This window comes from Nitrososphaerales archaeon (genome assembly GCA_032906765.1).
GTDB lineage: Archaea > Thermoproteota > Nitrososphaeria > Nitrososphaerales > Gagatemarchaeaceae > DASPPF01.
The window spans coordinates 170,632-227,492 of sequence record JAJTZB010000002.1 but is presented as its reverse complement, the minus strand read 5'-3'; the positions used below and the strand labels follow the sequence as shown (position 1 = coordinate 227,492).

The window sequence follows — 56,861 nt, the reverse complement described above, 5'->3', positions numbered from 1 at the left end:
AGCTATCTTCTTCTTCGTCAGGAATTTCTGGTTGAATCTGAATCTTCGTTTGACCGCTATTCCACTCCCCCATCAACCGACGTTGAGCAGCATCCTAATCCCCTTCATCCACCGAGGACTTTCCAGAACCCGCGCGCGGGTTCTGTTCGGTTCACGGTTGGTTCGTCTTCCTGTTCGAACCCGTTTGGCGACCCGCATTCTGAATCACCGTTAGCCATTTGTTTTCCCCCTCTATGCGAATCCCTGCCTTCTCGGCAGGAGTTGCCCCATGAAGGCTCTCATGCGGTCGGAAGTAATTGTGGTATAGCTGGACTCCCTTGAGAATCGGGGTGTCCACCCGCTTTAGCCCCCTCATCACCTTCTCTCTGTCCCGAATCTCCCCATTCATCCTCTCCATCTTGTTGTTGTGCGTCGTGCCGTCAAGTCTGATGTCCCTGACGTGCTGGGTCTTGGGGTTGGTGTTAGTCCAGAACTCCTTGATGATGGGCTGAATGAAATGGTTTCCCCCGTCGGTTATCATCGTGAGTGGCCTCTTCCCTGCCACCCTCTTCGCTTCCGCAAATAGCGGCCTTACGTCAGCCGTGAACTTCCCGTCTGCCACCTGTTGAGAAATCCAGAAGCGTGTCTGGTCGTCCATCAAGGCGAAGACGAACTTGACGTTGCCCTTGAACTTCACGAACACCTCGTCTGCCCTCCAAGTGTTCGAGACTTGCGGGGTAATCTTGTCGAGATACTTGTCCATCAGGGCGACGTATTTCCTAATCCATTCGTAGATGGTTGAATGAGCCACTCGCACTCCGAGCAACAGCAACGCCTTCTGCGTGTTCCGTAGAGACTCCCCAGAGAAGAAGAGTTGCATTGCCGTCGTTATTGCCTTCGGGTCGTGCTTCATCCCTTCGAAGCCTACGTTGATTGTGAAGAATCTCCCACATCCTCGGCACTTGAACTTCTGGATGTCTCCCGCCTTGTTGTGCCTGATGCCCCACTTCATCAAGTCCTCAGAGCCGCATACGACGCAATCCTGAGCCTGAATCGGCATAACCCTTGTCTCTGCCTCTACCTTCTGCCTCAGAATCCATGAAATCTCAACAGCCCAAACATGCTTGCACTTCTCCCCTCGGTAGGTCGAATCGGGGCACGAGCAGGCCCACCCCGTCTCCGTTTGCTCGACTTGGTATTCCTTATCCATCCTCTGCGAGTGGACTCTGTAAGAATGGTCGTCCACCCTCTGAACCCACCCGAACTCGCGGGCGATTGCCTCACCCTTCGCTTCGCGGGCGTTGAAGGCGGGTTGCATGAACCTGTGGCTCATTCAGTCGGCCTCCATCTCGCGCCTCGCCTCGGCGTAAGCCTCGTGTTCGGCGTATTCGTCGGCGTCCATTTCGTAGCGGAGTTGTTCTGATTGCATGCCGTATGTATGGCAGTATGGCCTATATATCACTTGCCGTCTTGCCGTCTCACGGTCATTCTGTCGGTAGGGCAAGCCTTATTAACAAAAGGTTTCGCTACCGTATGCGTGGACAAGAAAGACATGGATGAAATCGTGAAGACCACGTTCAGGCTTCCCAAGTCCAAGCTGAAAGAGGTGAAGCAGTTCGGACTCGATAACGAGAAGTCCGACACAGAGATATTCCTTGAGGCCATCAACGAATACTTAGAGAAGCACGAGAGGAAGAAATGACCCCTGAAGAAGAAGCCCAGGTCGAAGCAGAGATAGCACAGGCCAAAAAGGAGACTGAAGGCGTCATAGGGAAAATCCAATCCGATATCAAATGGATGAACGAAGAGCAAGAGAAATGGTCAGGACAGGCGGAAAAGGCTAGGAAAAAGAGGAAGCACGACAACCTGTTGCTATACACTCTGTTCGCGATGCACTTTAGCTCAAACATCTTCTTGAGTGAAACCAACATCAACTTCCTTCGAGAAGTCAATAGACTTGCAATAGAATCCGTAAGAAACAGCATCAGCCTCTCGAAAGTCATAGAGAGGATTCCAGACATGGAGAAGAAGAAGGAAGAGCTAGACCAGATAATCCAAACCGAGGTGCAGAGCTTGAAGGCGATAGCAAAGAAGCTTCAGGATGCGCAAGCCGCTAGGAAGGAAGGGCAACCTTCCCAGCCACCACTTGGAGGCCCTTACGCTTGAACGACTATTTCTTGAAACTTCAAGCCATCAGTGAACTCAAGGAAATAGCGAAGATGGCAGAGGCTAACCGAGAAGCGGCAGAAATCCTCCTTTCAACTTTGGGGTGGCTCAATAGATACTGTGATGAGAACCACATAAAAGCTCCAGACGAGGATTTGGTCATCGACCAGATGGACAAGCTCCAAGCTCTCCTATCACCAAACGACGCCGAACAGAGAAAACGACCAAACGACAAGCGAACAGAACCCGCGCGCGTCACACTTTTATACTGGAAGCGCTCACGCCGTCTCGGAAACTATGGCGCCAGCGCCTTCGATGCTAATGATAGAGGATGCGCTGCAATTCGTCGGCGCCTTCGTTTCGCTATCGATAGCTTACGTCTCGTACCGTGGGGTGAAGCAGACGGACAGCCCCTCTCTGCTCAGGCTTGCAACAGCGTTCGCCCTACTCGGCTTTGGTTTCGTGATCGAGGCTTTCGTGGGTGCGGCTGTGTTCCTGCCCTGGCTGTCCGCGCTTACGGCGACCGTGGTCGTCGCAGGCTTGCTCCTTGAGACGACCGGGTACTTCTTCCTGGCGTTCTCTCACGCCGTGGACGTCATGCTGGCAAAGAGGCTGGGGCTTGCGCTGATGGTATTCCCAGTGATAACTATCTCCGGAACCCAGCTCGGCTACATTCTGGGCATCCTCTCCTTCTACTTCGTGCTCTACGGGATGGTCGAGACGCTCTACGCCTACGCTCGCACCAGGAAGCCGGACACTCTCCTGATAGCGACCGGCTTGGCTCTCCTAGGGGTGGGAACGTTCGTCCAGTGGTTATCGCTGCTATACTTCCAAGTTGACGTTCTTTCACTAATCCAGATTATAACGAGAGAGGTGGGACTTCTCATATTGTTCGTGCCCGTGCTGAAGTTCGCATTCGGAGGAGTGAAGCTCGATGGCCCAGTATAGAACCCAGGTCAGGATAATCGCTGACGTTCTCAGCACCGCCAGAGACATGAATACGGAGGGGACCGGGGTGGGCATAACGATGCTCCTGAGGAGGGGCAACATGTCGTACACCAGGATGAGCAAGCTCCTCTCTGAGCTCGTGGGCTCGGGCCTCCTGCTGGAGCTGAACAGCGAGAAGATATCGAAGTACAAGATCTCGGACAAAGGGCTGCAATACCTGGCTGCCTACGGGAACTTCGAGGACTTCGCCCAATCTTTCGGTCTCAGACTGTAGAGGGCGGCCATAATGACTGTAGCAACCAAGGACCCACTCAGAGCCCTTAAGCTGGCAACGATCCTCAACATCATCCTGCTGGCCGTCCAGGCTTGGACGGGCGACGTCGTGAGCCTGTTCGGAGCCTTCCCGAGCGGCGCGGTGAACGGCATCGGCGGGTTCTTCCAGTCCCTGCAGGCTTCAGGTCCCGGCCCACTCGCCACGTTCCACGGGGTCGAGGGTCTAATCGTCATCATTCTCTCGGTCGCCATAGCTGCGCTCTCCTTCAGGTCCAAGGCGAGGAGCGTCCGCATCGTCTCCCTCCTCGGCCTCTTCTTCGTGCTCGCTGCTGCCCTCGGCGGGTTCGAGTTCGTCTTCTCCAGCTTCCTGAACAACGGGAACTCGGCTCAGATGGGTGGCGCCTTCCTCGGCGCCTACGCCATGTACTTCCTCGTCCTCTACTATTCGAAGTAGCGAAGCGCTCACTTTCGCGCGCCTCCCCCCTCGAACACTTTCACTGCGCCGTTTCCTGTTAAATGCCAGACGCCAGTTTCAGCCTCCGGTCTGAATGGCCGGGCTCCATTATCTGCACGAACTGGACGGAGGCGGCAGGGAGAGGTTCGTCTATCTCTGCTCGAGCTGCAGCTGCGTCCTGCGCGTCAGGCAGGAGCTCAGGCCTGTGGCCGAACTCGTCGACTCCCTGGAGGGGCGGTGCCCGAGCTGCGGAGGGAGGCTGGAGGGGGCGACAGAGTGCAGGCTTGCAGCCATACCCGAGGATTGGTCTTCGATAGATTTCTCTGTCCCCAGGCAGGCAGCGAAGAAGCAGGCCTACTTCCAACAGGCCTCCTCCTTCGCGCACTTCTCCCTCGGCTTCGCGCCTCTGGACAGGCTCCTGAGGCCGCTGGCGACGAACAGGCTCGTCACCCTGGTCGGGAGCGAGTCGTCGGCGGTGGCGGAACTGGCCGCTTTCAGGGCCCAGCTGCCTCTCGATATGGGAGGCCTCGACTCGACTGTGCTCTTCATCGACGGCGGGAACAACTCCGACCCGTACCTCTTCGCCTCGTTCGCTAGGCAGCGCGGCGTCAACCCGAACGACGCCCTCAGGAGGGTCACGGGCTGCAGGGTCTTCACCATGTACCAGCTCGCGGACCTCGTCTCGAAATACCTCGCGCCTGCTGTCGAGGATTACGCTGCGCAGCTCGTGGTCATATCAGACTTGCTCGGCACTTTCAACGAGCCGGAGCTGGATGAGAGGGAGGCGAGGAGGCTCCTGAGCGGCGTCGAGCGTGGGATTGAGCAGGCGAAAAGGAAGGCGCTGGTCATCGCAACCCTCGCCTCGCCGAACAAGTACGACGAACAGGTGGCACAGTGGGCTGACACCTTGGTCAGCCTCTCATCTGACGGGGACAGGGTCCGTGCCCAACTCCTGAAGCATACGTCCAAGGGGTGCTCCGCTTCGAGCTTCACAATCGCCGACCTCCTGAGGCGGAACAGACACGACGACGCCAGGGGAGCTGAGGTGGACGAAGGGTTGACGGAACCCCTTAAGTAAGGATCCCACTTAGAGAACCTTGACGAACCATGACTGACTCTGAGACACTTGAGAACCTCTTGAAGAAGGCCATGGAGAGGCCTGGGGTAGCAGTGGTCATGAAGCTGCAGGAACAATACGAGCCGGTCCTCGCCAGGACGCGAATGAACAATAGGTCAGTGGCCACGACCAGCGTAAGTAACTCCACCTCCTGAAGGATCAGAAATCATGCCCACTTGGGGCGAAGAGCTCAAGGAACTTGCTCAGCTCCAGAAGGAGGGTCATCCTTCTCCCTTCGACTACCTGAGAAGGAAGCACCTTACTACCCTCAGTTCGTACACTAAGAGGAACATAGTATCGTATTCTTCGAGGTGGACAATCCCAACTCCCGGGATATCTCCAGAGTTGACCTCAATGACAGAAGAAGACATCTACGGCTTCATGGAGGTCTTCCATGGTCTCTCCCCGGGTCCACTTGACCTACTGCTGCATATGCCTGGTGGTTCGACAGAAGCGGTGGAAGGACTGGTAGCGTATGTTCGTTCGAAGTTCAAAGATGTGAGAGTAATCATCCCCCATGCGGCCATGTCAGCCGCAACGATGCTCGCCTGCTCTGCCAACAAGATAGTCATGGCAAGACACTCATTCATCGGACCTATCGACCCTCAACTCATCGCGATGACTCCCTTGGGTCCCCAGGCGATACCGGTGCAAGCCATCATCGACCAGTTCGAACTCGCAAAGAGTGACTGCAAGAATCCGGAACTCTTGGGAGCGTGGGCGCCTATCTTGCCACAATACGGTCCCGCTCTCGTTGTGCAGTCAAGGGACGCCTTGGCCCTTTCTGTTGAGCTAGTATCGACTTGGCTCCAAAAGTACATGTTTCGCGCTCTGCCGGATGCAAAAACCAAGGCGGAAACAGTTGCAACCAAGCTGGCGGACCATCGGCTTTTCAAGACTCATGCCCGGCACATCGACCGCGAACAGGCACGTTCTATCGGCCTCGTTATTGACGGCCTGGAGGAGGACCAAATGCTTCAGGATTTGGTTCTCTCGACTTTCCATGCCACGACTTTGACATTCCAGTTCACTCCCACTGCAAAGATAATCGAGAATCAGCTAGGCAACGCATACGTGAGACAATTCATGGTTGCGCCTCCGATTCAACCACAGGGAGAGGGTCAGAAGACATCCCAGCAACCATCCGTTCCCAGCGGCTGAGCCTCTGGAGGCCGCGTTACGGCCGACTTGGCAGAACCACTTCTACTCTCCATCTTGACACTTCCGCTTATCTCCCTCCTCACGAATAGTTTCATCGCACCGTCTGACGTTAAATGCGAGCGAGGAGTTTGAGGAGTCATGGGCAGGACAGTGCCGTCCTTCAGGATAGCCGAGGCCCAGGAAGTCGGCGAGTGGAGGGCTTTCAGGAAGGCGCTCCCGAGGAGGGAGAGACCTGTCTTCGACGAGATGCTGAGCACCGCACGGCTGTACACGTCGGCGTCATCAGCTGCGGTCCGTACCTCGCGGTTCGAGGGCATGGCGATGGCCATCGTCTTCCACCACTACAGGCTTCTGGCACACATGGCTGGAGTGATTGCAGAAATCAGGCGAAGGGAGGGTCGCGAATGACGCTCTCGGATTCCGAGGTCGTGGAGGAGATTGAGAGCTGGAGGCGCTTCGCCGACTCGCTCAGAGCAGACGACAGGGAGCTCTTCAAGGAGATGATGAGGCTCTGCTACGAATACATCCCTGCAATGCAGGCGAGGGCCTCCCCAGCCCCGAGCGAGCCTCTCTTCATGAGCCTCCTGCTGACGCAGCACAAGACGATCAAGTGGTTGACGCGCGAAGTCGAGAAGCTGAGGGCTGAGAAGGATGAAGGGCTGGGTACTTGACCTCTATCCGGGCCGGCCTGGGGAGATGGTCGTCTGGCTCAAGGACGAGAAGGGCGAGGCGGTCAGGCTTGTTGACCACTGGTCACCCTCCATCTACATAGCCGCAGACGACAGGGCAGACCTCGGCGTCCCGCTCAAGGTGGTCGGCCAAGAGCTGGCGTGGGTGCGGGTGGTCCGAAGGTACGAGAGAATCACCGATCAGGAGACGACCGAGGTCGTGGAGGTAGGGGTGAAGGACGCGAGGAGGGTCCAGCAGCTCGCCGGACGGATAGAAAGGCTGGGTCCATTCGGTACCTACAGGCTCTACAACGCTGACGTCCCGCCCAACCAGAGCTACCTCTACGAGAAGGACCTCTTTCCGCTGGCCTACTGCGAAGTGGAGCCTGGGCCCGACGGGCTCGACTGGAGGCTCGACGACGACGTGATGTCCTACGACTACCGGCTACCGTCCCTTCGGATTCTGGGCCTGGACGTCGTGGTTGACAGGCAGGGGAAGATGCCGAAGAGTACTGACAGAATCAAGGAGGCGAGGCTGAAGGGTGAGGAGGGCGAGCTCACTATAGACTCCGGGTCGGAGGCCGACAAGATACTCGAGCTTGTAAGGGCTGTGAAGAATCTCGACCCCGACTTCATAACCACCAGGGACGGCGACACCTTCCTGTTCCCGTACCTGGTCATGAGGGCCGAGGTCAACGGCGTCTCGGAGCAGCTCAGCCTCGACAGGGACGGAACGATGCTGAGGCTCCCTGCCAAAAAGGGCACCTCCTTCTTCAGCTACGGCAAGATACACTACAAGCCCTCGGCCATCAAGCTCCAGGGCAGGGTCCACATCGACACCTCGAGCTCCTTCTCCTACTCGGAGGCAGGCTTCCACGGCCTCTTCGAGCTGAGCAGGATCTGCAGGATGCCGCTCCAGACTGCCGGGAGGGCGAGCATAGGCAAGGCCCTCTCCAGCATCCAGTTCTACCAGGCCTTCAAGAGGGGTATTCTCATACCGTGGAAGCCGACCCTGGCGGAGCGCTTCAAGGACAGAGGCGAGCTACTGGTGGCCGACAGGGGCGGCTTCATCTTCGAGCCGAAGATGGGCCTGCACGAGGGCGTTGCCGAATTAGACTTCAATTCGCTCTATCCCAGCATCATGCTCAGGAGGAACATCTCCGCCGAGACGGTCAGGTGCTCCTGCTGCCCGGACTCGGACAACAGGGTCCCAGAGCTCGGTTGGAACGTCTGCAAGAAGAGGATCGGGATTGTCCCCAGGTCAATGGAGATAATCGTGGAGAAGCGGCTGAGGTATAAGGAGCTCAAGAAGAACTCCACGGGCGCGGAGCGGGAAAAGTACGACCAGTGCCTGGCCGCCCTCAAGTGGGTCGGGGTGGCGACATTCGGCTACCTCGGCTTCAATAACGCGAAGTTCGGCCGCATAGACGCTCACATCGCTGTCTGCGCCTGGGACAGGAAGATACTGGTCGACGCAGCGAGGGTGGCAGAGCGCAGGGGTTTCGAAGTCATCCACGGCATAGTGGACTCGCTCTGGCTGAAGAGAGAAGGTGCCGAGGAGGCCGACTACCTTGAACTGAAGGCAGAGATAGAGGCAGAGACAGGCTTCCCGCTATCTTTCGAGGGCATATACAAGTGGATAGCCTTCCTGCCATCCAAGGTTGACGCAGGGCTTCCGGTCCTGAACAGGTACTTCGGCGCCTATCGGGGCGGGGGGCTGAAGGTGAGGGGGATAGAGGCGAGGCGCCACGACACGCCTCTTCTCTTCAAGCGATGCCAGATGGAGATTCTCCGCATCCTGGCGGATGGGGACACAGTCGAGGATGCGAGGAAGAGGCTCCCGCAGTGTGTCTTGGCCTTCGAGAAATATGCCAATGTCATCGAAGAGCGCGGCGCCCCGGCCGAGGAGATGGCATTCGCCATGAACCTCTCGAAGAGACCAGAGGAGTACGTCAACAGGACGCTCCAGTCGTCTGTAGCGAGGCAACTGGCGGAGAAGGGGGTCGACCTTCACGCGGGCGAGGGTGTCAGATACGTGATCAGAGACTACCAGTCAAGCGGCTCGAGGAGGGCGGTCCCGGTCGATTTCGAAGAGGCGATTGAGTACGACACGAAGAGGTACGTCAGACTGCTGGCGGAGGCGTGCGCGTCAGTTCTGAAGGAGTTCGACCAACGGTACGGCGCAACCTTCCTCGTCCGCCAGCACGAGTGCACGTCCACGATAAGCTGAAGCGGTAGGTAGGGCAACGAAACCAGTTTATACATCCTTTCCGAGCCATCGCACGTCAGTAATGATAGGAATGGTTGGAGCGGGCAGGATCGGCACCGCGGTCGCGCTTGAGGTTGCTTCCGCTGGGGTCGACGACATTGCGCTCGTGGACATAATCCCGGGTCTGGCAGAGGGGGAGGCGCTCGACATAAGCCACAGGCTCTCCGACGCGGGTGTTGACGTCAACGTCACAGGTTCGACGGACTACTCCACCTTGAAGGGAGCAGAGGTCGTGGTGATATCGGCCGGTCTCGCCAGAAAGCCCGGCATGACGAGGATGGACCTCCTCTCGAAGAACTCGGGCATTATCGGGTCCGTTGCGAAGGACGTGGCCAAGAACGTGCCGGACTCAATCATCGTGATGGTCACGAACCCGATGGACGTGATGACCTTCATCGCGCTGAAAACCTCCGGCTTCCCGAAGAAGAGGGTGGTCGGCATGGGAGGTATCCTCGACAACTCCAGGTTCAAGTACGTCCTGGCGAAGAAGCTCGGCGTTTCTCGGGCGTCGATTACATCGTTAGTCATGGGTGAACACGGCGAGAACATGATCCCGGTAGCGAGCCACACGTACATCGGCGGCGTCCCGCTCACGACGCTCCTCTCCGACGAGGAGGTCCTACAGACGATAGAGGACACGAGGAAGGTGGCTGCCGAGGTCATCTCTAAGAAGGGAGCGACCGTCATCGCTCCCGGCAGGTGCGTCGCCAGGATGGTGGAGGCCATCGTCCTCGACAAGAAGGAGGTGCTTGCAGCTTCGACGTATCTCGAAGGCGAGTACGGGTTGAGCGGCCTCTGCATCGGAGTCCCGATCAAGCTGGGGAAGGGCGGCGTGGAGAAGATTTACGAGCTGAAGCTCTCCGACCGGGAGAGAGATTGGTTCAACAAGGGAGCAGACACGCTCCGTGAAGCGATAGCGAGCATCCCGCAGGCCTAGGCTGCTGGCTCCTGCTGAGCCAAGCCGCGCCAATCACAACGCTAAAGAACCATCAGAGTCGGCCGACGTTTCAGATGCTCATCATCGCCCTCTTGAAGGGCGTGCCCGCACGCACTACTCAGGTGGTCCAGGTGGGAGGCGTCTTGAACAGGGAGGCGATGGACATAGTCCTCAACCCCCACGACTCGAAGTCGATAGAGGCGGCAGACTTTGTGAAGCGGAGGGTGGGCGGAAAGATCGTCGCGCTGAGCATGGGCCCAGACATGAAGCTCATCCCCATAATGAAGCCACTTTTCGACGCGGAGGTCTACGGCGTGGACGAGGAGTGCGTTCTCAGCGACAGGAAGATGGCCGGCTCCGACACACTCGCGACGGCATACGCCGTTGTGCTGGGAATCAGGAAGGTCCTCGAGAGGCACACCAAGCCGATCGACCAGCTGGTCGAGGCAATCAGGAAGTACGGCTACTCGGACGCAGTACGGGCGAAGGCGGCAGAACTCTACAACTCCGACCTCCTTCCCAACCGAATCTACTCTCAGCTCCCATCTGTGCGGGACAGCATCGTCCAGACTTTCCTTGAAGGGAAGCTGACTGCCGAGCAGGCCGTCGCCATGCTCGAGAAGGAGAAGGAGGCACTTTCAAGGTTCATCATCGTGTCTGGGATAAAGACGACAGACGGGGAGACTGGCAGCGTCGGTCCTCAGGTCTCGGAGGGTGTCTCGGAGCTTCTGGGAAAGGTCGTCCCCCACGCGACCTACGTCGAAGACTTCGACGTCGACCCTGACACGCTGCTAGTCGAGTCGGAGCGCAAGATTGGTTCGCTTTCGCAGAGGTTGGAGATGGAACTCCCCGCCCTCCTGACCATCTCGACGGAGTACAGGCCAAGGGGACCGACGGCTTCAGACCAGACGAGAGTGCGCTACAACAACTACCGTGGGAAAGTTCTCCAGGCAATCAAGTGGACAGCGGACGACCTGGGTGCGGACCCCCAGAGGCTAGGCCTCGCAGGGTCTCCAACGATTGTCGGACCAGGGATAGAGATTGGCAAGCCGCCCGTGCAGAAGTTGGTCGGGAGGAGCAATGTCTTCGTCGGCCATTCAGACGAGGTCGAATTCGAAGGGAAGAAGTTTGGACCGTTCGACAGGGGAGACCTCGCGGACGGCCTCCCTATCGGCCTGCTGCAGCAGCTTACGGCAAGGGGTCTGACGGGCTCCTTCACCTACGAGATGATGAGGGAGGACCTCTTCAAATGAGCGATGGACCGACGGACGTCTGGGTATACCTGCAGCACGACGCTCACGGCCTGACGAGGGAATCGCTCGAGCTGATAGCGGCCGGGAGGAAGGTCGCTGACACACTCAAGCAGGACGTCGTAGGCGTAATCATAGGGCATAGGGTCAGGGGGATGGCGGAGCAGGCGATCCAGTACGGCGCAGACGAGGTCCTCTACGTCGACTCGCCCGAGTTCGAGACGTACTTCAACTTGCGCTACATCGACGCCGTCCACTCGATGATCGTCGCCAAGAATCCGTACATATTCCTCTTCGTTGCCAACGAGCTGGGCAAGGACATAGCGGCCAGGATAGCCTACCGCGTCAGGACTGGCCTGGCCACGGACAACGTCCAGCTCGAGATAGAGGACTACTTCAACCCGCAGCTCAAGGAGAACTTCAAGAACCTGCTGATCCAGATTCGCCCCGACTTCGGTACCAGGCTCGCGCGCATCTACACTCCCAAGACGAGGCCGCAGATGGCGACAGTCAGGCCGGGAAACTTCATTCCTCTTGAACCAGACCCGAAGCGGAAAGGCCGTTTGGAGGAGTTCAACGCGGAGCTCAAGGAGTATCCCGCCAAAGTCAAGGAGGTGGTGGAGCTCCCGAAGCCGCCCGTCGACTTGGCAGGGTCGGACGTCGTGATCTGTCTCGGGCTCGGGGTCCTCAATGACAAGTCGGGGAAGGCAAGGAACCCGAAGGACGCCTACAATCTGGCCGTGGAGCTCAAGAGCGTCTTCGAGAACAAGTACGCCATGAAGGCCGAGATCGGCGCCACAAGGTCTTTGATCTATGCCGAGGTGAAAGAGCTTCAAGGCCTCCTTGACAGATACCACCAGATAGGCCAGACAGGAGCCACCGTCAGCCCCAAGCTCTACTTCGCCTTCGGCGTCAGCGGTGCCCTTCAGCACAGGGTTGGCATGTCAAGGTCGAGGAAGATAGTCGCCATCAACACTGACCCGAACGCGCCTATCCTTCAGATGGCCCACTACCCGATTGTCGGCGACCTATACGAGGAACTGCCGAAACTGATTCACCTTCTGGGAGGAGATAGAGCTGCGGTCTGAGTTCGACGCCATAGTCGTCGGTGCGGGGCCGGCCGGCTCGGCCGCTGCTCTGGCACTCGCACGGAAGGGGATGAACGTTCTCACCCTGGACAAGGGCAAGATACCGGGCGAGAGGAACATGACTGGCGGGGTCCTCTACGGCGACTTCGACGGGAGCCACGGGATGGTCAACCTTCTTCCTAATTACGAGACCGCAGCGCCGCTGCAGAGGAAGATTCTCTCCCACGAAGTTGTCCTCCTGTCCGACCCGGACTACTCGAGTGGGAGTGCTCGCTACTCCAAGCTGACCAAGGGCTCCCTGGCCGCGAAGCTGGGTTTCTTCTATATGGACTTCGATACGGGCCACGACCACTCGGTACTCCGGAGGTCTTTCGATCGATGGTTCGCTGAGACCGCTGTCGAGGCGGGCGCTATGCTCTCGACGGAGACGACCGCTGAGGAGCTCCTGATTGAAGAGAACAGGGTGGTGGGGGTCAGGACTACAAAGGAGGAGCTGAGGGCGAACGTCGTCATCGACGCGTCTGGCGTCGCGTCCAGCCTTGTCGAGCAGGCTGGTCTGCGGAGCAATCTGGTGCCAAGACAGCTGTATCACGGGATCAAGAGGGTTTACAAACTGGACGAGGGGACCATCGAGAAGAGGTTCAAGGTGAGGAGCGGCGAGGGCCGGGCCATCTTCTTCCTCGGCAACTTCATGCACGACATCGGGGGAGGCGCGTTCATCTACACAAACAGGGACACGCTATCGGTCGGGTTGGTAGTCTCGATGGACTCGCTCATCAGGGCGACCACGGAGCACTTTGACAAGGTCGGCAAGCTGGTCGACGTGCAAGACGAGTTCGAGAGGCACCCCATGGTCGCGGAGCTCCTCGACGGCGCTGAGGCGCTAGAATACTCGGCCCACAACATCCCCAAGGGCTTCAAGTGCATCCTGAAGCGGCCGTACTCGGACGGTTTCATGGTCGCCGGCGACGCGCTCGGCGCCTTCGTCAAGATTGGTCCGATGATAGACGGCATGAGGAGGGCCGTGGCTTCGGGCATGATGGCGGCCGAGGCCTACCTTGCCGCTGCGCCGTCTGATTCGTTCAGGGCAAGGAACCTCTCAAGGTACAGGGACCTGCTAACTCCCGTTTACGAGGACGTAAACAGGTCGGGGCGCGACAGCTTCATCTCAGAGAGTTCACTCGTGTATCACACCCTGCCCCGGGTCGTCTTCGGGACCAGACTGCTCACGAAGACACACAAGTTCAGCGCGGCGTCTTCTGGGCCTATCGTCAAGGACGCGATGCAGAGGGTCCAGGAGGGCACGAGCCTTCTGACGTACGACGAGGATGAATCGTACTCCCACATCATCGTCGATACTGTCCTCGCATCGAAGTCCATCACCAAGCCGTGGGTCCCGACCTGCCCAGTCAACTGCTACACGCTGGTCACGGCCAAGGGGGTGTTCGCCTCCTACAAGGACCTCTACGAGCACAACCTGACCCAGCTTCGGGAGAAAGGAGGTGACGAAGATTCGCTCAGAACGAAGGCGTTCCGTCTGACCCAGCAGGACGTTTCCGAAGGCCAGCTCAAGTTCGACCACGTCGCCTGCGTAGGTTGCGGTACTTGCGGCGCCATCGGCCCGAGGGAGATGGTCCTCTTCAGGCACGAGAAGGACGGGTATGGCGTGCGGTACAAGTACGGCTGAGCGCTTCGCCATCCAGTAGTCTGGAGGGTATTCTGCGCTTGCCAGAACTACGTTCACCCCCTGCTCCTGGACGCAAAGCCATGACGGACTCGGAGCGCGGGGTCCAGCCTCAAGGAGAGCCCTTCTCGGATTCGGGTCTGCAAGCTTAAATTGAGAACGGAAAGGGCGAGTGAGTCACCGATGTCCTATCCCTACCTCGAGAGGCTGGAGAGAACAATCAAGCAGCACGAGGGGTGGAGGCTCGGCGAGTGCCTCAACCTCATCCCATCCGAGAACCGCAGCAGTCCCCTTTCTCGGCACATGTTCACCACCGACCTTGGGAACAGGTACACCGCTCCTGACAGGTTCTACAGGGGTACGAGGTACCTAGACGAGCTCGTTTCTCTCTCTGAGGAGATCGCACGGAAGACCTTCAACGCCAGGTACGCAGACGTGAGGCCCCTCTCTGGCCACACAGCGGACATGGCCGTCATCCTTTCACTGACCCAGCCGGGGGACAAGATCCTCTCAGTCTCACCCGAAAACGGCGGCTATCCGGGGATTTCTCACCTCGGCTTCGGCAAGATAATGGGCCTGGAGAACCTCTACTTCCCGTTCAACGACGCAACTGTGAACATTGCCACGAGGGAGGCAAGGGCGCTCATCAAGGAGGCGAAGCCCAGAATCGTCTTCTTCGGCGCCAGTTTCATGCCGTTCCCGCACCCGACCAAGGAGCTTTCAACAGCGAGCGGCGGTTCCACATACGTCTACGACGGTTCCCACGTGCTTGGGTTGATAGCCGGCGGCGAGTTCCAGGATCCTCTCAGGGAGGGATGTTCGCTACTGATCGGTTCCACGCACAAGAGCCTTCCCGGCCCACAGGGTGGGATCATGGTCTCGAACAACGAGGAGGTATTCTCCAAGGTGTCCGGCAAGATCTTCCCTGGAATTGTTGACAACATCCACCTCAACAGGGTGGCGGCGCTCGCGGTCACTCTGCTCGAGATGATGCAGTTCGGCAAGGCCTACGCGCAGGCCGTCGTGAAGAACTCGCAGGTCCTCGCAAAGGGCCTGGACCAGAGGGGCATCAAGGTCAGGGGCGCAGTCGCCGGTTTCTCAAAGTCGCACCAGGTCTTGCTCGACTACGACATGAAGAAGCTGCAGTTCATCGCCGAGAGGCTCGAGTCTTCGAACATCATCATCGACAACGCCGGCAGGGTGGGGACTTCGGAGCTCACGAGAATGGGATTCGGGCCGGGAGAGATGGACAAGGTAGCAGAGCTAATGAGCTTGGCGATACTCGGCAAGAAGCCGTCGGACGTGGTCAAGAAGCAGGTGAAGTCGCTGGTCAAGGGCTTCAGGGAGCCCAAGTACGTGCTGAAGTCGGTGCCGAAGGTCCTCGAACCCTAGCTACTTGTGGACTATCCCAAGGGAGGCGTCGGTCGCCTTCATGGACTGCTCCCTGGTGTAGCCCCCGTTGAGCGCTCGGATGGCGTCTATGTTCTCCGGGACCACTATCGCTTCCTGGTGGACGGCCAGGAACATGTACGCCTCCCCGCCAACCACGCTGACGGAATCCCTCCAGACCGTTGCTTCGTAGACGTCGTTCCTCGGGCGGCCCATCTCCCTCGCCCAGTCCATCACGCTCGCGGTCGACTTGAACCCTGACTTGCCGTCCACCAGCTGGATCCTTGGCGCGCCCTCGAGCGCCTTGACGACTTCCTCCTTGGTGGCCTGCTTCTTCAGGGTCAGGATCAGGCTGTGGAGGTGCATGTGGGTCGTCGGTACCTTGAATGCCATGGTAACGATGTCGAGCCCCTTGAGGACAGACTGAACGTCGGGCCCGTGGTGAGAGGGGAGCGTCGTCGGGTCGAGGACTACTGCGTCTATGGGGCCCTTGCCCGTCTCGTCTGGGTCGGCCGCCCTCCTAGCCAGGACAGCTCTCGCCCTTGCTATCCCCACCGCCGAGTCAACGGCGTGGAGCGTCCTGCAGAGTCCCGTCGTGTTGCAGCTCACGACTCTGACCATGCTCTTGCCCACAGCCTCTTCGAAGTTGCACTGAGCGACGAACGACAGCCCTGTCACCTCGTGCTCCTCGCCACCCTGGAAGACCGCCTTGACGCCGGCCTGTTCGTAGATTCGCTTGTTGACTGCGCCCACGTCCTCCGGCGACGCGTCGACTACGACGTCCACACGCTGGAGGAGGTCGTTGAGCGTCCCCTTGACATTGTACCCTGCGCCCTTGAAGACCTCCAAGCTCTTGAGGTCTACGGCGTAAAGGTCCAGACCCTTCTCCACCGCTATCCTGGACTTGTAATCGGGCTTCGTCTTCGTCACCCCAACGAGCTTCATGTCGCCCTGTTTGGAGACGGCGTCGGCCACCCTCCGCCCTATCGTCCCGAAGCCGTTGACGCCTACCCTGATCACGCCTCTCTTTCTCCTGTCAAGGCCAATTAAGACTTCCCCGCCTGCTTGCCCCACTTCTCCGCCGCCCGCTCCAGGGCATCGATCAAAGGCAGCCGCTTCCCCGCCAGGTATTGGACCAGCGCACCGCCCGCTGTGCTCCTGTGGTCAATCTGGTCGCGGATACCGTATTTCTGGAGAGCAGACGACAGGTGCCCTCCGCTGATGATCGTTGTCCCCAGCGACGACGCCATCGCCATGAGCAGGCTCTCCGTCCCCGAGCTGAACTCCTCCCATTCGAACGCGCCAGGGGGCCCGCTCATGAAGACCGTCCCCGCTCCCTTGATGAACCTGGCGTAGTGCTCAACCGTCTTCTCTCCTATGTCCATTATCTGCTCCTGTCCCTTCAGGTCGGAGACGGCCACTTCCTTCCTGCTCCCGTCAACCTGCGCCCCCAGGTCTGTCGGTAGCCCGTACCTCCCCGGCTCATCGTCGAGGAGCTGCTTCGCCCTCGCGACGAGCTTCTGCTCGTTGTCTATCCCGAGGTCTCCCTTGTACTTCCCAGCCGCCTTGAGGAAGACCATCCCTACCAGCCCGCACAAAAGCACCTTGTCAGCCCTGCCGTTCGCTATCAGGGCGTCGATAGCCTCCAGCCGGTCGCCAACCTTGGCGCCGCCGAGGACCGTGACGTACGGCCCCTTCTCTACAGACGAGATTATGTCCAGCGTGCGAAGCTCCTTCGCGACGACCCTGCCCGCGCAGGTGGGCAGCAGGCCGGCGAAGCCGACTATCGTTGGCGAGGCCCTGTGGGCAGTCGAAAACGCGTCGAGGACGCAGGCGTCGAGGTGCGGCTTCAGCCTGGAGACCAGAATGGTCTTCTCCGCCTCGCTCGGCTTGTACTCTTGGTTCTCCTCTGCCGTGAACCTGAGATTGTCGAGGAGGAGCACCTCGCCGCTCTTGAGCGAGTCGATGCTCTCCAGCGCGGCAGGACCGAAGACGTCGTCAGCGAACTTGACGGTTTTCCCCAGGATCGACTGCAGGACTCGGGCGTGCGGCGCCAAACCGACGTAGTCCGACCTGCCGACCCTCCCTTGGTGGGAGGCGACAACAACCTTGGACTCTGCGAGGTCCCGGATGGTCATTGAGGCCTCTTCCAGCCTAGCCTGTTCGATCAGTTTGCCCGTGTCGGGGTGGATTGGGGTGTTAATGTCGACCCTCAGGAAGACGCGCTTGTCCCGAAGCTCCAGGTCTTCGAGCGTCAGCATCTTGGTGGGCATTGGGGCCTGAGCTCGACGGAGCCTCCTTCTGATTATATGCGTTGCTACCCGGCTGCTCTCCGCCTTTTCCCCTCGTATCCGTTCGGCTCCTTTCCCCCGGGGAATCTTTCCCTGGCACGGCTTACCCTGGCTCGGCGGACGTGTCTAGGGATGACCGGAGTTGGTCGTGTTAAGATAACGTGCAGGCGCTTGGCGCTGCATCGGTCGGGGGCCATCTTAACACGATTTTAGTCCCCAAGGGGCGCGCGACAGGGCTCCGTCTAGGCGCTTGGGCTGCCAAGCTCTTATGTAGGCTGAGCGAATGCTCGCCGTCATTGTCCAACCTGCTCTACACCATTCTCATCGGACTGGTCCAGGGCGTCAGCGAGTGGCTCCCGGTAAGCAGCAAGACTCAGGTCCTATTGGTCTCGAGTTATCTCTACTCTCTCCCCGTTAGTGTCGCCTTCGTCTTCGGGCTCTTCATGGAGGTGGGCTCAATCGGTTCCGCAGTGATCTACTTCAGGAAGGATATCCTTCTGCTGCTGCGTGACAGGAAACTGCTCGCGTACCTCGTCGTTGTCACTCTTGTCACTGGTGCGGTAGGGGTGCCCCTCTACCTGCTCAGCGAGAGGCTCCTACAGAACGCGTACAACCTCGGGATACCGATGGCGGTGCTGGGCGTTTTCCTCGTCGTAGACGCCATTTACATCAGATACTCGCGGCTGCCGCCCCGCATCGGCGGTCTCCCCGAAATGAAGTTGAAGCACTACGTAGCGATCGGCTTGGCGCAGGGGCTATCCGCGCTGCCCGGCGTCTCGCGCTCGGGCATGACGGTCTCGACAATGCTCTTCATGGGCGTGGACCCGAAGGACGCGTTCAGGCTGTCCTATCTCGCATACATTCCTGCAGCCCTAGGAGGTCTTGCCACAACACTCCTCTTCAGCAGAGGAGAGATTGCGACGGCTCTGGCCGTGGTCGACCCGGCCGGAGTGGCAGTGGCCGCTGTGACGGCACTCGTGGTTGGGCTCCTCGTCATCTCGCTTCTGCTCAGGTTCGCAAAGCGGAACAACATCTATGTGGTGACGCTGGCGATTGGGCTGATCGCCCTGGTGATAGGGATGCTTGCGGCCGTGGGAACGGCCTGAGGCCGCGAAGCGTTTTAAGACGGCCCGGCCCAACTTCTCGGATTGCACAACGAGACGCTGACGAACGTCTTTTGGGGTGTCTTCCTGATATGGTTCGGAGTTCTCCTCGCAACGCTGGGAGGGAATCCGATAGCAGCCGTCAACGCTCCGCTCTTCGCTCTCGGGACAGGCCTTCTCCTCCTGGCCCTCAACTTCGTCAGGTCTGCGCTGCGCCTGAAGCTCAGCGTGTTAACAATCGGCTTGGGCGCACTCCTGACAGTAATCTACGCGCCTGTAGTCTTCTTCGGAATTGGCGTACCCTTCCTTCCAGCGCTGTTGATCATTGTCGGCGTGGCTCTGATCATAGGCGCCTTCAAGTCGAGGAATATCCTCTAGCCTTTACTTCGCGACGAGCTCGTTCCAGCCCCTTGCTAGCTGCCATGTCTGCTTGACGAAACCACCCTGCGGGGGTCTCTCGGAGATTGCTTGGAGGCGGAGCTGATAGACAGCGGCTGTCTTCCTCCTCTTGGCGTCCCAGATCAGGACGTTCCTGTCAATGAAGCCAAGGTCGAGCAGCTTCCTGAGCAGCTTCGTGTAGAAGTTGTGGTAGCTGTACTTCACGCCGCTCTTCCCGGACTGTAGCTCCTTGGCGAAGAAGCGGAGCTCCCTCTTCGTCATGGCAAGGTTCTGGTTGGCCTTCATCCTGGTTATCAGAAGCCTTGCGGCAGCCAATGTGTCCTTTCTGTCCCCAAAGAGAACCTTGAGGACGTCTCCTGAGTTGACGTTCTTCTCGTTCCAGTACAGCTTGATGCTCTTCGGGGGCATTGGGCGTGCGCTCTAGTTCGCGAAGTCGGATAATTAGGTTGCTTGTCCCACCGCTAGCATCGAGCTTGATATCAAGCTCGAGTCCCTAGGCCCCGAACAGGTGGGCCCGGAGGTGAACGGTGTACGCCTCGTCGTAGGGCGTGATGAACGGGCAGAACGGGCACTGCTTCAAGTTCGGTGGCAACTGGTTCTTCCTCTTCGAACGCCTATCTGCCGGCTTCGGCGAATGAACCACTATCCGGCCTTTGACCTGCTCCAGCGAGTAGCCAGGACCCTCGGCCTTCGAAATGAATTCCTTTACGATCGAGAGGACCGCGTCTGGCTCGAGCTCCCCGTCATTGAGCTGGTCCACCACGAGGTCGTCCCCCCTCGAGAGAGCGAGCGCGGAGCCCGCCAGCCTTTCCGATATCTTTGATGCGAGCACCAGCTTCTCGTTGGCTGTCAGCTCCGAGCAGTCTATCACTATCACTGTTGGTGCTTCGGTTGTGCCTTTCATACGCCTTGCCTTCGGGGACCTCGAACTCGGGCAGGGAGCCCCTGGAAGTCGAAACCTATCCTTGCTCGGCAGCCTGACCGCAATAGCCTTCGTATTCCCGGTCATGCTCGTCAAGGTCGAAGGGGGCCGCGGCCAAGCGGGGTAGAGCGGTCGGACTGCCCCAGCGGAGAAAAAGCCCCCTCTGGCCCATTCGCCCACCCGCTAGCAGTTCCCCTGTAGGGTCCAGAAGGTATCCCTCTGGTCTAAACGTATAGTGTATCCTGCAGGGTAACCAGACAGCCCGTGGGACCAAACAATGGTGATGTCCAAGAAGGGGTACTTTTCGAACGCAGCTCGTGTCCCTTGGAGGGAACGGCAGAGAGTGCCCGGTTCCAGTGAAAACGGGCCAATTAGTCCACGCTCGCCGAACGCCTGGGCTGGGTGCCTCCTGGGCTGCTATACCATGGGGTCGCGGGGCCCAACATGGCCTTCCGAAGTGGTCTACAGCCCTCTAAGGCGCCTTGTCCTGGCGGACCGCGACTTGAGGTCGTCCATCGTGAGCCTGGGGTCCTTCGCCTGCAACTCCCCGAGCTCCAGTGCTTGCTCAACCCTCTTCACTTCACGTTCCAGCGCCTTGTTGACTATGGCACCGGGTCGTATGCGGAGCCTTATCATCTTGACCCGCAGGTCCTCGTCTATCTTCACGCACAGCTCTGCCTTTCTTTCCTTTCCTGCCTTCATGAAGGTGCATCGGCCAGAGGTACTTGGACGCTCCCTTTAGATCAAGGAAATCAGGCGTATTTCCAATATTGACGACTTCGCCCCATGAAATAGCACCAGCAGCTCATCCGGGGCGGACGATGGAATCTGAGCATGGTAGCGAACGCACCCGCGGCGCTAGGACAGAATCTCTGCTTCCTTGATTCCCTTGAAGTCGGGGTCACCCGTCAGAACCTTCGCTCCAAGTTTCTTCGCAAGCTGAAGTACGTATGAATCAGCGAGACTGAAGTTCGGTCGGCGAGGCTTCAGCTGGGAGTGGAGGAGCCCAGTCTGAGTAGCGTCCTCGAGGCCTGGAATCCCGACTCTTGAGAGTGTGGTGATGGCGCTTGCCGCAACGCGGCCGTCCTTTCCCGACCTTCCCGCCCTTGAAACCACCTCCGACAGCGTAATCAGGCTGGTCCAAACCTCTGCGTTCCCCTCGATCATTTCCCTGACCCTCCCCCCGGCCTTGGTTCCGTCCAAGTACTCGACCCATGCCCAGGCGTCAAGCACAAGCTTATTCATGCGTGTCCAGCTCGTCCTCATGCGTGAAAGGTCCGATGCCCGGGAAAGCGCCAAACCAGCTCCTCCTTGCTTTCCGAACCTCAACTTCTAGGAGTTCGCCTTCTAGGATCTCCTCCTGTTCCACAGCTTCCTTCGGAATTCTCACCATGATCGACCCTCCTATCCGGCGAGCCTTGGTAAGCGTCTTGGTCACAAGGACGGAGGGAAACCCCTGCCTAATAAATGTTATCCATAAGGTTATACTCAGTTGAATATCGGGTAATACAGACCCGCTCTACGACATCGACGTTGATATCGACGTCGATGCGACTTCCCCCTTCCCGGCAATGAAGAAGACGAAGAACCCCACAATCCCGACCACGTACAGCGCGCTTGCGATGAAGAACGGCAACTGCAAGAGCCCGACTCCGAGGATGTATCCGCCGAAGTATGTGCTGACGCTGTTGGGCAGCCTGAACATAATGTTCGTGAGCCCACTCACGAGCCCCCTCTGTTCCGCAGGGAAGATGCTCATCGAGAACGAATCAAGCAGAGGGCTGGCCATGTTCATCAGGCCCGACCTAACGATATAGAACGCGGCCGCGACCCAGACGTTGGGGAGGAATGCCATTGCGAGCATGAACGCCATCGACGAGCCCATAGCGAGCATAATCGCCATCATCTGCCCGAACCTGACCGCTAGCCTTGGGCTGGCGAATGCAGCAAGGCCGACCAGGATGCTCGAGACCGCGAGCACGGGTCCGCTGTAGCTGTCGCCGACGTTGAACCTGTAGAGGAACCAAGTCCCGATGAGAGGAATGATGAACCCGGCCCCGAACCCGATCGTGCTCCCGACGAAACCTAGCTTGGCGAGGGTACTCGCGTTCTTCAGACCGCCCCACTTGTGGGCTGGGTTGTGCGTTTCCTTGTGGCCCCTGAGAAGCAAGAAGGCCATGGCGGGCGTAACGACGCTCGTGGAGCCCAGCACCAGGAGCGCGCCTCTGTGGACTTCGTAGCTGCTGGCGGAAAGGAGGGCCTCAAGATACGGAAAGGCTCCGGGTAGGGCCAAGCCGACCCCGGAAGCTATGGTGATCATCACGAAAGAGAGGGAGAAGACCTTGTTCCTGTTGCTAGCGTCCGTCATGTCAGCCAGAAGCGCGTTCCATGTGGTTACAGATGCGCCCTCTGCGTAGCCCAGAATGCCGCTTGCGAAGACGAGGAGGAGGAAGTTCGTTGTCAGGCCGAAAACTACAAGGCCGCAGGTGCCAGCGAACGCACTAGACACTAGAAGCAACTTCCTCCCGTACACGTCCGAGACTATCCCGAGGGGTATCGCGGTCGCTATCGCGAAGATGCCTTGGATCGTAATCAGGAGACCGACCTGCACGGCGGTGAAGCCGACCGTGGGCAGCCAAGCGCTGATTACCACTTGCAGCAGGCCGATGGCGAGGAAGAGGGGCACAAATGAAATGACGAGAAGGGAGACCCTCAGTGGCACTTTGGTCTCGGCCATGGTTGATGGCAAATGAGTTCTTGGGTTAAAGATTCGCGTCGGTTATCGCGGGCGTGGCTCATCGACCTTGACAACAACGTCGATAGTATGTCTGCCGCTGGTTTAGCTGTGGTCGGTTGTTGGCAGTTCCCGGGGACCACAGCTGCGAATTCCTCTTCACCCGGGCTTGGTGCAGCTACCGCGACCCGACGCCGAAGATCCTTTGGATCATCTGGACGACGCCCGAAGGACCCTCAGTCTGAAAGTAGAAATCGAGGTTCTTCAGTGCTTTGGGCCGGTTAGCACCCCTGCCCAGCCTCGCGGCAGGCCTGTTGCTGCAATTCTCGAGGACGGAGCCCGCGAAGGCCGCGCTGTCCTCGGGCGACCCCGAGAAGGAGCATCGGAATGAAATCGTCTCGCCAGAATCCACGTCCCTTGCCAGCCAGAGGTAGGATGGGCCGCCGCCTATCCTTATCACAGACTCGTCGATCGCTACGAACCTCCTATGTTTGCGTTCCCCCTTGGGCAGGAGGCTGGCGATTCTTAGGTAGCTGTCCCTCACGGCGATGAACGACATTCCACCGAGCATGACTGCGGCCTCCCGGTACGAAACGCCTGAGGCCACGAGCGCGGCGGCCAGAACCTTGCTCTTTACGCCAACCTTGTTCCTCTTGAACGCACGGTTCGAGACAGCCCAGTCGATAAGAAGGTCCAGAGCGTCCGGGACGCCTTCCTCTCCCTCGTACATGCGTTAAGATTGAGCTGGCCGATACTATCTCCAGCAGAGCCAAGTTATCTTAACGCGCCGCTCAAAAGAGACTGACTGTGGGCTCGGCCGGCGGCTGCGAACCGCGGCTGGAGGATGGGACGAGCCGCCCGGAGGGGGGCGGGGGATGGGCAAGGAAGGCCCGGGGGGCGGGGAGCCGACGAGGCGGGTGCAAACAATAAGGCCGCCGGGACAGAAGCGGCGCCTTGGCCGGTCGGCGGAGGCGACGACCCGCTTTGCTGGAAAGAGAAGGCCTCCATCAGGTTCGAGGAATGGCAGTCTGTAGCCATGCAGGGGAGACCGAAGACCTTCTCGATAAAGGAGGGGATAGAGGCATGAGAGGCGAAGGTATGGTCGACGAAGCCGTGCCTGGCGTAAGGAGAGACCACGATCATGGGCACCCGGAACCCGAAGGTATCGTTCGGGGGTGCCACGTGGTCGAAGTAGCCGCCCCCCTCGTCCCAGGTCAGGAGTATTGCCGTCGAGTTCCAGGAACTGCTCCGTTGGATTCCTGTGATTATGCTCTTCACCCACTCCATGCCCGTGGTGATGTTGTATGGGGGGTGCCCGCTGAGCTCGTCGGTAGGGGGCATCACGTACGCGACAGAAGGGAGACCCCCCTTGGCTAGGTCGTCAAGGAAGAATAAGGTAGACTTCATAGGCAGGTTGTGCGGTGACAGTGGGAGCGGGTTGAATCCTGAGAAGATGCAGCAGTATCCGGTGTAGTAAGCCCAGGAAACGTTCTTCGCATTGAGGAGGTCGAATATCGTCTTGGTAAGGGGCAGGCCGTCGTAGTGGCTTTGGCTGCGGGTGTCGTTGTAGTTCCACCCGGCGATGGCCACTATGTGGTTCGGGAGGGATGACCCCAAAAAGCCGCTGAAGTAATTGTCAAGGAGCGTGTAGTTCTGTGCGAGGTCCCAGAAGTACGAGATGGGCGCTCTGGCGTACGTCCCGAAAGCCTCCGGGTCGGTCCATCCGTCCATCCTACCGCCGTCGTAGTCAGCGGTGAGACACGCCACGGTGTGGCAGAGGTCGTGCGCCGAGGACGTCATCGTGAAGACCTTCGCCCTAGCCGCGGGCGTGTCGTTGGTCACTCCGTTCGCCCCCGGGAAAGTCCCGAAGAGGTTGTCGAAGGTGTGGTTCTCCACCATCATGACGACCACGTGCTTGATCGGAATAGGGGTCACCTGCGGTGCTATGGTGGGGGCGGGAATGAACGAGAGCAGGACCACGAATGCGAGCGCCAGGGCTAGAATCGAGGGGAACACAACGCGCCTCAGCGTAAGCAGCATCTATCCCTGCGGGGAGGAAAGGGTATTTCAGCGCTTCCCTAATGCGCCTCTATCTTGTAGTGAGCGGGCGTCCTTCCCGCGGTGAAGCCTACCCGAAACCGAAGAGGACGAATACGAAGACGGCGGCGAGGGGGACGAAGACGGCTGCCCACCTCGGCTTGCTCCACGCGAAGACCTTGGCGCCGTCCAGCGGCATCACAGGGAGGAGGTTGAACAGGGCGAGGAAGACGTTCACGAAGACCCCTTCCGAGCCGAGCGCGGACCAGAACGAGAAGGGCGGCGAGATGAAGAGGATGGGCAGGAAGACCGCTGCGACAGCCACGTTGGTGAGGGGACCAGCCAAGGATATCTTGCCGTTCTCCGACTGTGAGATGTTCATCCCCGAGATGTACGTGGCTCCCGGGGCCGCAAAGATGAAGCCAATCAGAGAGGTGATTAGGGCGAGGACGAGGCCGAGCGGCCACATCCTGAACTCCGCCCAGTACCCGTACCTCTGTGCGGTGAACTTGTGGCTCAGCTCGTGGAGCACGAAGCCGGAGCCGACGGTGATAAGCGAAATCAGGAAGACGCTGGCGACCTCACCAGGACTGCCGGCAAAGAGAGCAGGCAAGTTGCCGAGACCCCCCCTCTGAAAGGCGAGGAAAAAGGCGAACCCGAGCCCGAACCACGCCACGAATATGTCGCGCACCTCAACTTTGGAGAAGATGTGCGCCGCGGTCGGCCTGGGGGCAGTGTAGCTGGGGGTCGTATCGCTCCAGCTGAAGGTGGTTGGGGGAGGCGCCACGATCAGCCTCTTCTGGGTGAGGTCGCCCTTGCACTGGTGAGCCTCCGGGAGCCTATGGTTGGCGCAGAGAACGCCGCCGCAGTAGTTGCAAACGAAAGGTAGCGACTCCTCTGCCCCACAGAACTCGCACTTCAAGTCGAAAAAGCACCCTGGTAAACTTGTAGCGCGATTTTCGAGAGCGGCTTTTTAACCTTGCTAAGGCCTTGGGCCCTACTGTAGCCGGTGCTGCAGTTGTAGCCTAGGCACTGAGCTTTGCTGCCAGCGCTTCTATCGCCCTCGCCCTTGGTTCACCTATCCAGCCCCTCTCCTGTGCAAGCTTCAGACCCGTAGCCACAGTCTCGGTGAGGCTCGGCATGAGGTCGTGGCCACGGACCAGCTGTGCCAGCTTCCTGTTGAAGTCCCGTTCCTTCAGCGCCTTGTGCGGGATCTGCAGGTCGGTGAGCGCCCTTAGGTAGCCTGATAGTGGCTTCAGCCTCTCCTCGAGTGAGTAGGCTGCTCCCAAGGGGGGCGAGCCCGAGAGGAAGAGGCTCGGCGGGCAGGCCAGAAATGGCCCTTCTGACCGTTCGGGCATGGCGAGGTAGATGGGCACGTACACCGGCGTGTTCTCCTTGACCCCAGCACTGTCCTGAACTATCCAGTCCAGATTGTGGAGATACTGCTCGTTCGACGCAACGACGTTGTCGAGCTTCTTCTCGATGGATTCCTGGAGCTCCCTGAGCTCGCTTATCTCTGCCGTCCGCTTCTCAACCTCGACCTCAAGCTCTATCTGCAGGTCGGAGATCACCCTCGACTTGGCCCTGATCAGCTCATCGTAGAGGTCCTTGATCGCGCTCAGCTCCCTCCCTTTCTCCTTCTCGATCTCCTCGACGAGAACCTGGACCTTAGAGGCTTCATCTTTCACCGTTCTGAGCCTGCTGGCGTGGTCGCCCAGGAGCAGCTTCACCATGTCCGACCCCGGTGTGAGCCTGCTCGCGACGCTCGCAGCTGCCACCCTCCTCAGGTAGCCCTCCTCGCGGAGGATCGCTGAGTGGGCCTTCTTCAGGTTCATCAGGTCTGAGACGAGCATCTCCCTTATCTCCGTGAAGCGGGAGGCAACCATCTCTATCTCCTCGTCCCTTTTCTTCACGAGCGCCTCGACAGTCCTGTCCGCTAGGTCTCTCGTGGCTTCAATCTCCTTGGAGTACTCGGCCTGCAGCGTCCCGACCTCTGTGCCGAGGCTCTTCAGCTGGCTCTCAGTCTCCACCTTCAGAACGCTCTTGGCCAGCCTCAGCTCCTCCAGTCCCTCTGCGAATGACCGGAAGACCGTCTGGATGGCTGTGACTGTCCCCTTCACCGCCAGGAAGGTGGCTCCCCCCACCACAGGGAGGTTGGCGCTCTCCCCACCGTTGCTATCGCTCCTGGTCGCGCGGAGCATGATCGCTGCCGCTTCCGAACCGCTGAGGAGGCCTGGGACGTCAACGGACCTCGTGCCCCCCGACATCGGGAAGGCGTTCTGGTACGCCTCGAGCATGTTCCTGAACATTGACACCTTGCGGTGGGTCTCCTGGAGCCTCTCGACGAACCCGTCGATCCTCGTTGGCTCCCTGTACTCCACCCTGGAGACACGGTCCGCGAGCGGGTCCAGCACAGCAACCTTCCCGCCAAGGTTGACAGCCCAAAGCGGATAGTACACCTTCGCTATTGCTCCTATCCCCTCGGTGTAGGTGCGATTGGGAGGCGGAGGGGGGAGTTTCTTGACTATGGATAGCCAGGCGACTAGGACCTCAAGCTCGTACGGCAGGGGCTTTGAGGTCTCAGAATCAACGGCGAAGAGTATCGAAAGGGCGTCTGGGCTGCCGTTCTGTGGCCCGTTCGCCAACCCTCTCTCCTATCTCAGGACGAGAAGGACTGCAGCGAGCGTCACGACTGAGAGCCCCACCACGAAGATGGCCAGCTTCCTAGTCGTGTAGGGGTCCAAGGAGAGGGTGTAGTTGTACCGCCTCCTCATCGAGAGGGCCCACGCTTCGCTAGATACCAGCCCGGCGAAGAACACGGCGGCGCCGAACGCAGAGACAACGAACATGACCGTGGACGGGAGCGGGACGCTCAACGGCAGCAGGACAGAAGCCGCGCCTGCGGCGAAGAACCCCACCATCGCGAGGAACCCGACTGCCTTGTAGACGAACGAGACATCGGGCTCACTGAGCGTCTGCTGGAACCTCCTTTTTGTGAGGAGAAAGAGGCGGCGCAAGGTGAATAACCAAAAAGGGCAGGAGGCTACTTGCCGCCCCCCACCTTCAACGGACCTAGACTCCACCTGGGCGCGCTGTTCAGGAACGTGCTCTCCACGCCCGTCAAGACTACCATCACGCGGGCCCTTCCGTTCATGGTCGGGTCCACCTTGGCGCCCCACACGATCCTCGTGTTGGGCGGGAGCGAACGAGTGACAAGTTCCCCTGCCCTCGTCACCTCCTCCAGCGTGACGTCGTCTCCTCCGGATACGTGGACCAACACCCCCTGTGACTTCGAGATGTCCTTGATGTCGAGCAGCTGAGCGTCCAGGGCGTGGCGGACTGCCGTTTCCACACGGTTGGAGCCTTCCTCCTCGCCTACGCCTATCGCGGCGAGGCCTTTGCGCTCCATTATGGCCCTGATGTCAGCGTAGTCGATGTTGATCAGGCTAGCGGTGGTTATCGTCTCGGTGATCCCCTTCACGAACTGGCCTATCAGCTCGTTGGCGACGCCGAGGGCCTGCTGTAGGGGCAGGTTCCCCGCTACCTGACTTAGCTTTGTGTTGTCTATGGTTACGACCGAGTCGCAGAGACCCTGGAGGTTCAGGAGGGCCTTCCTCGCTATCTCGTACCTGTACTTCTCTACAGAGAACGGGAGCGTGACAACGCCGATCACTAGGTTCCCCTGGGCCCTCAACTCCTTCGCTATGATCTGGACGCCTCCTGTTCCGGTTCCGCCTCCTAGGCCAGCGCAAAGGAATGTGATGTTTGCCCCTTGGACCTCCCTCTTGATTTCCTGGATGCTCTCCTGGGCAGCCTGCATTCCCCTCTCCGGATAGCCGCCGCATCCTCTGCCGCCCGTCAGCTTCTCGCCGATGAGGACCCTGCGGTCCGCCTTCGTTATGCTGAGGTGGGGTGCGTCGGTGTTACAGGCGATGAGCTTGCCTCCCGCAATGCCCCGCGCCTTGATCCAGGAGACGATGTTGGAGCCTGCTCCGCCCACTCCGAGTACTGCAACGCTTGGTCGCGCCAGTTGTGTCATTGACTGAATCTTCATCTGTTCGATGAAGGCTTCAGGTTGGTCTGGTAATTGCATTTCCATTTTCTCACGTCTGTATTGTTTCGGAAATTATATCTGCATTGTGAAACAGCAAACCATCGCAAGACTCTGGACTCGCCAACTGGAGCTCTTTGATGGCGGAAAAATATGGAGCAGGTCTACATGGCCCGAAACCATTCGTTTGCTCTACGCTATTTGACAAGAAGCCACAAATCAAGGCCGCACTATTCTATGCTTTATGTCAACTAAGACCCAAACGACGACAAGAAATCTGCGGCGCGAAAGAAAAAGAGGCTTCCCATGGGGCGCAAGTCCATTTCACTTTAACAGAGGTCGACACCCGATGTCGATGATGCTCGCGAGATCTTCCGCGGATTTTTTCGGCGACGTCTCTTCGGTAGAACGGCCGAACCCTGTCATGACGCTTGGGGACTCCGGGTCGATGTTGTACGCGGGTCAGTGTGGTTCGTTTGTCGAATTTCTCCGCTGGTAGCAAAATGTCAAACAACGGAATCTGGAAGGGGCTCGGCGTTGACGACTTGGACAGGCAACCGATAATCGACAGGACGGCCGGGTTGGGTCCTGTCAGGGAGGCGAAGACATCGAAGCGATCGCGACTGGAGCGGTACATCGACATCCTGAAAGTCGTCAACGAGTTCGGACCAATCAGGAGGACGCACATACTCTACAAGGCGAACCTTTCCTGGGGCGACTTGGAAGATTCACTCGGAAGGCTCGAGCAGACCGGGGCATTGCAGAAGACTGTCTCGAAGAGCGGAGTCCACTACGACATAACAGACGCTGGGAAGAAATTCCTCGCGAACTTCGTTACCGTCAGGGAGCTGCTTGACTTGGGTCAAACAATCGCGAGCTCCGACCACCACGGAGTCTGGGGCTGAGCAAAGCCGGCAACTTTCCTGAGCGCAACTTCTAGAGTAGCTTGGCCGGAGGACTGATTCCATCCCGTACTTCGGGATGAACGCCGCTCCGATGCCTTACTGCCTTTCGTTTACTGGATTTACCGCCGATTCCCCGTAACCACTCACTTGACGCAGGGATTCTTACCGCCGATGCTGGTAATCTTAAGTACTGCCATTACTACCAAGGGTGGAGACGCACTTTGGAGATCGGAAAGGCGTACTCCGTCCCCGACGAGAGGTTGTCGCCCAAAGTTGTCGACTGGGCGAGGAAGGTCTTCGAGAAGTTCGGGACCAACGAGGTGGACTCCCTGGTCGTGGCCCAGCTGCTGGGTCATTCAACCGTCGGCGGGGCGTTCAATGCGAAAGTTGCTCTGATGACGGGCTACGGGGTCGTGGACAGGAAAGCGGGAGAGATTCGAGTGACCGAGACGGGTCGGATGATTGTCTCCCCGAAAAGCTCGAAAGAAAAGATGGAGGGGGTCAGGGCTTCGCTCTTCAAGATAGGACTCTGGGAGAGAATCTATCGAGACTACACTTCCAAAGGTGCCAAACTTCCAGCAGACTTCGCTGCAGAGCTTGCCAAGATCGCAGGGATTGCTCCGGCGGAAGCAAAGAGCAAAGCGGACTGGGTCGCGAAGGCTTACGAGGTTGACATCTCCTACCTGAAGTCTGTCGAAAGAGAAACCGAGACCGAAGGACCTGTCGGGTTCCCGAAGAGCGCGGCTGTGCATGTAGAACTTCCGACAGTTTCAGCAACTGCACTCGATCAGACGGGGCCGGGCCTCAGCGTGGGGTCGGGGCAGATAGTCTTCTACTCGCAGGACGACAGAATCCACCTGTCAGTTCCCAGGAGCGCCAAGCACATAGGCATGCTCAGGACTTTCATCGAAAGCGCTCTGAAGGTCATCGAAGAGGAGCTCGCATCGGGTTCTAAAGCCGAGGCGGGCCGCGGAAGGGCGAAGAAGCAGGGGGAAAAGTAGTCCGAAATGACCATCCGCGGCCCGCTGAGTGGTCAAGTTTGTTACACTTCGTGATTTTGGCGCTGGACGGGCGGTCGAAATGGTCTGTGCGTTCCCGCGGACAGTAATTGGGCAATGGATGAGCACGCCGAGACGTTCACGCTCGACGGCTATTGGGGCGACATCAGAGAGATTTGCATCCGTCGCAAGAAGGGCTTCGGTTACAAACTTACCAAGAGGGAAAGTTTCTCGGTTTGAGGAGGGCAACCTTAGGAGGAACTCGTGAGGCAGACGGAGCGCAAGCTCAACACCTAGAATTTCGACGTGTAGAAGAGGGCGAGCAGGGCAGAGAGGCTGCGCTGCGCAGCTTGTACGGCGACTTGACGAGCAAGAGTGCGCGGAATTTTGAAGAATGAATCTGGGTTTTGCCCGACCTACTCCTCTCCTTCATAAGGTCCTTTGCAACCTCGGCCAAGTTCATCGTGATCCATCGAAGCTGAGCAGATACCTGTGAGATGCTCTTGCTCGCGTCTATGATGTACGAACCCTTGGGGACCGTCTTCTCGAATCCGACCACGTAGCAGAGGTCGCTCATCGCAATCAGAATCTGTCTCGCGTACTCCTCATATTGGCTTCCAAAGTCGGTTATCATCACCGCCCTTCTCAGGCCGAGCTTCTCGTGGTCCATCATCGCCTGAACCGCGAATCCCTTCTCCAGTATCTTGGTCTTGTACCTGTACCTTACAGACTCCTTGTACTGCCCCAGCCTCTTCGCTATCTCAGGGATGTCGGGGCCCACCTCCGAAATGAGCCGAACCAGCTGAGCGGTCTTCGTGTTCGTGTCTCTTCTAGCACCCTCTGGTCGTAACAAAGAAGACTATATCTTGGTTAGCAGGGTCAGGGGCATTCGTCCTTAAATCTGTGGGATTTCCAAATCCACGAGCTATTTTGTCCCGGAGGCCGTCATGAATGAAATACCGCCTCCGACGGAAGGTGGGCGGGGCAGGATGTGTAATCGCTGTCAAAACTTCAAGCGCGATCCGCGCAGGCTCGGCGAGATAGTGCTGAAGAGTCGATTGGTGGACTGTCCTTGTAAGAAGGGCTGCTCGCGATTGACGGAGGGCGTCTGCGTCGACTGCGGACACCACGTTGGAGGGTCTGGACTTTGACAGGGCAGGGGTTTCGCCGGATACGCTACGGTCCCACACTTTGCCTTCGCGTCATCGAGCCCCCCAAGCGGCAGCTTCCGCTGAGAGCCTAGCTCCGCAATTAGCGTCCGAACACTAGGCGCTCTATGACCGACATAATCTGGCTCTTCGTCTACACCCTCTTTCCCATGGTTGGCCGCCATTTACGTCGCAGCCTCCAGGCACGGCAATCATCACACATTCCCCATCCGATAGTGTGTAAATTCCAAATGTTGAGTTACCTTACGAAGGAATTGAATTACCTCATTTGTCCCATGCAACCCTCTCAGTGTGAGCGTATTTTGGTAAAGCTGCGACCGGCAAGAGAACCACCACACCTGCCAGATAACAAACAAAACGGCTACAATTGCGTGGTACTGAAACGGGTACGGAAACTGAAGGAACGACGGGAATCCGATACCCCCTGCAACGATGAGTGACGCATGGGCCGTCGGCTCACTGGTGAAGAGATTCTGCTGGGTTTCTGTTCGCAAAGCAAATAAGGCCGACGGCCGCGAACTGGGCCGTGGTAACGTTTCTCCCGCCGAACCTCTCGACCACCTTCCTGGTGGTCACTATAGCGCCGCTGATTATCGGCTTCCTCGTCGGAATCATAGCGAAGGGGATGCTGAAGGTGGGGTTGGCGGTCGCCGTGCTCATCGGGGTCCTCATCGTCCTCGGGACAGTCGCGCCGAACCAAATCATAGGCCCAGTCGCGTCGCTGATAGCCTCAGGCCAGGCGTACGTGGAGAAGGTGAAGCAGATATCCGGATACCTGCCGTACGCCTCGATCACATTCATCCTCGGCCTTCTGGTGGGTTTCTTCAAGGGCTAGCCAGGCAATTCAAGAGGATAGCAGCGCCGGACGTCTCGCCCCGCGCTAGCGAGGATTCGAGTGGCCAGAGTCACGAACAGAGCAGAGATGCTCCCGAAGGTCTAGTTCGGCCTCGCTGCAGACCTGAAGGAGGCCGGCAGGTCAGCCGATACGCTCAAGCTCAGGTTCACCATCGCCCTATGACGAGGAGTCTGCTTGCCTAAGCTCTGTCCTCAGCCTATCAGCCATTCCTTGGGAGGCCCCTGGCCGCCTGCGCAGTCAACAACGCCGCTCACCCTTCTGAGGAAAGACGGGCAGGCGAAGCAGACAAGAAAGGCCACCTCCTTCTTCACGACGGGGCAGTCAACGCTCTCCTTCTTCATCCTGGATATCGCCTTCGGGCTTGCCCCTCCCTTCAACTCCTCGCTGACCACCTTCGGCACCTTCTTGGGCTTCGCTGCAGGGTAGACCTTCACCTTGAATTTCGTCGCTTGAGACACGGACTCCCAGCCGCAACTGGCGGATAAAAGCGGTTCTGTTAAGTCGTCTTGAATGGCGCTTAAATACGAACTAGAGCTATGACTTCGGCTTCGACTGGCTGGCCAAAAGGATCCGTTAGGCCTAGAGTCGAGAAACGATCGCGCCTGCCAGATTGATGCGGGATTGTAGGTGCCGCTCGCCAGCACCCGACAGGTTGGCATCGCGTAGCCGAACCAGGATGGAAGCGTTATAGTTCGTAGAACGTGACGCGGACTTCGCCGCACTTCGCCATCTCGCTGTCGGTGGTGAGCACCGTGCCTCCGACGCGTTTCGCCAAGGCTAAGACGAAGCTGTCGGCGAGGGAGAGCCTGCCGTTCCTACACTTCTCCGCCCCCGCTGCGAGCGCCAGTTCGGCATCCGGCACCACGACCTGCAGCCTGCGCTCCGCTCTCCTGCACATCACTCCCGCAGCATCGCGCCCCGCCTTCTGGCAGGTCTTGTAGAAGAACTCGGCCAAGTTGACTGAAGAGATGAAACCGGCGGCCCTACCGCTGGCTATTTGGTAGAAAGGAGTAGCGAGCCGCGAGTCTCCAACGAAGAAGAGAGTTAGAGCGCCCGTGTCAATTACAAACGCCTTCATTCTCGTGCTTCTCGCCTGTGCTCTGCTTCGAGCTCTCGGACCCCTTCCAGCAGCTCCTTCTTGTGGCTCTGCATGTTTCCGAAGAGTTCTCCCAGTGGGGGGATGGGGACGAGGACGATCTCACCCTCGCGTTCGAGGAAGGCAACCTCGTGTCCCGCCTTAATCCCGTACTTCTTTCGTATCTTGGCGGGAATGTTGATCATGCTCTTGCTGGTCACGGTAGCGGTTTCGGTCATTACCATGGAAAAGGACGGTTACCATATATTTAAGCAGATATGTGGTCAGACCTCCGAACCGCTTGCGATGGCCTTCAGCTGCGTCGCAGCGCGCTGACCTAGGGTGGATATGGCTTCATTTGGAGCCTGCTATCTTTTGGGGCCCCGTCCCATCCTCATCCGTACGAAATAGGTCAGCGAAGCGGCGACGCCGAAAGAGACGAAGTAGCTGAAATCGCCTCCCCCGAAAATGCCTGCGAGGGAGCCCACAGGGAAGACGAAGGGCGCGGGCGGGACCATGAAGGGAACCGAGACGGCTATCGCCAGGATGTAGACGCCGAGCGCCCGGTAGTCGACCCTTCGGGGGTTGGTGCTTGATTCCACTCCCGTCCGCTTCAGCACGTAGAAGTCAACCAGCACGACCCCGAGCCATGGTGTTATCCAGTAGGCGAGCGCCAGAAGGAAGTTTTCGAAGAAGAGCTCGAAGCTGGTGTTGACAAGGAGGGCAACCGCGAATCCGACAACGCCTCCGGCCAAGACCATCTTCCATCTCTGCGCCTTCACGTCGAGAACGAGAGCCGATAGGGCGTTGGTGTACAAATTCAGGGCGTTGGCTGCGACAGCGCCGAGGATGACGGCGAGGATGGCCACCGGGCCGTATGATCCTGCGAACGAGCTGAGAGCGCCGAAGTAGTTGAGGGAGGAAGTCAGGCTGCCGACTATGGCGCCTATCACCTCGACCGCGAAAGAGGCGGCGGCTCCCCCGGCCATTGCCAGAACCGCGACCCTGCGCTTGGAAGTCGACGCGCTGAGGTACCTCGAGTAATCCGACGCGTAGGGGGCCCAAGACATCAGGTATGAGAACGAGACTACGAGCAACGTACCCACCATGCCGAGCGAGATTACGGGGCCTGTGGGCGGGAGATAGGCGACAACCTCGCCGAGGCGGGGCACGGCGAGGACGAAGATCATGAGGAAGAGGCCGCCCAGCACCAGAGACATCACCTTCTCAAAGAGGTGGATGAAGTCGTGCCCGTAAATGGCTACAACGAGCTGAGCAAACACGAGGATGGCGGCCGCGAGTGCAAAACTGGACAAGGGGAAGATGACCCGAATCGCCTCTGCGCCGAGTATCGTGTTGACAGTGAACCAGCCGACAGTGCTGACCCAGGTCAGTGATCCCGGAATGTAATTGCCTATCCTCCCGAACGACGCCCTCGAGGATAGCATCTGCGGGAAGCCCAGGCTCGGCCCCATGGCGGCAGCAGCCCCCAGGAGAAGACCGCCCAGAACGTTCCCGACCAAGAGGACCGGAACCGCCTGGGCAACGGTGAAGCCGAAGAGGACCGTGGAGAGGACGCCTATCGCGTAGTCCGCAATCGTGAGGTTGGCCGCGAACCAGAGCGTGAACATCCTGTTGGCCGAGCCGTGCCGGGCGGCGTCTGGGACGTGCTCTATGCCGAGCCTCTCGACCGTGACTGGCGAGTCAGACAAGGCTTGTGTGGCGGCCAGAGGTCCTGTTCTAAGGCTTTGCTTGTGTCGCCGGCGGCTGGCGGTGGGTAAGCGCCTGGAGCCTCTTCTGAAGTTCCGGCTTTCCGGCCAGGGACGAGTAGAGCGCAAGCAGTTTCAGCTGCCGCCCCACTTCCGCCTCGGTCTCCTTCGACAGCCTTGCCAGCTCTTCCTTCCCCTTGGCCGAGATGATGTACCTACGGACGTTGCCCTCTCGCTTCGGCAGCTCGCTGATCAGACCCTTCTTCAGCAGCTCCGCGAGGATTAGGTAGACGGAGCCCGGGCCCGGCCTCCACTCGCCGTCTGTAACTCTTTCGACCTGCCCGGCAAGGTCCGTCCCGGAAAGGGAGGATTCCGAAAGCATTCTGAGAGCGGCCAGCCTCAAAACTCCTTTCGGCGCGCTTATCACGGCGTTGGGTTCGCTGGGTACCGTCTAAATACTATCTCAGCCGGCCGATTCCCCTGATTCGATTGAAGCCAGCGATGATTATTCACGGGGGCGCTGGGAGCGGCAAGTTCGGGAGGAGAGACGCGAGGTTCAGGGAACTTCGGAACGCATTGGAGGAGGGCATGGCTGCCCTGAAGAAGGGCTCGTCACTCGACGGAGTTGAGGCCTCGGTGAGGTACATGGAAAGCTGCGGGGCCTTCAACGCAGGCAGGGGCGCGTGCCTCACCGCCGAAGGAACGCTGCAGCTCGACGCTGCGGTGATGCAGGGCGATGGACGCAAGGGCGCGGGTGTCGGCGCCGTAAAGTGCACCTACAATCCCGTGTCGCTCGCCAGGTGGGTGATGGAGAACACAGGCCACGTTCTAGTCGTGGGCGAGGAGTGCAAAGTGCTGGCAAATGCCGCAGGCCTGAAGGTGGAGAGGCTGGTCCCCTCCCCGGGGTCTTCGCAGAAGTACAGGAAGCTTGTCGCGGCAAGAACAGGAAGGAACGCCGGGAACTACGAGTTCTGGAAGAAGATGCAGGACGGAAACACTGTGGGCGCGGTGGCAATCGATTCCGCAGGAATGGCGTCGGCAGCTGTGAGCACAGGTGGCATGTGGCTCAAGCTTCCTGGAAGGGTCGGAGATTCGGCTGTCCTTGGCGCCGGCATCTACGCTGATTCAGCAGGAGCGTCCTGTGCCACCGGGACCGGAGAGGAGATAATCAAGAACGCGCTTGCCTGGAACACGGGCGAGTTCCTGAAGTCGACTGACGCTGCAGGGGCCGCGAGGAAGGCGATAGCATTGATGTCGAGGCGGAGCGGGAAGGGCTCCGCTGGGATAATAACCGTGGACGCGAAGGGCAGGGTTGGTTTTGCGTACAACACGGAAGCAATGGGGCGCGCCTGGTGCGACCAAGACGGACGCTCCTTCGTCCGAGTCTGAACTTCTGCCATGATCGAGTTCAGGGACGTCTGGAAGAGCTTCGAGACGACGGACACAGTGGAGGCGCCGCTGACATGCATGCCGGAGCAGAGCGAGGCCGCTGCGCTGGCCCCTGACGCTGTCTGACCTTCGCTTAAATTCCGGGATTATGCGACCCACGTGTTGAAGGCTTTCTGCATCTCGCACGTCAAGGACGTGGACGGGTTGAGCTCTGCTGCGTTGGTTGTCGCTGCCATGGGAGGCGAGGTCCTCTTGTCCGACTACGACTCGATTTTGAACGACCTCGACAAGGTTCCGGCCGATGCCGACCGAGTGGTAATCACCGACCTCGGAACAGACAGCACCTCTTCGGACGAATTCGCCGAGAAGCTGGGCAGGATCGCGTCGCACGCCGAGGTCACGTACATCGACCACCACTTCGCGACGGAGGCGACCAAGAGGAAGATCAGGCGCAAGGGCGTGAAGCTCGTCCACGACGTCTCAGAATGCGCGAGCATGCTCACCTACCTGACGTTCAAGAAGTCACTCCCTGAGCGGGCCAGGCTGATAGCACTCTGCGGCGCAGTGACGGACTACATGGACGGTTCTCCCGCCGCGAAGAGGTTCATGGAGCACGCTGACAGGCACTTCGTTCTCCTAGAGGCGACTTTGCTCGCCTACGCGGTGGCGAGAAAGGGCGACGAGCCAGGCTTTCCTGAGATGATCGTGTCGGAACTCTCCAAGATGAAGCACCCCCACGAGATACCGGGCGTGCCTGAACTTGCTGTCGAGGAGCTCGGTATCGTTGCGTCTCTGGGCGAGGAGGTCAAGCGGCTCGGCAAGAAGAAGGGAAGGCTCGCCTACATGGTCACGTCGCAGCATTCCACAGGGGGCATCTCCAAGCTGCTAATCGGGGCGTTCGATGTACCGGTTGGAGTGGCGATGAGGGAGAAGCAGCACGGTTGGTACGAGGTGAGCCTCAGGGGCACTTCTGAGTGCAAGGTCCACCTCGGGAAGACGATAAGCGTGATTGCATCGAGGCTGGGCGGGAACGGAGGAGGCCACGCCAAGGCGGCCGGATGCAGGGTGCCTGTAGAGAAGGCGCAAGAGATGCTGAGGCTGCTCGGGAAGCGGGTCTAGAACTTACCTCACGCACTTCGCCACTATCGCACTCCCCATCTGCATTTCGTGGATAGCCACGCCAGTGAAGTGGCGGGAGAGGAGAGACACGAGCTCTGAGTTGTGCAGAGCGAGAACGTATGTGTCGAAGAGGGAACCGTAACGGAGACCAGACCTGCCTATCGTCACCAGTCCCACTATGTTCGGGACCACCCTCATGTAGTAGCCAACAGCGATGGTTCCTATCGCCGAATCGGGCTTTCCAAGGTCGCAGAAGGCCAACCTTCCCCCTCGCTTGAGGACCCTCGCCACCTGTGCCATGGCCGTCTTCAAGTCGTGGGCGTCCCTGAGTGCGAAACCGCTCACCGCGCCATCGAAGACCCCCTCCCTGAACGGGAGGAACTCGAAGACTGCCTGGACCTTGTTCCTGAAGGACGACGCCTTCAGCATCGACCTGGAGACATCGAGCAGCACAGGCTCGCCGCGGTTGCGAGCCACGAGCCTCGACATCGTACCCGGCCCCGCCCCAAGGTCGAGAACACTGGACCCGTCGGCCACAGCGAACGAGATTGCCTCTGCCCGCATCCTCCTGTCGGCAAAGAGCGATATCCTGCTGGACGCGAGCTCGTAGGACGGGATTATCTCCTGCAGAGAGTTGACCACGTACGACCATTTGGACTGCAGGCCCGGCCGCCTGTTCTTCATTGTATTTTGTCGAACCTTTTCATCACGTTTGCAATCCTGTTTGCAACGTCCGACGCTGTGATGTGGAGCCCGAGTTCCTCCGCTGCCTGGACCCCTGCGGATCCATTGAGGAAGACCCCAGCGCAAGCAGCCTCGAAAGGCGGGACGCCCTTCGCGATGAGGCCAGCCGTGACCCCGGTAAGGACGTCGCCAGTGCCGCCGACGGTCATCGCGGGTGAGTGCGTGGCGTTCGTACCAACTCGTTCGCCGTCGCTCACAATGTCTATCGGACCCTTCAACAGCACGACCACTCCGGCCTCGGCGGCCTTCTCTGACACGAGCTTCACCCTTCCCTCCAGGTCGGCTGGAAGCGTCGTGGAAAAGAGCCTCTCGAACTCGCCAGCGTGAGGGGTCACGACCGTCTTCGACCCCTTGATGGAAGCGAGGGTTGCGGACCTCAGCGCGTCGGCGTCGACGACGAGACCCTTCCCTTCCCCCTTGAGCCTGTTCACAGCGCTCGCCAGCTCGTCCGGGTTCTGTGGTCCGAGTCCCGGACCCACAGCGTACACGTCCACCTTCTCAACCCAGGCGAGGAGCTTGGTTACGTTTCCGCGTGTCAGCTTCGCGTCGGGGAGAGGGACGACTATGAAATCAGGAGAGAGTGCACGCACGGCCGTTGCTATTGTCGCTGGAACTGCAATGTAGACGAGGTCTACGCCGGCCCGCATGGCACCCGTTGCGCACAGGAACGGGGCCCCGTGGTACAGCCTGCTCCCGCCTACCACGCACACGGTGCCGTTCATCCTCTTGTGCGAATCCTTCTTCCTTGGAGGGATGACCTCGGCCACAAATGAGCCGCCTATCGAGAATCGCTGCACAGTCAAGCACTCCTAGAATGCGTAGTGCCTCACCTTGTGCTCGAGCGTAACCAAGGATTCGATCGGGCACGTCAGGCCCAGCCTGCTCTTCAGCTTGGGCATCGACTGGTCGACGGAGGCTATGGAGAAGACCCCGACCACCTTGGCTTTCGCCTTCTCTGCGAGGTTGGTGAGAGCCTCGATCGTGACCCCAGACCTGACCATATCGTCTACTATCAGGACGTGCTCCCCCTTCTTGAAGGCGGGACGCGGGAGGTAGAGGTATTTCACACTGGACGGCGAATAGACGACCTTCTGCTCGAGGAACTCCTCGACTCCGAGGTCCCTCTCCACCCTGGCAACGGCCACGTTGACGTTGAACTCCCCAGCCACCTCGACGGCGAGAGGGATACCGTCGACCTCCATGGTTAGAACCTTGTCGACATGGACCAAGCTGAACTCGCTGTAGACGACCTTCGCTATCTGCCTCAGGAGGCCGACGTTTGAGACTACGGCGCTGATGTCGTAGGACCCGTCGGGGTTGACCTTGACCGCGTCCAAGACTATCTTTCTGAGCAGCTTCTCCCTGAAGGTGGCGATGAATTTCTCAGACCTCGTCGCGCTCGGCAGCACATGGCCCCTCACGTACCTGCTGAGTATCGGTGCGGACAGGCCCAAAATCGCAGAGAGCTCGCGGTAGCTGTAGCTCTTCTTCAGAGTGGCCAGGAGCTCAACGGAAGAAATCCTCGTCTTGACGTCGGCGACTCGGCTCATGGCTCCCCTGTGCATAGTTAGCGGGAGGTTGCTAATTAGTATATGCCTTGAGTCATGCATTCGACAAGATTGTGATTTAGCGGCCGAGCCAGACCCTGAGTATCACCGGAAGGAAGTCCTTGACCGGGAAATAGATCACAAACCAGACCAACGCGGCGAGAAGATAGACAACCGCGAGCCACCTTGGGAACCACTCACGCGTGGAGAAGTAGGCAGCGCCAGCGGAAAGCGCAGGCACGGCTGGAAGAATGTAGAACGGGTAGGTGACGCGGCCGTAAAGCCAGAGGCCGATGTACGGTAGATAGGTCCAGACGAGCCAGACGAGTAGGAACAAGGTCGTCCTGTCGTCGCGCGAGACGGGCTCGCCCTCGGGTCTCCTTCGCAGGAGTCTGTAGACCGCGAGCGGGACCCACACCAAGACCGCCCAGAGCATGATGACGTTGTTGACACCGTAGTAGCCCACGCCGATGAAGCTGGAGGAGGTGGCGCCCGGTCCGCTGCCCACAGTGGTGGTGACTGTCGTGACGAAGTACGACACTGGCGGGTAGTATGTGAGCCAGTTCAGAGGGGTGATGTAGGCGTGGAAGAGTGAATCGACCCACATCCCGCACTTCGGGACTACGGCGAGGGCCGCGGGAGGGCAGTCGAGCCCCGACCCGTACTTGAAGATGAAAGCAACCTGTTGGACGAAGGTCGGGACCGTGGCGGAAGTGAACAGCGTGTCGTACACCTGCAGGCCGGCGAAGAAGACGAGGGCTGCGACCGCGAGGAGTTTGGCCGTCTCAATGAAGGCGTGCTTGAGCGTCCCCTCGGCGAAGATGAGCTGGTAGGTGAACAGGACGGCGACAGCGAACACGGCTGTCTCCTTGGAGAGTAGTGCAAGCCCGAGCATGGCGCCCGATGCAGTCACGTTGTCAATGCGCCAGAACCTCGCACGCCAGAAGTAGAGCACGAAGGCCAGGAGCGAGAAGAAGATCGAGGGGATGTCTATCAGGGCGGCGGAAGAGTGGACGAAGAACATCGTGTCCACCGAAAAGAGGAACGCAGAGAAGTAGGACAGCCTCCTGTTGCCCGAGAGCAGGTAGATTAGGACGAAGAGCAGTGGGATGCTGAGCGTCCCCAACAGGGCGTTGAAGACCCTCCAGCCGAGGTCGTTCGACCCGAAGACCGCAGTCCCTGCGGCTATGAGAGCCTTCGCAAGGAACGGGTGCTCCAGATTGCAGTTGTCGGCGTAGGGCGCGCACTGATTTCCGGAGAGCAGGGTCTGGGCGGCGGGCACGTAGAAGACCTCGTCCATTATGCACCCCAGCTTGGTCGAGTTCGTGCACTGCGTGGTTGGCGGGGAGTTGATCACGTAGAGGTGAGCGCCGAAGACTGCCACTGATACCAGGACGAGGAAGAGGACGGCCCACCGCATCTCCGGCCGCGTCAGGGTGAAGTGCCTCGCCCCTGCGATGACCGCTGCGGCAGCCCCTAGCGTAGCCAGGACGGCCGAGGCCTGAGCTGCGACTACGAAGTATGCCGAGGGCGAGTGGGCGTTCAGGATCAGGAAGAGACAGAGGGCGAGGAGGCTCGCGATTGCAACTACTGCGCTGTACCTGAGGACCCTCTTCCATCGCGTCTGAGAGGGCGAAGTGGGTGCAACCTCGGGGACTTGCACGAAGCGACCCTCGGCCAACTGGATTTAAGACTGTATACTTGGTCGGTCAAGCAGTGAAGACAAGGATGGGACATTCCTTCGAGGTCAGGGAGTCCGACCTGCTGGGCAGGATAGGGAAGCTGGAAGTTGGGGGCAGGAGCGTGGAGACGCCCTATCTCTTTCCGGTTGTGCATCCTGTCAACCAGCTCGTAGAGCTCCGCGAGCTGAAGGAGATGGGGTTCGGGGGGCTGATGACCAATTCCTACATCCTCTACAAGCGGCGCAGGGACGAGGTTCTGACGGATGGAATCCACAGGCTGCTGGACTTCGACGGGCTCTTCATGACTGACTCTGGCGGTTACCAGGTGCTCGAGTACGGCGACCTGGACGTGACGTACAGCGAGATAGCCTCGTTCCAGTCGCGGATGGGATCCGACCTCGCAGTCACGCTCGACAGACCGACGGGCTACTCGCAATCGAGGAAGTACGCGAAGGGGACGATGGAGTACAGCCTGAAGAACGCTTTGGCGACAATCAGGGAATTCGGCGCATCGAAGACAGTCTGGGTGGGACCTGTGCAGGGAGGCCTCTTCCCAGACCTGCTGAAGAGGTCGGCATCGTCCCTCGTGAACGCTGGCTTTGGCTTCCTCGCGCTCGGAAGTCCAGTCCAGGTGATGGAAAACTACAGGTACACGGAGCTGGTTGGAATGATCGTCGCGACCCGCCGCGCGATGCCCTACTCTATGCCTCTCCACCTGTTTGGCGCCGGACACCCTCACACGATGGCGATGGCGGTCGCCCTCGGCTGCGACACGTTCGACTCTGCGAGCTACATCCTGTTCGCCCGCGACGGGAGGTACATGACGGGGCGCGGCGCTTCCAAACTCCGCGAGATGAAGTACCTGCCCTGTAGCTGCCCTGTCTGCTCCAAGACATCCGTGGGAGGGATTCTGGAGCTCGAGGAGAAGGACAGGACGAGGTTGCTGGCGCTTCACAACCTGCACGTCCTCAGAAAGGAACTCGAGAGCTGCAAGGAGGCGATAGCAGAAGGCAGGCTCTGGGACCTGGTCGAGGAAAAGGCGGCAACACACCCGCGGCTCCAAGAAGCGTTCCGCGAGCTCGCGAAGGAAGCGAAGCTGTTCGAGAGAGGCACGGCATCCATGAAGGAGAAGGGACTACTGATGAGGGGGGAAACAGACGGACACAGGCCAGAGATTTCCATCGCCCGGCGCAACCTGGGGGGCGCGATGAGGAGGACTACAGGAACTGCCCTCCTCCTACTCTCCTCTAGCGGTCTTCCGATCACCAGGTTGAGGTTCAAGGAAGGCAGGCGCCCGGAGGGGAGATACGACGTCTACAAGATGAGCGCCGAGCTCGGACTCTACCCCGCGGAGCTGGACTTCGTCTACCCCTTCACTCATCTCGTGGGAGGCGGGGGCGAACCAGAGGGCGGGCTGCAGGATGCGGAGCGAAGGCTCAGGTCGATGGGCTACAAGAAGGTCGTAGTCGGTAGGGTTGACGGCGCCGGATGCATCTCGCTGGCCAGGGCTAGGAGTAGGCGGAAGAGGAGGGGCGGCGCTCCCTCTCCTCGATCACCTTCATCTCGCCCTCGATGACCTCGGCACCCTTGATCAGCGGTGTGGTGTCAACCGCGAATCCGTACCTCCGCGAGAGGACCTCCACAGCGCTCGCCGCGGCCCTCGGGTCCACCCTCTCCGTGCTGGAGTAGGCCAGGACGGCGAACGCAGGGAAGGCGTTCATCTCGAAGAAGTTCAGAAGCGAGGCCACCGGTCCGACTATCATCTTGTCATCCTCGAGGACCCGCTCGCCCTGCATCTCTCCCTTCGCAGCGAATGTCGAAGTCATCACGACCTTGTACCTCGAATCGTCGTTCCTCAGCGATTCGTCCAGCCCGCCCACCAGGGCCACCTCTCTGACTCCAGAGCCCTTTATCCACTCGGCCAGTCCCCTGTAGAACTCGTCCTCCTTTTCTCTCACGGGAGACACCTCGGCCTTGAGTATCGATAGTCCATGGGCGCTGAAGACTTCGTAGGGCGTCACGACCCTGCCCTCCGCGTAGTAGGAGACGGCTGGAGCGTGCTCGTAGTCGATGAAACAGACCCTCCTCGCTTTCAGCTCGTTGACAAGGAACTTGACGGTCCAGTATCCGGTGGCCCCTATGCCATGAAACCCAGCGATGAGAGCTGTGCCATCAAGCCTTGTCCCTTCGGGAATGATCCTCAAGTTCTTGTCTTCGCACCCTGACAGGCTGGCGTCTTAAATCTACACCGGGCGCGGATGACTTCTCAGGCAGCAGAGAGCTTTCTGCGGAACGCAACGACTCCTAAGACCAAGGCTATCACACCCACGGCGGCCAGGCCGTACGAGATGTAGAACAAGTTGCCGGCTGCTCCGTTGACCTGTCTCAGCTGAGACGAGAGGGAGCTGATGTTTGCGTCTGCCTGCTGCAGCCTTGATCTGAGCGAGGTCGACTGCGCGTTAGTGCTGAAGGAGCCGGAGAAGCTGGACGAGAGTCCGTCCGCCTGAGTCGCCTTCACAACGAGGCTGTGCACTCCGTCGTTCAGCGATGCGGCGTCGATTGGTACCGCCGCGGTTAGCCCTGCCGAAGTGGTCGTGGCTGTGAGTGGAACATTGACCCCGTCGACCCAAGCGGCAAGCGAGCTTGAGGTCAGTTGCTGACCCGTGACTGTCACGTTCAAGTCAGCCTGTCCGCTTATCGGCTGGGTCAGACCTGTCACAGAGAGTGTGGGGAGGGCCGGTGTCACCGTTTGGAAGGAGGAATCGCCGAGCGAGACTGTCGACCCCGTAAGCGAGAGCGAGCCAACGCTCGAGTCCTTCAGCGTCAGGGTGCTGCCGGTGGCTGTGACGGTTCCGCCCGAGACGCCTACCAGAGTCACGTTGGCATTGTTGACCACGAGGTTGCCCTGTATCTGAGAGTCGATTATCATCACCGTCCCTCCAGAAATCGTGTTCGTGCCGAGGAATACGTCCCCGCTCAATGTGCCTGATGCGGTGATGGTGGCCCCAGAGAAGGCGAGCTGGGAACTCTGTGCGAGAGAGCTCACGGTGCCGCCATTGACGTAGGTGAAAGGCTGGATGAAGAACGGACGCTGGGCCGCGAGCGCAGTGGTCGTCGGCACTCCGTCGGCGGAGAGGCCTGTTACGTACGCGTCGTACGGTCCGGAATAGAAGAACGCGTTCGCGTTGATCGGGGCGATGTTGCCTGCGCTGGCCGGGCCTGGGAGAGTGACGTTCCCCAGCCAAGCTTGCATCACCGGGTCGTAGGTAAGCTGCACAAGCTCAGAGCTCGCATATTCCGTGTGCATCAGGGTGGTGTAATCGTTCTGGAGCGCCTGTGGGTAGACTATCGCGGTGTACTCCCCGTACTTCACAGCGGTGCCGTTCGGGTAGGCGATCCTTGCCACCACGTGGGCCTGCTCGCCCTGGTAGAGGTCTGCGAGCGATAGTTGTCCGCCGGTGGCTGGCGCACCTCCGGGTGGAAGGGCTGCGGATGCCGAGATGAAGCCGGGCTCAACTGAGACAGCGGGAGTGACAGGCCCGCTCGAGACCCAGATCTGGCTGAAGAAGGTGCCGTTGAGAGTCTCTCCGAGCGTATCGGAACCATACTTTGCGCTCAACAGTATCGTGTAGAGCCCAGGAGTCGAGTTCGAGGGAACCGAGAGGTAGCCGTTCAGGTTGGAGGCGCCTCCGCCGCAGACCCTGACCGCTTCCTTGCATGACTGGTAGGCGAGGCTTGCAGTGGACACGACTGTCCCGCTCGGGTTGACCAGCTTGGCGGTCACGTTCGAGCCCACGGCGACATCGTTGCCGATGATGCTTCCCGTCTCTAGGGAGCCCGTGAAGTAGAGGTTAATCGGCGCGATGGGCGTCGCTATCAGAGTGAGCTCCTGGCCGGGGGCGACAGAACCCGGCTCGGCGACGACCGCCGGGTAGATGTAGGTTGTCTGCAGGTATATGCCACTGATGAACGGTAGATATCCGTAGGTGCTCCCCTTCAGCACCATGCTTGCCGGCCCGTCCGGGATGCTCTGGTTGATGATGATCTGGTTCTCAGTGCCGGTGAGGACGTTGTGGATTGAAGGCAGCGAGACTGTCATCGCTGTCGAGTAAGTGTTGCTCGTGATGGAGTAGGAGTTGATATCCATCGCCAAGGGCCCTGCCGGGGCGACATTCCCGTCCAAATCGGTCGACTGCACAGTCACCGGCAACCTCCCGATTGTCGACCACGGGTTCGTGGGCACTGGGTAGTAGAATGTCCCGAGGTAGCCCGCAAAGAGTGGGGCGAACCCCGCCCCCGAGACGCCGCCGCTGGTTCCCTGGACGTTGACATCGGCGAAGCCAGATTGAGAGCCCATCGTGTATGAACCAGTCCACGCCCCTGCCGCGCTGCTGTAAGCGATGGGGATCTGCGTGTTGCTTGTAAGGGTGGCGAGCGTAGCGGTGAACGAACCGGTGGTGACTGCGGAAGCGCCGTTCTTGATTGTCGCCGTGACCTGGAGGTGTGAGCCTGGAGTGAACTCGAGACCCGAAGAGTCAACTCCTGGTGACAGTGCGACGGTCACATTGAGACTGGACCCTCTCTGGGCAGCCTTGTACAGGCTTGCCATCTCCCCAATGTTCGGCGACCCCCAGCCGGTGACAAGGTTGTATCCCTTGCCGGCTACCCAGGGTATGTTGTAGCCGAAGGTGATTGGAGTGAACGCCTTTGCGTACGTGGCGGGGTTGTTCGCCAGGCTGTAGAGGAATGGGTTGATCAGGCCGACGCTACCGTTTATCGAAGAGTCGAGGAGCGTGACTAGGCCGGCTAGAAGCGGAGCTGACTCTGACGTGCCCCCCGTTCCAACCACTCGGCCAGAGTCGACTATGTATGTGGCTGGGTCGACGCCGGCCTGCAGTGAAAGGTCAGGGTTCATCCTTCCCGCAGGAAGGGTCGCAGGAGTCAGCTGGGCTGCCTGGTACCAAGGCTTCGGCTCGAGGATGCTTACACCGCCTCCGCTCCCTCCGTAGTTGATGAAGTTGGGAACCCAGCCCGGGTTTGACCAACCTGTCTGAATGAAGCTGTTTCCTGCGAAGTACGTTTGGGTCCCTCCGACGGCAGTGACGTAGGGCGAGGTCTCAGGATAGGCCACCTGGCCTTCGGTCCCGCTGGAGAAACCGCTGCCGCCCGTGTCGCCCGTCGCTCCCGAGAAGGTTATCCCCTGCAGCGCGCCGAGCATGTAGTACTGGTCCGGCATCAGGGCGTTCATGTCGAAGAACCCAGGACCGAAGAAGGAGTAGTACCACTCGGCGATTGTGAAGCTCTGCGAAAGCGTGTTCACCTTGTTGTCCTGCACGATCTTCGATATGGCGTCAGCCATGGAGATTGCTCCGTTGCCAGCGTAAAGGTCGATAGTCGCGTGCGGTGCCATGGCGTGGGAGACCTCTACGTCGAGAGATATCTCGCCGCTCCAGCCCGTGTAAGCGCCCAGGTTCGGGGCATACGGCCCTATCGGGATGATGTTGAGGGTCGTGTCGGGGAATCCGAACCGCTTGTCGAAGGCTTGGAGGTCGCTCGAAATGGTCGGCGAGCCGTAGAAGTCCAGTATTCCGATGGTCTTGCCGGAGCCGTCTGCTCCCTGGGTGTACAGACCAGTGGCGTTGTACACGCTCTGGAGCAGCTTGGCTGAGAAGCTGCTCTCTGTGAAAGTGACGTTTGCCCCGCTCGTGTGCCCCAGGCTCGCAGCAGGCTTGGCCACCAGCGCAGTCGCGTTCGAGGCGAAGAGATAGGCGCCTCTGAACGAAGGCGCAGTGGAGATGTAGTAGGATGCGGTCCCGTTCGAATATAGCCTGACGTCGGTCCCGAAGGCCTGCTTTACCTGCGCCGCGGTGCCTTGCAGTACGATCATCGAGTCTAGGGCTGTGTACTGGACGCTCAGCCCAGTCGTCGAGAGATACTGCATCATTTCGTTGAACTTGGCTGTCGGGTAGAACTCCGCCGATAGCTGCTGCTGCGATGGGAAGTGCCTGAAAGACGTCGAAGAAGGGTCAGAAACGGCCTTCACCATCGCGCTCAGGATATCGAGGTTCCTCAGCGGAATGGCCAGGCTGACGGTCACTGGTAGGCTGTCAGGAGCAGATCCCTTGAGCGTGAAACTTGGTGGAGGTTTAGAGAACTGTGCGTTCGATGATGACGGCAGAGCTGCGGCAATTGGCACGACTTGGAGGAAGGAGAGCGAGAGAAAGGCAACTAGCGCTACAGAGAGCACAGACCGTTGAATGCCCTTCAAGAATATCTTTGGCTCGGAAAACGCACGGATTTAAGCTGATACGCGAGCCACAATCTCCCCGCGAATCAGCGGAGAATGGACTTGACGAGTTGCGTTTAGACTAGTCATCTTCACGCTGAGGTCCCAGAGCCTTGCCGCAAGCTCCTCGTCGTAGGAAGCTCTTGAAGAATGGCGTTCCTTTAGGTCAATGAAATACTTCCCAGTCAATCCTTCCACCTCGGGTGCTGAGGCGAGGTAGACGCAGGTCTCTGCCCCCTTCTCCGGACCCCGCATGAAGAGAGACACAATGCGTGCCAGTGGGCTGGCGACCCCCGAGTGCGACCAAATGTTTGTCCTCACAGCCCCGGGATGAAGGCAGTTGACAGTCACTCCCTTACCCTGGAGTCTCCTAGCCAACTCGTAAGTGAAGAGGACGAGCGCCAGCTTGGAACGGCCGTAGGCTCTCAGCCCGAACGTTCCTTGCGACTTCCTGCCGTTCATGTCATCGAGGTCCAACGCCGAGCCGTGGTGGGCCACGGATGCGACGTTGACCACCCTCGAGGGAGCACTCGCGACCAGCACGTCTACCAAGAGGTTTGTGAGCAGGAAGGGAGCGAAGTAGTTGACGGCCATGGTACGCTCCACGCCCTCCTCAGTCTCCGAGTACCCGACGAAATTGCTGCCGGCGTTGTTAACAAGGACGTGTATCTTGGTGTGGGCCCGCTTCAAGTCAGACGCGAGTCGTCTCACCTCCCTCTGTAATGATAGGTCGGCGATCATTAGCTCCACTGCTGAATTGCCGGAATCCCTGACAAGCTCTGCCCTCGCTCTTTCCCCCTTTCGTGGGTCTCGCGAGACCATGACGACGTTCGCGCCCATCCTTGCAAGCTCCAGTGCGGTAACCTTCCCTATGCCGGAGTTCCCACCCGTGACCACGCAGACCTTCCCCTTCATCTTCTCAGCCACTGGCATGTCTTCCACCTAGGCCGTCTTGGCCCGGTTGGATAAGCTTGAGTTTCCACTCAAGTGGACGGACAAGGCAAGCATCCAGAGCAGTACCGAGGCCAGGAAGACCCTCTCCAGGAGGCCGTTCATCCGTTGTGCGAATGCGGGAGCCACGCCAGGAAGGCCGAAGAGCAGGAAGACTAACGCCACCGCTAGGAGGGAGATCGGCAGAGCGAATCTCGTGACGCGCTGGAAGGCCGGGTCCCGCTTGAACTGCAGGGAGAGGCCTAGCGCGCCGAAGGAGCCTCCTACGAACGAGATGACCGCGACCACGAGATGGATTGCTCCGCTCAGAGTCGGCGCTGAGGGAGGGACGTCGGTGGGGAAGGCCGCCAGGATGAACGCCCCCACAGCCCACACACCGAGCAACGCGACGCCAGCCCTGTACCTGTTCCTGACCCCTCCCCTGAGGTCAATCGCGCGCAGCATGGCGTAGAGGAAGACGAGTGAGAACAGCCCCCGGTTCAAGAAGTTGAGGGTCATGATGTAGCCATACGGGCCGATGGCCAAGTAGCTCTCGGCCTGGCTGACTGGACTGTAGTACGGTGGGAGAATCTGTGCCGCCGTGTCCAGGACGACGTAGAGCAGGATTCCGACGATGACCACCCAGAAGAGTCTCTTCACTGTCGACGGAGACGTCCCAGACGACTTCGCCATGGCCCACGCGGGTGCGGCTGCAAGGGCCCTCTCATTTAACCTGAGTAAGCGAGGCGGGGGGCTCTGGTAAGTCTGTGGGCCACGCCTCAGGGTCTTGTCGGTGTTAAGGGTCGGGCCATAGGGTCGTTGTAGGTGTTAACCTTCGGTTGATAGGTTGGGAGGAAGCGGCTGGGAAATTCGACCTGCTAATCCTAGCTTATAAGCTCCAACGCTATGGGTTGAACTCTCACTAGTGAAGACTTAAATTTCCCTCGCATATGGTTTAACGCACCACTAGGAGGGCGGCTAAAGCCACCCGTTGGGCATCCTCAAGGATGTCTGCCTAGCGGTTTCGTGATTTTGTTACTTCCTATTTGGGTCGGGTATTAGCCTGAAGTTGTGTTCGCCGAATCTGGCGGCAAATTGGTCAAACAACGAGCTATCCCCATCGACGCACTTTCTCTTGATCGCGTAGGCAACGAAGTCCGCGAGTTGGATACCCATCGCAGTCTGAGAAGGAGTGAAGAAGATTGTATCGATAATCTTAGTGAGCGTCCAGAAATGGGTGCCTTTTTTCCTGAAATACTCATACAGGGTTCGTATTCTCGTGTCAAACCCCTCTGCGCTGGCGTCTGAGACAATTATGCCCCTTTCCCTTCTGTTCAGAAGAAAGATGTGGAAGCGGTTGATTATCTCTTCGAGACTTCGATTGACGACATCCTCAGGTTTGCCCAACCCTCGAATCAGGAACTGGTCTTTGTCAATTGCGATTCCGAACAGAGTCAGGTGAGCGGTGGCGATGAAGTTGCACACGTCTGCAACCATCGCCTTGTGGTCAATCTTATCGAATAGCGACCTTCCATTGAAGAGTTGCTTGGTGTGGATTTCCTCCAGGTCTTCCTTCGGGAAATACTTCTTGCAGAGGTCGTTGAAATATGCTGATGTAATTGGCCAGTCATTCTCACTCAAGGCCACTCCGCCCAGAATGTAGAATTTGGAGTTCTTGTGGTCATACATCCCTGGGTCTCCCGAGGCATCGATGTAGAGAATCTGCATGTGAGCATCCGCGCTAGATGAACTATTAAGATTATTCGGGTTCTTCTAGTCTTCCCTAACCTACCGTGCGCTACTCACCACGCTAGCGTTCTCGATTATTGTCTTCCACTTGTTCTCCCCCTCAACCTTGATTCCCGCTCTCTCGGCGGGGGTCGCCCCGTTCAGTCCTTCGTGGGGTCGGATGAAGTTGTGGTATAGCTGATACCCCTTCAGGATTGGGGTGTCGGCCCTCTTGATTCCCCGCATCACCTTCTCTCGGTCTCGGACTTCACCGTTGAGCCGCTCCATCTTGTTGTTGTGGACTTCGCTTCCCAGCGTGATGTCCCGCTTGTGGTGGGGATGAGGCCCGTTGCGAGACCATAGCTCCTTCTTGAAGGCCAAGTGGAAGTTGTGCGCCCCGTCGCTGATGAGGAGCTTCGGCCTCTTGCCAGCCGTCTCTACCGCCTCCTTGAACATGGGCCTTACGTCCGAAGTCCCCTTGTGGTCTGCCACCTGTTGGGCTATCCAGAAGCGGGTGTCGTCGTCCATCATAGCGAAGAGATACTTCGTGTTCCCCTTCACCTTCAGGTATAGCTCGTCAGTCCTCCAAGTGTCGCCCACCCGAGGGGTCAGCTTGTCGAGATACCCCTCCATCAGCCCGACATATTTCCTAATCCAGTTGAGGACGCTGACGTGGGAGGTGTTCACGCCTTGGAGCCTGAGGAACTTCTGGACGTTCCTTAGCGACTCGCCAGTAAAGTAGAGTTGCATCGCCTGGGTGACTGCTTCGGGGCTGGCCTTCATCCCCTCGAAGCCGAGGTTCTTGGAGAACCTCAACCCGCACCCCTTGCACGAGTATCGCTGAAGGTCTCCGCTCCTGTTGTGCCTGACCGAGTGCTTGACGATGAGGGCCGACTGGCATCGGGGGCATTCCCCGACGCTGACGGCCTGAATGACTGTCGGTTCGGTTGCGACAATCTTCCTTAGGATGAAACTCAGTTCGACCGCTCGGACGTGCTTGCACTTCATCCCCCTGAACTGGTGGTCGGGGCAGGAGCAGGCCCATCCCATCTCCGTCTGCATCACGTCGTATTCCTTGGCTAATCTTTGACTGTGAACCTTGTAGGCGAACTCGTCGAGCCGCCTGACCCATCCGAACTGCCTTGCAATCTCCTCGCCCTTCATCTCGCGGAAGTCGAGGGCAGGTTCCTTCATTCAGTCCGCCTCCATCTCGTAGCTGGCCTCGACGTAGGCCTCATGTTCGGCGTATTCGTCTGCGTCCATTTCGAAGCGGAGTTCTTCTGGGTGCATGTCAGTGGTATCCACTTGGATATTATATTAAGATAGCGGTATCCAAGTGGATAGCACAATCGTTATATCCAAGTGGAAAGAGGCTTGCTCCGTGCCAAAATGGAAGAAGGATGCTACCGAGTTCACGGTCAGCGTGAACTATCACCCGACAAGAGGGATTCAGGTGTTCCTCCCCAAGCCGATAGCTGACCTGCTCGGGAACCCCAAGTCAATCAGCTTCGTGGTGAAAGGGAAGAGGGTTGAGATTAGGTCAGAGACGGATGTGAAGGGTTAGTAGGGAATTGCTTTCCTGACGTAATCCTTCTCGTCGTCGGTCAGTCCGTAGATGTCGAAGATGTCATCGTCTATGCTCGCGTCCAGTTTGGTCAGCTTCTCCATCAACGGGTTGTATTCTGTCGCCGTGTAGAGGTCGTAACCCATGCCCGCCAGCTTTGAACTGACCTCAATCATCTCGGAGACCTTGTCGGCGATTTCCTCCTGCCCTCTCTTGCTCACCCGCTTTATAGGAACCTTGCCGAGATACGACCTGTCCATGTGCATTGTGAGTTCGGCTCGGTTGAACACCACGTCACGGATGAAGAGGGTCGCAAGCTTCGAGTTCAGAATCCCGAGGACGTATGTGTCGAGGAAGTCCTTGTCGGTCACTTTGACGTTTGTTATGGTGTCGATGTTAAGGACACCGTTCTCATCATAGGTTCCGACGCACCTGACCCTTGATGAGACGATGTTCTGAATCATTATCTTGCCCGTCCTCAGCTTCTCAGTCGCGTCGGCAAACGTGGCGTTGACATAAGCCCTATTCACGAACAACGAATGCTTCTTGATGTATCTGCCGATCGACTCGCCCTGAAAGATTGGCTCTTGGTCAGTCTGGGTCTTGGACTGCTTGAGCATCGGGTCGTTGACCGTCATGGGGAGGCCGCGCCAGATTCCATTCGGCCCAACTATGTCCATCAGCCGCTCGCTTCCTTCGAGCATCTTCGACGCGATTACCTCGGTCTGACCCGTAAGGTAGATTGCGAAGGTGTCGGTCTTCTCCCAGAGTGTCTGCGGGATTGCCGTCTGGTCATACTGTTTCGATTTCAGGTTGACCACGTTAGTTATGGCGTTGACCATGTTGCGCTGGCGCTTGGCCTTGTTCTTGTTCTTCCGCATCACCATCGTCACCACCTCGAAGCCAACGTCCTCGAAGCCCCTACCAACATCTGTGATGCTCAGAAGCTCGCAGTTCTCAAGGATGTATTTCCTTATCCCAGAGTAGGAATCGACCCTCAGCATCGACTTCGGAAGGACTAACCCAATGTATCCACCGTCCTCAACGATGTCGATGCACCTTCTGACAAACATCGAGGACGAGTTAATCCTGCCGCTTATGATGTTCTGATAATAGTTGCCGAACTCGTCATGATACATCGGGTTACTGCGTCTGATGTCAACATATGGAGGATTGCCGATTGCCGCTTGGACTGCTTCTGACTCAAGTATCTCCGTCGGAGCGTTCATCTGCTCGAAGCCGTTTTCGCTCTCGGTTGTGTGTGGGAGCTGGACAGTCTTGAGACTGTCCCATTCGTAGATGTTCATCGAAGGACTCGGGTTCTCAAGGTCAAGAAGCAGGAGGTTCATCATGGTCAGTTGGGTGGCAAACGAGTCGATGTCGATTCCATGAAGGACTTTAGACATAAGGTGGATGTGGGCTGACTTCGCATCCCACCCTTCTTTGAGCATCTTGGGTAGCAGTCGCTCGTAGGTGAACTTCAGGAACCCGCCTGAACCGCACGCTATATCGGCCACCTTCATGTCGGGCGTGAGTTCGATTTGGTCGAGGATATGGTTGATAAGGTCGTCTGGCGTATAAAACTGGCCGAGGCTTCTTCTCGTCTCCTTCGATATGTGTTTCTGATAGACCTCGCCGAGGAGGTCTCTGTCAATCTGCTTGAAGTTGTGCTTCTTGGTTCGCTCGATTATCTCCAGCACGGTCTCCTTCTTCCACCTGAGGTCTTCGAGCATGATGTGGTCGAAGAGGGGCTTGGAATACATGATGAACTGAGCGCCCACTTCGGAGAAGAGTTCTCTGAGCATCGCGACTATCGTGTCGCTGAGGGAGGCCGACCTCAGCATGGAAAGCCATTCTTTAGTCGTGCGGAGTGTGATGTGGCCCCTGTCTTCGCAGATTCTCAGGAATAGAATCCTATTGATGAAGGTGTAGGCTCCTTCCGCACAAATCTTGTCAAGCCAGTCCACCTGAATATCGTTCTCTCTCAGCTTGGCGTCGATTTGCTGTTGGAAGAGCCTGTCGCGGTTGTATTTCGTCCTGAAGGTCGAATCTACTTTCCTCCCATCCATGTCGAGCGCCTTGTCTACCAGAACTCGGAAGTTCTTGTCAGCGTCGTATTGGTCGAGCCACGTTTCGCTCTTATTGACGCTCTTCTCCTCGACCCAGCGGTCGATTTTGCGCCTGAAGGTTGCGTTACCAGAATACTTCTCGGTTAGCTGTGGTAGAATGTCAAGGAAGAGCTTGCGTTTGCCTTCCCTCAGGGTTTCCAGAAGCTCCTCTTCAGTGACGGCCCTCCTGATTGATTCGACCCGCGTCTTCACCTCTGGATTCTTGTCGATGTCCCTGAGATGTTCATGCCCAATGAGGCCTTTCAGTTCGTCAAATCTCTCTGGAAGGTGCTTCAGGTCTGTCTCGAAGACTGGCCTGTTCCGCGAGTTCTCGACGCCTTCGATAAAGCTCTTGTAGAGCTGGAACTTGATTCCATTAGAGAGGAGGAGCCATGAGATCGACTTGTCCTTCGCGTATTGGAGCGACTTCACCTTCCAATCGTCGAGTGTTTGTTCAGGGCTTTTTGTCTCGACGATGACCTTCGGTTTCTCGTCAATGAGTAGCGCCACGTCTGCCCGCTTGTTGGCGACATGGAACTCAAATGACATGTCCTTCACTTTGTCATAGCATAGCCATTCGAGAACGCGGACAACTATCTTCTGCTTAATGTCCTCCTCGGCACCAGACTTCTTCCCTTTGCACACATCGTTCAGGACATCGAGCCGCGACAGTGCCTTTAGGTCGTCGGCGAGCGTGGCCGTCGCTGGCACATGAGGGAGTGCCTGCCCCATTTTATAATGATTTAAGCACCACGAAAGGCGAAACATATGGCCCGCCCCTTAACAGGCACAAAACCCTGAAGCATGGCCCACAGACTTACCAGAGCCAGGCGGGGAAAGCCTTATAGACAATCAAAAGCGCGCGTTTCTCAAAGGATTACGATTAATGGAAGTAAAGGTTCTGGGAGCAGCCAGGCAGGTCGGCCGCTCCGCTTTTCTCGTGACGCACAGAGACAGCAAGATCCTGCTCGACTACGGAGCCATGACCACGAAAGTGCCAGGGTTCCCGATGCACGTGCCCCCGAAGGACATCAAGGCAGTCGTGCTGAGCCACGCTCACCTTGACCATTCGGGTGCCGCTCCCCTCCACTTTCTCGGAGGCAACATGAAACTCCACGCAACGCCGGTTACCTCGGAGCTCTCAAGCCTGCTGATTCAGGACTTCATCAAGATCTCCGGGCAGTACCTGCCCTTCGAGTTCATCGACCTCATGGCTATGAACACCAACACGGTGAACCACGGTTACATGGAACCGTTCCAGATCGGCGACTTCACCATCTCCTTCTACGACGCGGGCCACATCCCTGGCTCTGCCGTCATCTCCGTGGAGGCAGGGTCGAAGAGGCTGCTCTACACGGGCGACATCAACGGAGGCGAGACGAACTTGCTCAGCGGCTCGTGGAAGAACCTCGGGGAGGCAGACATGGTGATCACCGAGAGCACCTACGCAACCGCGGACCATCCTCACAGGTCCAAGGCAGAGGCGGAACTCGTCGAATTCGCCAACGCGGTTGTTGAGAGAGGCGGCGTCCTCCTCGTGCCTGCGTTCTCTGTCGGGAGGGCCCAGGAGATTGCGATGACACTCGTCAAGAGCGGGTTCAAGCACCCGGTCTCCATGGACGGGATGGCGTTGAAGGTCAACGGTATCCTTCTCCGCTATCAGGAGTTCCTTCGCGACCCTACCGCTCTCCGGAGGATGCTAGAGAGCATCGAAGAGGTTACCTCGTGGACTCAGAGGAGGCGGATAACAAGTAGACCTGGAGTGATAGTCTCGCCTGCCGGGATGCTCGTGGGCGGCGCCTCCATCTTCTACAACGAGCACCTCTCGATGGATGAGAAGAACGGCATTGCCATAGTCAGCTTCCAAGTTCCGGGCACGCCGGGCAGGACTCTGATCGACAAGGGCCTGACGATTTATCGTGGGAAGCCGACCAAGGTGAAGGCAGAGGTGAGGAGGTTCGACTTCTCGTCCCACAGCGGCAAGACCGAGCTTCTGAGCGACCTGAAGGGTATCAAGGGCTCGCCCAAGTTCCTGACTGTCCACGGCGAGGAAGAGTCGTGCATCGCGCTCGCCGACCAGCTCCACCAGGATATGGGCGCAGAGGCCACGGCAGCGATGCCAGGCCAAGAGT

Annotated in this window: 58 protein-coding genes (1 of these 58 running past the window's edge); 26 read left to right on the top strand and 32 right to left on the bottom strand. The window is 58.7% G+C overall.

Going from position 1 to position 56,861, the window contains the following annotated elements; all coding sequences use genetic code 11:
• Nucleotides 1-151 precede the first annotated feature (151 nt).
• The gene (locus tag LYZ69_03510) at nt 152-1,312 is read right to left on the bottom strand and encodes a DDE-type integrase/transposase/recombinase (protein MDV3277519.1); all 1,161 of its coding nucleotides are present in this window, start codon (nt 1,310-1,312) and stop codon (nt 152-154) included.
• A 204-nt stretch (nt 1,313-1,516) separates the two neighbouring features.
• On the opposite strand from LYZ69_03510, the gene LYZ69_03505 reads away from it, so the two are divergent.
• The 16 genes from LYZ69_03505 (at nt 1,517) to LYZ69_03430 (ending at nt 15,386) form a co-directional block, all read left to right on the top strand.
• Nucleotides 1,517-1,681, top strand: a complete 165-nt coding sequence (locus LYZ69_03505; protein MDV3277518.1) for a hypothetical protein — start codon at nt 1,517-1,519, stop codon at nt 1,679-1,681.
• Nucleotides 1,678-2,145, top strand: a complete 468-nt coding sequence (locus tag LYZ69_03500; GenBank protein ID MDV3277517.1) for a hypothetical protein — start codon at nt 1,678-1,680, stop codon at nt 2,143-2,145. The genes LYZ69_03505 and LYZ69_03500 overlap by 4 nt, the downstream gene beginning before the upstream one ends.
• A gap of 297 nt (nt 2,146-2,442) precedes the next feature.
• Complete coding sequence (locus LYZ69_03495; protein ID MDV3277516.1) at nt 2,443-3,093, top strand: hypothetical protein; 651 nt, start codon at nt 2,443-2,445, stop codon at nt 3,091-3,093.
• Nucleotides 3,080-3,367, top strand: a complete 288-nt coding sequence (locus LYZ69_03490) for a hypothetical protein (GenBank protein ID MDV3277515.1) — start codon at nt 3,080-3,082, stop codon at nt 3,365-3,367. Before LYZ69_03495 ends, LYZ69_03490 begins: the two co-directional genes overlap by 14 nt.
• 12 nt (nt 3,368-3,379) lie before the next feature.
• Entirely contained in the window at nt 3,380-3,820 is a 441-nt protein-coding gene (locus tag LYZ69_03485; protein ID MDV3277514.1) for a hypothetical protein, read from the top strand.
• 94 nt (nt 3,821-3,914) lie between these two features.
• Complete coding sequence (locus LYZ69_03480) at nt 3,915-4,898, top strand: hypothetical protein (GenBank protein MDV3277513.1); 984 nt, start codon at nt 3,915-3,917, stop codon at nt 4,896-4,898.
• A 29-nt stretch (nt 4,899-4,927) separates the two neighbouring features.
• Nucleotides 4,928-5,092, top strand: coding sequence for a hypothetical protein (locus LYZ69_03475; GenBank protein MDV3277512.1), 165 nt, complete (start codon nt 4,928-4,930; stop codon nt 5,090-5,092).
• A gap of 13 nt (nt 5,093-5,105) precedes the next feature.
• Nucleotides 5,106-6,098, top strand: a complete 993-nt coding sequence (locus LYZ69_03470; GenBank protein ID MDV3277511.1) for a hypothetical protein — start codon at nt 5,106-5,108, stop codon at nt 6,096-6,098.
• A 138-nt stretch (nt 6,099-6,236) separates the two neighbouring features.
• Nucleotides 6,237-6,506 carry a hypothetical protein gene (locus tag LYZ69_03465; protein ID MDV3277510.1) on the top strand — a complete coding sequence of 90 codons (270 nt, stop codon included), beginning with the start codon at nt 6,237-6,239 and terminating at the stop codon, nt 6,504-6,506.
• Nucleotides 6,503-6,769: a hypothetical protein gene (locus LYZ69_03460; GenBank protein ID MDV3277509.1), complete on the top strand. Its 267-nt coding sequence runs from the start codon at nt 6,503-6,505 to the stop codon at nt 6,767-6,769. The genes LYZ69_03465 and LYZ69_03460 overlap by 4 nt, the downstream gene beginning before the upstream one ends.
• The gene (locus LYZ69_03455; protein ID MDV3277508.1) at nt 6,750-8,996 is read left to right on the top strand and encodes a hypothetical protein; all 2,247 of its coding nucleotides are present in this window, start codon (nt 6,750-6,752) and stop codon (nt 8,994-8,996) included. Before LYZ69_03460 ends, LYZ69_03455 begins: the two co-directional genes overlap by 20 nt.
• A gap of 61 nt (nt 8,997-9,057) precedes the next feature.
• Nucleotides 9,058-9,972: a malate dehydrogenase gene (locus tag LYZ69_03450; protein MDV3277507.1), complete on the top strand. Its 915-nt coding sequence runs from the start codon at nt 9,058-9,060 to the stop codon at nt 9,970-9,972.
• A gap of 74 nt (nt 9,973-10,046) precedes the next feature.
• Nucleotides 10,047-11,225 (top strand): hypothetical protein, encoded by a 1,179-nt coding sequence (locus LYZ69_03445; GenBank protein MDV3277506.1) that lies wholly within the window; start codon nt 10,047-10,049, stop codon nt 11,223-11,225.
• A complete protein-coding gene (locus tag LYZ69_03440) occupies nt 11,222-12,310 on the top strand; it encodes an electron transfer flavoprotein subunit alpha/FixB family protein (protein ID MDV3277505.1) in 1,089 nt (362 codons plus the stop codon). The genes LYZ69_03445 and LYZ69_03440 overlap by 4 nt, the downstream gene beginning before the upstream one ends.
• Nucleotides 12,311-12,359: 49 nt before the next feature.
• Nucleotides 12,360-13,997: a hypothetical protein gene (locus LYZ69_03435; GenBank protein MDV3277504.1), complete on the top strand. Its 1,638-nt coding sequence runs from the start codon at nt 12,360-12,362 to the stop codon at nt 13,995-13,997.
• Nucleotides 13,998-14,177: 180 nt separating this feature from the next.
• Complete coding sequence (locus tag LYZ69_03430) at nt 14,178-15,386, top strand: hypothetical protein (protein MDV3277503.1); 1,209 nt, start codon at nt 14,178-14,180, stop codon at nt 15,384-15,386.
• Here LYZ69_03430 and LYZ69_03425 read toward each other — a convergent pair whose 3' ends face one another.
• Complete coding sequence (locus LYZ69_03425; protein ID MDV3277502.1) at nt 15,387-16,403, bottom strand: type II glyceraldehyde-3-phosphate dehydrogenase; 1,017 nt, start codon at nt 16,401-16,403, stop codon at nt 15,387-15,389.
• A 26-nt stretch (nt 16,404-16,429) separates the two neighbouring features.
• Nucleotides 16,430-17,656 (bottom strand): phosphoglycerate kinase, encoded by a 1,227-nt coding sequence (gene pgk / locus LYZ69_03420; protein MDV3277501.1) that lies wholly within the window; start codon nt 17,654-17,656, stop codon nt 16,430-16,432.
• Nucleotides 17,657-17,970: 314 nt separating this feature from the next.
• Between pgk and LYZ69_03415 the strand changes: the two genes are divergently transcribed.
• Nucleotides 17,971-18,780 (top strand): hypothetical protein, encoded by an 810-nt coding sequence (locus LYZ69_03415; protein MDV3277500.1) that lies wholly within the window; start codon nt 17,971-17,973, stop codon nt 18,778-18,780.
• 42 nt (nt 18,781-18,822) lie between these two features.
• On the top strand, nt 18,823-19,155 hold the full coding sequence (locus LYZ69_03410) for a hypothetical protein (GenBank protein MDV3277499.1): 333 nt from the start codon (nt 18,823-18,825) through the stop codon (nt 19,153-19,155).
• A gap of 3 nt (nt 19,156-19,158) precedes the next feature.
• Here the strand turns inward: LYZ69_03410 and LYZ69_03405 are convergent, their stop codons facing one another.
• The 12 genes from LYZ69_03405 to ftsZ form a co-directional block, all read right to left on the bottom strand.
• On the bottom strand, nt 19,159-19,584 hold the full coding sequence (locus LYZ69_03405) for a hypothetical protein (GenBank protein MDV3277498.1): 426 nt from the start codon (nt 19,582-19,584) through the stop codon (nt 19,159-19,161).
• A gap of 85 nt (nt 19,585-19,669) precedes the next feature.
• Nucleotides 19,670-20,080: a hypothetical protein gene (locus tag LYZ69_03400; GenBank protein MDV3277497.1), complete on the bottom strand. Its 411-nt coding sequence runs from the start codon at nt 20,078-20,080 to the stop codon at nt 19,670-19,672.
• Nucleotides 20,081-20,560: 480 nt separating this feature from the next.
• Nucleotides 20,561-20,800: a hypothetical protein gene (locus LYZ69_03395; GenBank protein MDV3277496.1), complete on the bottom strand. Its 240-nt coding sequence runs from the start codon at nt 20,798-20,800 to the stop codon at nt 20,561-20,563.
• A gap of 156 nt (nt 20,801-20,956) precedes the next feature.
• Nucleotides 20,957-21,343, bottom strand: coding sequence for a PIN domain-containing protein (locus LYZ69_03390; protein MDV3277495.1), 387 nt, complete (start codon nt 21,341-21,343; stop codon nt 20,957-20,959).
• Nucleotides 21,336-21,536, bottom strand: coding sequence for an AbrB/MazE/SpoVT family DNA-binding domain-containing protein (locus LYZ69_03385; protein MDV3277494.1), 201 nt, complete (start codon nt 21,534-21,536; stop codon nt 21,336-21,338). The genes LYZ69_03390 and LYZ69_03385 overlap by 8 nt, the downstream gene beginning before the upstream one ends.
• Before the next feature lie 81 nt (nt 21,537-21,617).
• The gene (locus LYZ69_03380; protein MDV3277493.1) at nt 21,618-22,835 is read right to left on the bottom strand and encodes an MFS transporter; all 1,218 of its coding nucleotides are present in this window, start codon (nt 22,833-22,835) and stop codon (nt 21,618-21,620) included.
• 175 nt (nt 22,836-23,010) lie between these two features.
• Nucleotides 23,011-23,562, bottom strand: coding sequence for a hypothetical protein (locus LYZ69_03375; protein MDV3277492.1), 552 nt, complete (start codon nt 23,560-23,562; stop codon nt 23,011-23,013).
• Nucleotides 23,563-23,606: 44 nt separating this feature from the next.
• Nucleotides 23,607-24,872 (bottom strand): hypothetical protein, encoded by a 1,266-nt coding sequence (locus LYZ69_03370; GenBank protein MDV3277491.1) that lies wholly within the window; start codon nt 24,870-24,872, stop codon nt 23,607-23,609.
• Nucleotides 24,873-24,960: 88 nt separating this feature from the next.
• Entirely contained in the window at nt 24,961-25,791 is an 831-nt protein-coding gene (locus tag LYZ69_03365) for a hypothetical protein (protein ID MDV3277490.1), read from the bottom strand.
• A gap of 103 nt (nt 25,792-25,894) precedes the next feature.
• Nucleotides 25,895-27,514 carry a hypothetical protein gene (locus LYZ69_03360; protein MDV3277489.1) on the bottom strand — a complete coding sequence of 540 codons (1,620 nt, stop codon included), beginning with the start codon at nt 27,512-27,514 and terminating at the stop codon, nt 25,895-25,897.
• 9 nt (nt 27,515-27,523) lie between these two features.
• Nucleotides 27,524-27,886 carry a hypothetical protein gene (locus LYZ69_03355; protein ID MDV3277488.1) on the bottom strand — a complete coding sequence of 121 codons (363 nt, stop codon included), beginning with the start codon at nt 27,884-27,886 and terminating at the stop codon, nt 27,524-27,526.
• 26 nt (nt 27,887-27,912) lie between these two features.
• Nucleotides 27,913-28,962 (bottom strand): cell division protein FtsZ, encoded by a 1,050-nt coding sequence (gene ftsZ / locus LYZ69_03350; GenBank protein ID MDV3277487.1) that lies wholly within the window; start codon nt 28,960-28,962, stop codon nt 27,913-27,915.
• A 461-nt stretch (nt 28,963-29,423) separates the two neighbouring features.
• Between ftsZ and LYZ69_03345 the strand changes: the two genes are divergently transcribed.
• Together LYZ69_03345 and LYZ69_03340 are read left to right on the top strand one after the other, a co-directional pair.
• Nucleotides 29,424-29,825: a winged helix-turn-helix domain-containing protein gene (locus LYZ69_03345; protein ID MDV3277486.1), complete on the top strand. Its 402-nt coding sequence runs from the start codon at nt 29,424-29,426 to the stop codon at nt 29,823-29,825.
• 221 nt (nt 29,826-30,046) lie between these two features.
• Nucleotides 30,047-30,826, top strand: a complete 780-nt coding sequence (locus LYZ69_03340; GenBank protein ID MDV3277485.1) for a hypothetical protein — start codon at nt 30,047-30,049, stop codon at nt 30,824-30,826.
• Nucleotides 30,827-31,109: 283 nt separating this feature from the next.
• On the opposite strand, the gene LYZ69_03335 is transcribed toward LYZ69_03340, so the two are convergent.
• Nucleotides 31,110-31,604, bottom strand: a complete 495-nt coding sequence (locus tag LYZ69_03335; protein MDV3277484.1) for a hypothetical protein — start codon at nt 31,602-31,604, stop codon at nt 31,110-31,112.
• Between the two features lie 914 nt (nt 31,605-32,518).
• Here LYZ69_03335 and LYZ69_03330 point away from each other — a divergent pair.
• Nucleotides 32,519-32,827 (top strand): hypothetical protein, encoded by a 309-nt coding sequence (locus tag LYZ69_03330; protein ID MDV3277483.1) that lies wholly within the window; start codon nt 32,519-32,521, stop codon nt 32,825-32,827.
• 212 nt (nt 32,828-33,039) lie between these two features.
• Here LYZ69_03330 and LYZ69_03325 read toward each other — a convergent pair whose 3' ends face one another.
• The 5 genes from LYZ69_03325 to LYZ69_03305 form a co-directional block, all read right to left on the bottom strand.
• The gene (locus LYZ69_03325; protein MDV3277482.1) at nt 33,040-33,306 is read right to left on the bottom strand and encodes a hypothetical protein; all 267 of its coding nucleotides are present in this window, start codon (nt 33,304-33,306) and stop codon (nt 33,040-33,042) included.
• Between the two features lie 227 nt (nt 33,307-33,533).
• Nucleotides 33,534-33,926: a PIN domain-containing protein gene (locus LYZ69_03320; protein MDV3277481.1), complete on the bottom strand. Its 393-nt coding sequence runs from the start codon at nt 33,924-33,926 to the stop codon at nt 33,534-33,536.
• A complete protein-coding gene (locus LYZ69_03315) occupies nt 33,923-34,162 on the bottom strand; it encodes an AbrB/MazE/SpoVT family DNA-binding domain-containing protein (GenBank protein ID MDV3277480.1) in 240 nt (79 codons plus the stop codon). The genes LYZ69_03320 and LYZ69_03315 overlap by 4 nt, the downstream gene beginning before the upstream one ends.
• A 129-nt stretch (nt 34,163-34,291) precedes the next feature.
• A complete protein-coding gene (locus LYZ69_03310) occupies nt 34,292-35,635 on the bottom strand; it encodes a cytosine permease (GenBank protein MDV3277479.1) in 1,344 nt (447 codons plus the stop codon).
• Between the two features lie 28 nt (nt 35,636-35,663).
• Nucleotides 35,664-36,035, bottom strand: a complete 372-nt coding sequence (locus tag LYZ69_03305) for a PadR family transcriptional regulator (protein ID MDV3277478.1) — start codon at nt 36,033-36,035, stop codon at nt 35,664-35,666.
• Nucleotides 36,036-36,121: 86 nt separating this feature from the next.
• Here LYZ69_03305 and LYZ69_03300 point away from each other — a divergent pair, with 86 nt between their 5' ends.
• Both LYZ69_03300 and LYZ69_03295 read left to right on the top strand, forming a co-directional pair.
• Nucleotides 36,122-37,021: an isoaspartyl peptidase/L-asparaginase gene (locus LYZ69_03300; GenBank protein ID MDV3277477.1), complete on the top strand. Its 900-nt coding sequence runs from the start codon at nt 36,122-36,124 to the stop codon at nt 37,019-37,021.
• A gap of 162 nt (nt 37,022-37,183) precedes the next feature.
• A complete protein-coding gene (locus LYZ69_03295) occupies nt 37,184-38,140 on the top strand; it encodes a DHHA1 domain-containing protein (protein ID MDV3277476.1) in 957 nt (318 codons plus the stop codon).
• 3 nt (nt 38,141-38,143) lie between these two features.
• On the opposite strand, the gene LYZ69_03290 is transcribed toward LYZ69_03295, so the two are convergent.
• From LYZ69_03290 to LYZ69_03275, 4 genes are all read right to left on the bottom strand, one after another.
• Nucleotides 38,144-38,824 (bottom strand): methyltransferase domain-containing protein, encoded by a 681-nt coding sequence (locus LYZ69_03290; GenBank protein ID MDV3277475.1) that lies wholly within the window; start codon nt 38,822-38,824, stop codon nt 38,144-38,146.
• The gene (locus LYZ69_03285) at nt 38,821-39,681 is read right to left on the bottom strand and encodes an NAD(P)H-hydrate dehydratase (GenBank protein MDV3277474.1); all 861 of its coding nucleotides are present in this window, start codon (nt 39,679-39,681) and stop codon (nt 38,821-38,823) included. The genes LYZ69_03290 and LYZ69_03285 overlap by 4 nt, the downstream gene beginning before the upstream one ends.
• Nucleotides 39,682-39,693: 12 nt before the next feature.
• Nucleotides 39,694-40,434 carry a hypothetical protein gene (locus tag LYZ69_03280; protein MDV3277473.1) on the bottom strand — a complete coding sequence of 247 codons (741 nt, stop codon included), beginning with the start codon at nt 40,432-40,434 and terminating at the stop codon, nt 39,694-39,696.
• Nucleotides 40,435-40,510: 76 nt separating this feature from the next.
• On the bottom strand, nt 40,511-42,094 hold the full coding sequence (locus LYZ69_03275; GenBank protein MDV3277472.1) for a glycosyltransferase family 39 protein: 1,584 nt from the start codon (nt 42,092-42,094) through the stop codon (nt 40,511-40,513).
• A 53-nt stretch (nt 42,095-42,147) separates the two neighbouring features.
• Here LYZ69_03275 and tgtA point away from each other — a divergent pair, with 53 nt between their 5' ends.
• Nucleotides 42,148-43,689 carry a tRNA guanosine(15) transglycosylase TgtA gene (tgtA, locus tag LYZ69_03270; GenBank protein ID MDV3277471.1) on the top strand — a complete coding sequence of 514 codons (1,542 nt, stop codon included), beginning with the start codon at nt 42,148-42,150 and terminating at the stop codon, nt 43,687-43,689.
• Here the strand turns inward: tgtA and LYZ69_03265 are convergent.
• The 6 genes from LYZ69_03265 to LYZ69_03240 form a co-directional block, all read right to left on the bottom strand.
• Nucleotides 43,622-44,317: a PAC2 family protein gene (locus LYZ69_03265; GenBank protein MDV3277470.1), complete on the bottom strand. Its 696-nt coding sequence runs from the start codon at nt 44,315-44,317 to the stop codon at nt 43,622-43,624. The genes tgtA and LYZ69_03265 overlap by 68 nt on opposite strands.
• 62 nt (nt 44,318-44,379) lie before the next feature.
• The gene (locus tag LYZ69_03260) at nt 44,380-48,381 is read right to left on the bottom strand and encodes a hypothetical protein (protein MDV3277469.1); all 4,002 of its coding nucleotides are present in this window, start codon (nt 48,379-48,381) and stop codon (nt 44,380-44,382) included.
• Nucleotides 48,382-48,411: 30 nt separating this feature from the next.
• On the bottom strand, nt 48,412-49,332 hold the full coding sequence (locus LYZ69_03255; GenBank protein MDV3277468.1) for an SDR family oxidoreductase: 921 nt from the start codon (nt 49,330-49,332) through the stop codon (nt 48,412-48,414).
• A 9-nt stretch (nt 49,333-49,341) separates the two neighbouring features.
• Complete coding sequence (locus LYZ69_03250; GenBank protein ID MDV3277467.1) at nt 49,342-50,022, bottom strand: DUF998 domain-containing protein; 681 nt, start codon at nt 50,020-50,022, stop codon at nt 49,342-49,344.
• A 342-nt stretch (nt 50,023-50,364) separates the two neighbouring features.
• Complete coding sequence (locus LYZ69_03245; GenBank protein ID MDV3277466.1) at nt 50,365-51,057, bottom strand: DUF3800 domain-containing protein; 693 nt, start codon at nt 51,055-51,057, stop codon at nt 50,365-50,367.
• A 60-nt stretch (nt 51,058-51,117) separates the two neighbouring features.
• Nucleotides 51,118-52,251 (bottom strand): DDE-type integrase/transposase/recombinase, encoded by a 1,134-nt coding sequence (locus LYZ69_03240; protein ID MDV3277465.1) that lies wholly within the window; start codon nt 52,249-52,251, stop codon nt 51,118-51,120.
• A gap of 187 nt (nt 52,252-52,438) precedes the next feature.
• Between LYZ69_03240 and LYZ69_03235 the strand changes: the two genes are divergently transcribed.
• Nucleotides 52,439-52,621, top strand: a complete 183-nt coding sequence (locus LYZ69_03235; GenBank protein MDV3277464.1) for a hypothetical protein — start codon at nt 52,439-52,441, stop codon at nt 52,619-52,621.
• On the opposite strand, the gene LYZ69_03230 is transcribed toward LYZ69_03235, so the two are convergent.
• Nucleotides 52,618-55,440, bottom strand: a complete 2,823-nt coding sequence (locus LYZ69_03230) for an N-6 DNA methylase (protein ID MDV3277463.1) — start codon at nt 55,438-55,440, stop codon at nt 52,618-52,620. The two genes, LYZ69_03235 and LYZ69_03230, sit on opposite strands and share 4 nt — an antisense overlap.
• 175 nt (nt 55,441-55,615) lie before the next feature.
• Here LYZ69_03230 and LYZ69_03225 point away from each other — a divergent pair, with 175 nt between their 5' ends.
• Nucleotides 55,616-56,861, top strand: the 5' portion of a protein-coding gene (locus tag LYZ69_03225) for an MBL fold metallo-hydrolase (GenBank protein ID MDV3277462.1). 11 nt of this gene lie beyond the right edge of the window; only the first 1,246 of its 1,257 coding nucleotides appear in the window; its start codon is at nt 55,616-55,618; its stop codon lies beyond the right edge, outside the window.

What these genes read in the sequence shown, in the direction of transcription:
- LYZ69_03500 (MDV3277517.1), top strand. Translation starts at nt 1,678, where the DNA reads ATGACCCCTGAAGAAGAAGCCCAGGTCGAAGCAGAGATAGCACAGGCC.
- LYZ69_03250 (MDV3277467.1), bottom strand. Translation starts at nt 50,022, where the DNA reads ATGGCGAAGTCGTCTGGGACGTCTCCGTCGACAGTGAAGAGACTCTTC.
- LYZ69_03445 (MDV3277506.1), top strand. Translation starts at nt 10,047, where the DNA reads ATGCTCATCATCGCCCTCTTGAAGGGCGTGCCCGCACGCACTACTCAG.
- LYZ69_03490 (MDV3277515.1), top strand. Translation starts at nt 3,080, where the DNA reads ATGGCCCAGTATAGAACCCAGGTCAGGATAATCGCTGACGTTCTCAGC.
- LYZ69_03390 (MDV3277495.1), bottom strand. Translation starts at nt 21,343, where the DNA reads ATGAATAAGCTTGTGCTTGACGCCTGGGCATGGGTCGAGTACTTGGAC.
- LYZ69_03465 (MDV3277510.1), top strand. Translation starts at nt 6,237, where the DNA reads ATGGGCAGGACAGTGCCGTCCTTCAGGATAGCCGAGGCCCAGGAAGTC.
- LYZ69_03280 (MDV3277473.1), bottom strand. Translation starts at nt 40,434, where the DNA reads ATGAGCCGAGTCGCCGACGTCAAGACGAGGATTTCTTCCGTTGAGCTC.
- LYZ69_03395 (MDV3277496.1), bottom strand. Translation starts at nt 20,800, where the DNA reads ATGAAGGCAGGAAAGGAAAGAAAGGCAGAGCTGTGCGTGAAGATAGAC.
- LYZ69_03405 (MDV3277498.1), bottom strand. Translation starts at nt 19,584, where the DNA reads ATGCCCCCGAAGAGCATCAAGCTGTACTGGAACGAGAAGAACGTCAAC.
- LYZ69_03255 (MDV3277468.1), bottom strand. Translation starts at nt 49,332, where the DNA reads ATGCCAGTGGCTGAGAAGATGAAGGGGAAGGTCTGCGTGGTCACGGGT.
- LYZ69_03475 (MDV3277512.1), top strand. Translation starts at nt 4,928, where the DNA reads ATGACTGACTCTGAGACACTTGAGAACCTCTTGAAGAAGGCCATGGAG.
- LYZ69_03430 (MDV3277503.1), top strand. Translation starts at nt 14,178, where the DNA reads ATGTCCTATCCCTACCTCGAGAGGCTGGAGAGAACAATCAAGCAGCAC.
- LYZ69_03290 (MDV3277475.1), bottom strand. Translation starts at nt 38,824, where the DNA reads ATGAAGAACAGGCGGCCGGGCCTGCAGTCCAAATGGTCGTACGTGGTC.
- LYZ69_03315 (MDV3277480.1), bottom strand. Translation starts at nt 34,162, where the DNA reads ATGACCGAAACCGCTACCGTGACCAGCAAGAGCATGATCAACATTCCC.
- LYZ69_03480 (MDV3277513.1), top strand. Translation starts at nt 3,915, where the DNA reads ATGGCCGGGCTCCATTATCTGCACGAACTGGACGGAGGCGGCAGGGAG.
- LYZ69_03320 (MDV3277481.1), bottom strand. Translation starts at nt 33,926, where the DNA reads ATGAAGGCGTTTGTAATTGACACGGGCGCTCTAACTCTCTTCTTCGTT.
- LYZ69_03460 (MDV3277509.1), top strand. Translation starts at nt 6,503, where the DNA reads ATGACGCTCTCGGATTCCGAGGTCGTGGAGGAGATTGAGAGCTGGAGG.
- LYZ69_03440 (MDV3277505.1), top strand. Translation starts at nt 11,222, where the DNA reads ATGAGCGATGGACCGACGGACGTCTGGGTATACCTGCAGCACGACGCT.
- LYZ69_03380 (MDV3277493.1), bottom strand. Translation starts at nt 22,835, where the DNA reads ATGGCCGAGACCAAAGTGCCACTGAGGGTCTCCCTTCTCGTCATTTCA.
- LYZ69_03495 (MDV3277516.1), top strand. Translation starts at nt 2,443, where the DNA reads ATGGCGCCAGCGCCTTCGATGCTAATGATAGAGGATGCGCTGCAATTC.
- ftsZ (MDV3277487.1), bottom strand. Translation starts at nt 28,962, where the DNA reads ATGCAATTACCAGACCAACCTGAAGCCTTCATCGAACAGATGAAGATT.
- LYZ69_03470 (MDV3277511.1), top strand. Translation starts at nt 5,106, where the DNA reads ATGCCCACTTGGGGCGAAGAGCTCAAGGAACTTGCTCAGCTCCAGAAG.
- LYZ69_03375 (MDV3277492.1), bottom strand. Translation starts at nt 23,562, where the DNA reads ATGTACGAGGGAGAGGAAGGCGTCCCGGACGCTCTGGACCTTCTTATC.
- LYZ69_03455 (MDV3277508.1), top strand. Translation starts at nt 6,750, where the DNA reads ATGAAGGGCTGGGTACTTGACCTCTATCCGGGCCGGCCTGGGGAGATG.
- LYZ69_03485 (MDV3277514.1), top strand. Translation starts at nt 3,380, where the DNA reads ATGACTGTAGCAACCAAGGACCCACTCAGAGCCCTTAAGCTGGCAACG.
- LYZ69_03450 (MDV3277507.1), top strand. Translation starts at nt 9,058, where the DNA reads ATGATAGGAATGGTTGGAGCGGGCAGGATCGGCACCGCGGTCGCGCTT.
- pgk (MDV3277501.1), bottom strand. Translation starts at nt 17,656, where the DNA reads ATGCCCACCAAGATGCTGACGCTCGAAGACCTGGAGCTTCGGGACAAG.
- LYZ69_03400 (MDV3277497.1), bottom strand. Translation starts at nt 20,080, where the DNA reads ATGAAAGGCACAACCGAAGCACCAACAGTGATAGTGATAGACTGCTCG.
- LYZ69_03370 (MDV3277491.1), bottom strand. Translation starts at nt 24,872, where the DNA reads ATGCTGCTTACGCTGAGGCGCGTTGTGTTCCCCTCGATTCTAGCCCTG.
- LYZ69_03240 (MDV3277465.1), bottom strand. Translation starts at nt 52,251, where the DNA reads ATGAAGGAACCTGCCCTCGACTTCCGCGAGATGAAGGGCGAGGAGATT.
- LYZ69_03510 (MDV3277519.1), bottom strand. Translation starts at nt 1,312, where the DNA reads ATGAGCCACAGGTTCATGCAACCCGCCTTCAACGCCCGCGAAGCGAAG.
- LYZ69_03245 (MDV3277466.1), bottom strand. Translation starts at nt 51,057, where the DNA reads ATGCAGATTCTCTACATCGATGCCTCGGGAGACCCAGGGATGTATGAC.
- LYZ69_03345 (MDV3277486.1), top strand. Translation starts at nt 29,424, where the DNA reads ATGTCAAACAACGGAATCTGGAAGGGGCTCGGCGTTGACGACTTGGAC.